Genomic DNA, 57282 nt, shown 5'->3' on the forward strand with positions numbered 1-57282 from the left:
CCAGCAGCTCGTCGACGTCGGAGGGCGGCAGGGTCAGCGCCGGGTCGCGCAGGCTGCCCACGGACGCCTTGATCGACGTCAGCGGCGTGCGCAGGTCGTGGCCCACGGCCGAGAGCAGGGCGGTGCGCAGCTCGGTGTCGGCCGCCTTGCGCTGGGCCTGGGCCTTCTCCTCGGCCAACCGCTGCTGGCGCAGGGCGAGGAAGGCCTGGCGGGCCGCGGCCTCCAGCACCCGCTGGTCGCTGGCGGGCAGCGCGCGCCCGCAGAGCACCAGGCGCACGTCGTCGGTCACCGGCACGTCCGCGGCCGGGTCGGCGCCCACCTCGTCGCCCGCGACCCGCACCCAGTCGCCGTCGCGGCGTTCGAGCAGGGCCACCGCGTCCACCGCGAAGTTCTCCCTGACCTTCTCCAGCAGCCGGGCCAGCGGCCGCGAGCTCATCATCACGGTGCGGGCGTAGGAGGCCAGCAGCGCCGCCTCGGTGCGCGCCCGCGCGGCCTGCACCGCCAGCCGGGCGGCGCGGTCGACGACCGCGGCCACCAGCACGGCGACCACCACCATCGCCGCCAGCGCCACCACGTTCTCCGGGCTGGCGACCAGCAGGCTGTAGTAGGGCGGGGTGAAGAAGTAGTTGAGCAGCCCCGCCGCGAGGAACGCCGACAGCAGCGCGGGCCACATGCCCCCGGCCACGGCCACCGCGCAGGTCGCCAGGATGAACGCGGCCAGGTCGGTGGAGTAGCCCGCCTGCGCCTGCCACAGCAGCCCCAGCCCGGTGACCAGCGCGGGCAGCGCCACCGCGAGCGCCCAGCCCAGCAGCCGGGTCCGCCGGGGCGAGGGCTCCCGGCGGGCCCGGCGGGCCTGGGGGTGGGTGACCATGTGCACGTCGATCGAGCCGGACGCGGCGATCACCGCCGCGCCGATGCCCTCGTCGAACGCCCTGGCCACCCGGGAGCGGCGGGAGGTGCCCAGCACCAACTGGGTCGCGTTCACCCCGCGGGCGAACTCCAGCAGGGCGCTGGGCACGTCGTCGCCCACGACCGAGTGGAACGTCGCGGACAGGTCCAGGGCGGTGCGCCTGCACCGGGCCACCACGTCCGGGGAGGCCCCGGCGAGGCCGTCGCCGCGCAGGACGTGCACCACCAGCAGCTCGGCGCCCGCCCGCTGGGCGATGCGCCTGCCCCGGCGGATCAGCGTCTCGCTCTCCGGGCCGCCGGTGATGGCGACCACGACGCGCTCGCGGGTCTCCCAGGTGTCGGTGATGTCCTGCTCGGCCCGGTAGCGCTGGAGGGCGACGTCGACCTGGTCGGCCACCCACAGCAGCGCCAGCTCGCGCAGCGCGGTGAGGTTGCCGACGCGGAAGTAGTTGCCCAGCGCCGCGTCCACCTTGTCCGCGGCGTAGACGTTGCCGTGCGCGAGCCGCCTGCGCAGCGCCTGCGGGGTCAGGTCCACCAGCTCGATCTGCTCGGCCCGGCGCACCACCTCGTCGGGCACCGACTCGCGCTGCGGCACCCCGGTGATCCGGGCCACCACGTCGTTGAGCGACTCCAGGTGCTGGACGTTGACCGCGGAGAGCACGTCGATGCCCGCCTCCAGCAGCTCCTCGACGTCCTGCCAGCGCTTGGCGTTGCGCGAGCCGGGGGCATTGGTGTGCGCCAGCTCGTCGACCACGGCCACCTCGGGGCGGCGGGCCAGCAGGGCGTCGAGGTCGAGCTCGGTGACCTCGACACCGCCGGTGCGCACCACCCGCCTCGGCAGCACCTCCAGGCCCTCGACCAGCTCGGCGGTCTTGGCCCGGCCGTGCGTCTCGACCAGGCCGACCACCACGTCGGTGCCGCGCTCCCGGCGCCGGTGCGCCTCGCCGAGCACGGCGAAGGTCTTGCCGACGCCGGGGGCGGCCCCGAGGTAGATGCGCAGCTCACCGCGTGTGCTCACGCCCCGAGTCTGCGCCTGCCCCTCAGGCCCCGGCATCCAGGGCCCGGTTCAGCTCGGTGACGTTGACGGTCTCCTCGCCGACGAACCCCAGCGCCCGGCCGCTGGTGGCGGCCGCGACCAGCTCCCGCACCCGCTGCTCGGGCAGGCCGCGCTCGCGGGCCACCCTGGGCACCTGGAGCTGGGCGTAGGCCGGGCTGATGTCGGGGTCCAACCCGGACGCCGACGCGGTGACGGCGTCCTGCGGCACGGCCGATTCGGCGACGCCCTCGCGCTGGGCCACCTCGGCCTTGCGCTGCGCGACCACCTGGTCGTAGTCGGCGTTCACCTCCGACTTGTTGGACCCGCCCGAGGCGGGCAGGGTCGCGGCGGAGGGTCGTGGGACGAAGTACCCGCCACCCTCCCGGGCGACCGCCACCAGGGTGGTGTCGACGGCCTCGGCGTTGCCGTGCAGGCCCGGCAGGCGGCTCACCGCCCAGATGCCCGCGGGGTAGAGGACGCCGGTGATGACGGTGAGCACCAGCAGGACGCGCAGCCCGGCCAGGGACTGCTTGACGAACGAGGGCACGGCGGGTCACCCGATTCCAGGGATCAGTCGGACGAGCAGGTCGATCAGCCAGATCCCGGCGAACGGCGTGATGATGCCGCCGACGCCGTAGACCAGCAGGTTGCGCCGCAGCAGCGCCGAGGCGCTGGCGGGCTGGTAGCGCACGCCGCGCAGGGCGAGCGGGATCAGCACCACGATGATCAGCGCGTTGAACACCACCGCGGACAGGATCGCGCTCCGCGGGGTGGCCAGGTGCATGATGTCGAGCCCGCCGAGCTGCGGGTAGATCGCGGCGAACATCGCGGGCAGGATGGCGAAGTACTTCGCCAGGTCGTTGGCCACCGAGAAGGTGGTCAGCGCCCCCCGGGTGATCAGCAGCTGCTTGCCGATCTCCACGACCTCGATGAGCTTGGTCGGGTCGGAGTCCAGGTCCACCATGTTCCCGGCCTCCTTGGCGGCCGAGGTGCCGGTGTTCATCGCCACCCCCACGTCGGCCTGGGCCAGCGCCGGGGCGTCGTTGGTGCCGTCGCCGGTCATCGCGACCAGCCTGCCGCCCTCCTGCTCGCGCTTGATCAGCGCCATCTTGTCCTCGGGCTTGGCCTCGGCCAGGAAGTCGTCCACCCCGGCCTCGTCGGCGATCGCCCGCGCGGTCAGCGGGTTGTCGCCGGTGACCATGACGGTCCGGATGCCCATGCTGCGCAGCTCCGCGAACCGCGCGGCCATGCCGGGTTTGACCACGTCGGACATCCGGATGACGCCCAGCACGCGGTCGTCGACGGCCACCACCAGCGGCGTGCCGCCCCCCGCGCTGATCCCGTCCACGACGCCCTGGGCCTGGTGGCTGAGCACGAACCCGCTCGCGGCGCCCTTGCGCACCCGGCTGCCGTCGAGGTCGATGCCGCTCATCCTGGTCTGGGCGGTGAACGGGATGAACTCGCCGGTCTTCTCGTGCGCCGAGGGCTCGGCGGGCAGGCCGTGCTCGGTCGCGCACAGGTCGAGGACGCTGCGCCCCTCGGGGGTGCCGTCGGCGAGGCTGGACAGCCGGGCCGCCGCCACCAGCTCGGCCGCGGCGACGCCGTCGACCGGGATCAGCTCGGTGGCCCGGCGGTTGCCGAAGGTGATCGTGCCGGTCTTGTCCAGCAGCAGGGTGTCGATGTCGCCCGCGGCCTCGACGGCCTTGCCGGAGGTGGCCAGCACGTTGCGCTGCACCAGCCGGTCCATGCCCGCGATGCCGATGGCCGAGAGCAGCGCGCCGATGGTGGTGGGGATCAGGCAGACCAGCAGCGCGGTCAGCACGACCACCGACTGCTCGCCGCCGGAGAAGATCGCGAACGGCTGCAGGGCCACCACCGCGAGCAGGAAGATGATCGTCAGGGTGGACAGCAGGATCGTCAGCGCGACCTCGTTCGGCGTCTTCTGCCGCTGCGCGCCCTCCACGAGCGCGATCATCCGGTCCACGAAGGACTCGCCGGGCCGGGTGGAGATCCGCACGACCACCCGGTCGGAGAGCACGGTGGTGCCGCCGGTGACCGCGCACCGGTCGCCGCCCGCCTCGCGCACGACCGGGGCCGACTCGCCGGTGATGGCCGACTCGTCGACCGTGGCGATGCCCTCGACGACGTCGCCGTCGCCGGGCACCAGCTCACCCGCCGCCACCACGACCCGGTCCCCGACGCGCAGGTCGGTGCCCGCCACGCGCTCCTCGGAGCCGTCGTCGAGCAGCCTGCGGGCCACCGCGTCCTGCTTGGTGCGGCGCAGCGAGTCGGCCTGCGCCTTGCCCCGGCCCTCGGCGACGGCCTCGGCCAGGTTGGCGAACAGCACGGTGAACCACAGCCACAGGGCCACCGCCACGGTGAACACCCCGGGGTCGGCGACGGCGAACGCGGTGACGAGCACCGAGCCGACCCACACGACGAACATGACGGGGTTGCGCACCTGGTGACGCGGGTGGAACTTGCGCAGCGCGTCGGGGAACGACTCGACGAGCTGGCGGGCGCTGAACGCCCCGGCCCGGACCTGCCGCGGTTCGGGCTCCCGCTCCCGCGGCGGGCTGGGCCGGGTGGTGGTCGTGGTGCTCACAGCATGGCCTCCGCGATGGGACCGAGGGCGAGGGCGGGGACGAAGGTCAGCGCGGCGACGAGCACGACGGCCCCGCCGAGCAGGCCCGCGAACAGCGGCCCGGTGGTGGGCAGGGTCCCGGCGGTCACCGGGGCCTTCTTCTGCGCGGCCAGCGACCCGGCCAGCGCGAGCACGGCGATGATCGGCACGAACCGCCCGACGGCCATGCAGACCCCGAGCGAGGCCTGGAACCAGTCGCTGGTGGCGGTGATGCCCGCGAACGCGCTGCCGTTGTTGTTCGAGGCCGACGCGTAGGCGTAGAGGACCTCCGAGAGCCCGTGCGGCCCGTCGTTGTTCAGCGCGGCGGGCGTGCCGGGCAGCACCGCCGCGATGCCCGCGCCGACCAGCAGCACGGTCGGCATGGCCAGGATGGACACGGCCGCGGCGGTGACCTCCCGGCGCCCGAGCTTCTTGCCCAGGTACTCCGGGGTGCGCCCGACCATCAGCCCGGCCAGGAACATCGCGATGATGGCCATGACCAGGATGCTGTAGAGCCCGGTGCCCACCCCGCCCGGGGTCATCTCGCCGAAGAGCATGTTGAGCAGCACCCCACCGCCGCCGAGGCCGGTGTAGCTGTCGTGCAGGGAGTTGACCGCGCCGGTGGAGGTGGCCGTGGTGGTGTTGGCGAACAGGGCCGACCCGGCGATGCCGAACCGCAGCTCCTTGCCCTCCAGCGGCCGCGCGCCGCTGGCCTCCGCCGCCCAGACCAGCGCGAGCATGGCCGCCCACAGCGCGCCCATGACGCCGAGCAGCACGTAGCCCTGCCTGCGCTCGCGCACCATGGTGCCGAACGTGCGGGTCAGGCTCACCGGGATCACCAGGATGAGGAACACCTCGATCAGGTTCGACCAGGCGTTGGGGTTCTCGAAGGGGTGGGCGGAGTTGGCGTTGAAGACGCCGCCGCCGTTGGTGCCCAGCTCCTTGATGGCCTCCTGGCTCGCCGTGGGCGCCTGCGCGACGGTCTGCCCGTCGACGGTGACCCCGCTCTTGAGGCTCATGGTGACGCCGGTGGCGATGAGCACCACCGCGAACACCGCGGCCAGCGGCAGCAGGACGCGGATCGTGCCGCGCACCAGGTCCACCCAGAAGTTGCCCAGCCGGTCGGTGCGCGTGCGGACGAACCCGCGCACCAGCGCGATGGCCACCGCCAGCCCGACCGCCGCGGAGACGAAGTTCTGCACCGTGAACCCGACCATTTGGACGGTGTGCCCCATGGCGTTCTCGGGCACGTACGACTGCCAGTTGGTGTTGGTCACGAAGCTGATGGCGTTGTTGAACGCCATCCCCGGCGGCACGGCCCCCCGCCCGTAGTCGAAGGGCAGCAGCCCTTGCAGGCGCTGGAGCAGGTAGAGCAGCGCGACGCCCATCACCGAGAACCCGAGCACGCCCAGGGCGTAGGTGCCCCACCGCTGCTCGGAGTCGGGGTCGACGCGCACCCACCGGTAGAGGCGGCGCTCGAACGCGGAGTGCTCCTCGCGCTCGAACACCCGCGCCATGTAGTCACCCAGCGGCCGGTAGGCCACGGCCAGCGCGAGCAGCACCAGCGCCACCTGCGCGAGACCCGCCCACATCAGAACTTCTCCGGTCGGATCAGCGCGACGAACAGGTACACGATCAGGCCCAGGGCCACCACGCCGCCGACGGCGTTGCCCACCACCCCGCTCACAACCGCTCCAACCCGCGCACCGCGAGCGCCAGACCCGCGAACACCACGATGATCAGCAGCGCATAGGCCAGGTCAGCCACGCCGCACCATCCCTCACACCTCGCGGCTCACCCGTTCGTGAGCACCTCGGCGTGGAGCGTGCCCCCCGGCCGCCACCGCGGTGAGCCCGCCTGACGGCGTCTTGACGCGGGGGACGGCGATCTTTACGCGATCCTGACGCGCGCCCGGCCCCTCGGTGGGTCGACCCGCAGCGAGCCGACCCACCGACCTCACCCAGCGGCGGCCCGGCACCGCTCCACGGCCGACGAGACGTCCTCGTCGTCGGGGGCGGACTCGGCGGCCACCGCCAAATCCCGCAGCGCCGCGTCCCACCGGGAGGCGGCCTCGTGCAGCACGGCCCGGTTGTACCGGACCGTCGGGTCCTCCGGCGCGAGCCCCACGGCCCGGTCGAGGTCGCGCAGCGCCGCCGACGGGTCCCCCAGCTCGTGCAGCAGCGCCGCCCGCCCCACCAGCGCGGCCACCAGCTCGGGGTCCGCGGCGAGCGCGCGGTCGAAGGCGGCCAGCGCCGCGGTGGGGTCACCGGCGGCGTGCACCTGCGCGAGCACCAGGTGCAGGTGGGCGTTGTCCGGGTCCAGCGACAACCCCCGGTGGGCGTCGGCGGCGGCCGCGGCGAGGTCGTCGCGGTCGAGGTGGATCCCCGCCCGGTTCACCAGCGCGTCGACCATGTCCGGGTCCAGCTCCAGCACGTAGTCCAGGGCCGCCAGCGCCGCGTCCACCTCGTCGTGCTCCAGGAGCAGGTCCGCGCGGTTGTAGTGGGCCTCGGGGAACGGGGGCCCCAGCCGCGCGGCGCGGTCGTAGTCGGCCATGGCCTCGGCGTCACGGCCGAGGGTGTGCAGGAGGTTGCCCCGGTCGAGGTGGTAGTCGGGGTGGTTGGGGTCGATGGCGATGACGCGATCGAGGTGGGTCAGCGCCTCCTCGGCGCGGCCGAGCCTGGCCAGCAGTTGCGCCCGGTTGTGCAGCAGCACCGAGCGGTGCAGCGCGTGGTCGTCGGGGCCGATGGTGCGGTCGAGCCACTCCGCGCCCTCGGTGACCAGGCGCAGGGCCTCCTCCAGCTCGCCCAGGTGCATCTCGACCAGGGCAAGGCCGTTCTGGTGGAACACCGTGGAGAAGACGTGGTCGTCGCTGTCGTCGGGCATCAGGCGGGAGAACGCGATGGCCTGCTTGACCAACCCCTTGGCGCGGATGTGGTCGCGGCGGTCGCGGTGCCGGGTGTGGATCATCGCGCGGGCGTAGGCGGCCTGCATGTGCGCGCGCGGCGCCTCGGAGGAGGCGACCAGCTCGTCGTAGATGTCCTCGGCCTCCTCGGTGCGGCGCAGCATCATCAGCGAGGTGGTCACCTTGGTGCTGAACATCCACCACAGGCCGAAGCTCCCCACCGGGTCGACCAGCGCCCGCCCACGCCGCCCCAGGTCGATGGTCGCGTGGTAGAAGCCCATGTCGACGCAGTGGTTGATGGCCTCGTCCAGCGCCCGCACGCCCGCCCCGCGGGAGTCGGAGCCGTGCTCGCGGTGGAACGGCAGCGCCCCCAGCGCCGCGGACGGCTCCCCCGCCTCGGCCAGCTCGTCAGCGCGCCGGTCGTGCAGCTCCGCGCGGGCCTCGGCGGGGATCCGGGCGTACGCGTCGACGAACTCGGGCAGATCGACGGTGCAGTCCCCGGCGACGTAGGCGGCAGCGGCGGCGAGGTCGTCCATTCCAGACTGCGCGGGCGCGGGTGCGGCGATGTCGAGCCGTTCGGCGTGGTCGGCCAGCACCGCCTCCAGCGGCTCGCCCGGGTCGGTGCCGCTGTCGCACACGACCACCGCCAGCCGCGCGGGGTCGGTGCGGCGCACCAGGGCGACCAGGAACTCCAGGTCAGTCCGGTCGGCGTCGACGACCCGCACCACCAGGCAGCGGGGCCCGGCGCCCAACTCCCGCAGCCGGGCGTGGACGAACTCGACGACACCGTGCCCGAGCCGCTGGGTGCGCACGGCCGCGTAGAAGCGGGTGCGCTCGGCCGGGATCGCCAGCGACGTCAAAGTCTCCCGCGGCACCGCCACCACCGAGCGCAGCTCGGGCGCCACCGACAGCAGCTCCACCTGGTGCCGCTCCACCAGCTCAGCCGACGCGCCGGGCGCCAGTTGCCGCACCAGCGCGCCCGTCGCGGTGAACGGACCGCGGCGCCGGTGGGCGTCGACGGGCGGCAGCAGCGGCGCGGGGAGGTCCACACCGGACAACAGCGCGGGCAGCTCGGCGGGGTCGACGTGGCGGTCGAACCTCACCCACAGGTGGTGGGGCGCAGCGCGTCCGGACATGGGGTGCCTCCTCAGGCGGGTCGGGTGCGGCGCTCGCGGCGGGCGAGCACCCCGGCGAGGACGAACTGGCCGAAGGTGAGGACCAGGAAGACCACGGCGTCGAGCAGGCCCAGCGCGCCGGGGTCCCCGGCGACCCGGTCCACCACGATGTCGAGGGTGAGCACGACCGCGGGCACGATCGCCCACGCGATGCTCGCCAGCACGAACCCGTAGCCCGCCACCAGCAACCACGCGTACCAGCGGGCGACCTCGCGGTCGCGGGGGTGCCAGTCGGACTCGTCGACGCGGGTGGCCCGGCCGCGCAGGCGGTCGAGCTTGGCGCGCAGCAGGGCGAACGCCACCGCGTGCAGGTCGACGCACCCGAGCGCCGTGCAGATGAGGTAGTACAGGTCGGTGCGCAGGAAGAAGTAGAACTGCCAGACCAGCCGCATGAGGGTGAAGAAGGCCAGCGCCAGGCAGATCCGGCCGAGCAGACCCGCATCGCCGGTGGCCGGGTCGCGCACGGCGGCGGCGAGCAGCGTCAGCCCGCCCACGCACACCGCGTCCGCGACCATCCCGGCCAGGATCGGCAGGTAGCGCTGCCTGCGCGGCACCGCGACCAACCCGTCCAGCGAGGTCTCGAACACGACGAAGATCAGCCTGCGCCCGATGCCCAGCGACGACGGGATGCCCAGCCTGCGCCCGGCGAGCGCGTGGAACCCCTCGTGCACCAGGATCAGCGGCACCTGGCCGAACAGGGCGAACAGCTGCACCACCACCAGCGACGGCACGAAGAAGATGTGCGAGTAGCGCGGTGCCAACTCCGGCGAGCGGACCATCACCACCACCGAGGCGACCACCACCGCCGCGTACGCGACCCACGCCACCGGCGAGAACAGCGCGGCCCCCAGCCGCCGCCAGCGCACCGGGGCCGCGGCGGCCGCGGTCTCGCCCGCGCGCACCACCATCCCGAACTCGTCGAGGACCTCGACGAACTCCGCGATGTCGACGGTCTCGCCGTAGGTGCGCTCGTACCAGTCGACGGCCTCGCCCAGCGGTCCGCCCTCGGCGATCCTGGCCAGCAGCGCGGCGCCGTCGGCCGGGAACACCCCGAACTCACCGGTGTCGGCGCGCCCGATGGTCACCTCGCCGCCCGCGGCGTCCTCGGTGTGGAAGGTCAGCGGGTGCAGCGGCAGCGGACTGGCCAGGTCGAACGCGATGGCGGTCATGCTCACCCCTCGGTGGTGGGAGGTGGTCCCCCGGCCCGCGGGCCGGGGGACCACCGGTGCTACCGGACGACCGACCGGGTCAGTTCGGCCAGCACAGCGGGGTCGCGTAGCCCGCGGCCGCGGTGGTCAGGCGGACGGTGCCGGCCTTGCGGACCTTGATCTTCTTCATGGGAGCCTCCGCTCATCGGTGACGTGCCCGACCGGACCGGCAGGGGGCCCGGCGGCCACAGGGAGCCCAGCGCGCCCGGTACCCGGGAGGAGCGTCCGGGAGACCGAACCGCTTGTGCCCCACCCACTCTCATCCCGAGGCGGTGCCGGGTCAATGCAGCGGCCCGGTCAGCTTCCGGACGCCCGCCGCGGTCACGAAGCTGACCTTGCGCGCGGGCGCCGTCGCCCTTCTGTCCGGTTTCCGGCGTTAACACCGGGATCAACCGCAGCGATGAAGCCGAGCGTGTCGTACACCAGCAACCCCGGGGGACGGAACCACATGCGCACCACAGCACGCGCGACCGCGGTCGTCGCGGCCGCACTCGCCGCGACCGCGGCGCTGACCGGCGTCGCGAGCGCCAAGGGCGGCTCGATCGGCGGCAGCGGCCCGCAGTACTACCTCAACGACTCGTTGTCGGGCTCGGCCAACCGGGTGTTCGTCTACGGCGACCCGGCCGACGAGGTATTCTTCGGCGACTTCGACGGCAACGGCACCGACACCCCCATGATCCGCCGCGCGGGCACCTTCTACGTCCGCAACAGCCTGTCCTCGGGCCCCGCCGACGCGGTCTACGCCTACGGCAACCCCGGCGACGTCATCCTCACCGGCGACTGGGACGGCAACGGCACCGACACCCCCGCCGTCCGCCGCGGCGGGGTCTACTACATCAAGAACTCCACCGGCAGCGGCCCGGCCGACGCCGTGATCGCCTACGGCGACCCGGGCGACCAGGTGCTCGTGGGCGACTGGAACGCCGACGGCGTCGACACCCTCACCGTGCGCCGGGGCGGGGTGTACTACGTCAAGAACTCCATCTCCGGCGGCAACGCCGACGCGGTGGTGGCCTACGGCGACCCGGGCGACCGCGTGCTGGTGGGCGACTGGGACGGCAACGGCACCGACACCCTGGGCATCCGCCGGGGCGGGACGTACTACCTCCGCAACAGCCTGTCCTCCGGCCCGGCCGAGTCGGTCTTCGGCTACGGCAACCCCGGCGACACGGTGTTCGTCGGGGACTGGGACGGCAACGGCACCGACACCCTGGGCGCGCGCCGCCCGGTCAACCCCGGTGACTCCAAGAACTGCACGGACTTCCGCACCCAGCGCGAGGCCCAGGCGTGGTTCGACTACTACTTCCCCTACTACGGCGACGTCGCGGGCCTCGACTCAGACCGCGACGGCATCGCCTGCGAGCTGAACCCCTGACGTGACGAGGGCGGTGCGTCAGACCGAGACGGCGTCCTTCGTGGACTTCTCCAGCCCGGCGCCCTCGACGTCGAGGGTGGGCAGCCAGCCCAGCCACTTCGGCAGCCACCAGGCGCGCTCGCCCAGCAGCGCCAGCGCGGCGGGCACCAGCGCCATGCGGACCACGAACGCGTCGAAGAAGATGCCGATGGCCAGGGCGAACGCGATGGACTTGATGGTCGGCTCGCCGGTCGGGATGAAGCCCGCGAACACCGAGAACATGATCAGCGCGGCCGCCACGACGACCGGGGCCGCCTGCCGGAAGCCGGTGGTGATCGCCGAGCGCGGGTCGTGGCCGTGGTGGTGCGCCTCGTGCATCCGCGACACCAGGAACACCTGGTAGTCCATGGCCAGGCCGAACAGGATGCCCACCACGACGATCGGGGTGAGGCTGATCAGCGGGCCGGTGCTGTCGAGGTTGACCACGTCGGCCAGCCAGCCCCACTGGAACACCGCCACCGTCGAGCCCAGCGAGGCGCCGACCGTGAGCAGGAAGCCGAGCACGCCGACCAGCGGCACCAGCAGCGACCGGAACACCAGCACCAGCAGCACCAGGGCCAGGCCCACCACCAGGATGAGGTAGACCGGCAGCGCCTCGTCGACGGTCACGGCCACGTCCACGCTGACGGCGGTGGACCCGGTGACGTAGGCGGACACGCCGCCCAACCCGGCCAGGTAGGCGCGCAGGTCGGTCACCAGCTGCTCGGTGTCGGCCGAGGTGGGGCCGGACTTGGGGATCACCTGCATGAGCGCGGCGGTGCCGGTCCGGTTCGGCACGGCGGGCGCGGCCACGGCGACGTCGCGCAGGCCGGTGATCGCGGGCAGTGCCTGGTTGGCCGCCTGCGCGGCGCCCTGGCCCTCGAACAGCACCACGAGCGGGCCGTTGAAGCCGGGGCCGAACCCGGCGGAGATGAGGTCCTGGGCCTTGGCCTGGGTGCTGCCCGTGGCGGGGGTCTGCACCAGCGTCGTCTGCATCGACGCCGCGGGGATGGCCAGCAGCCCGAGCACCACCACCCCGCCGAGCAGGGTCAGCGCGCGGCGCTTGGTGACCCCGGCGATCCAGCCGCGGAAGAAGCCGCGGTCGCGGTGGGCGGCGTCCTCGGCGCGCTGCTTGCGCGGCAGGGCGCGCCTGCCCAGGTAGCTCAGCACGGCCGGGACGAGCGTCACCGCGACCAGCACGGCGATGATGATGGTCAGCGCGGCGGCGATGCCCATCTGGGTCAGGAACGGGATCCCCGCCACCGACAGCCCCGCCAGCGCGATCACGACGGTGAGCCCGGCGGCGACCACGGCGGACCCGGCGGTGCCGACCGCGGTGGGGATGGCGTCGGCCACCGAGGCGCCCAGCCGCAGCTCCTGGCGGTAGCGGTTGATGATGAACAACGCGTAGTCGATGCCGACGGCCAGCCCGAGCATGGCGGCGAGGATCGTGGTGGTCGAGGACAGGTCCATGAAGCCGGTCGCGATGGTGATGCCCAGCACGCCGACGCCAACGCCGACCGTGGCGGTCAGCAGGTTCATCCCCGCCACGACCAGCGCGCCGTAGGTCAGCGCCAGCACCAGCAGCGCGATGAGCACGCCGATGACCTCGACGACCCCGCCCAGCGGCGGCACGCCCTGCAACGCGTCGCCCGCGGCCTCGACGGTCAGCCCGCTGGTGGAGCGCGCCTGCTCCACGGCGGCCTTGAGCGCGTCCTGCTGGTCCGCGGGGACCTCACCGGTGCCGACCCGGTAGGTGACGGTGGAGAACGCGGTGTTCTGGGCGGCGTTGACGGTGGGCTGCGCGGGGTCCAGCGGGTTGGTCACCGCGGCGACGCCCGGCAGCGCGGACAGCTCCTTGACCAGCGCGCCGATCGCCTGCGCGTTCTCCGGGGTGGTGAGCTTGCCGTCCCCGGGCGCCTGCACGACGACCCGGGCGCTGGCACCACCGGCCCCGAACTCCTGGCGGATCTTCTCCAGGGCGGTGGTGGACTCCTGGCCGGGGATGGAGAAGCTGTCGGCGGTCTTGCCCCCGAGGGTGACCGCGCCGACCGCGGCGCCCACGAGCACCGCCAACCAGAGCACGACGACGAGGAGCCTGCGCCGGTGCGCGGCGGCTCCCAACCGGTACAGCAAACGGGCCATCGGGGTTCAGTCCTCCACCTGGTGCGTGCCGCGCGCCCCGGTCGGCGGCCCGGGGTGCCCGAGCGCGTCGACGCAGGTCGCGATGATCAGAGGTCGCCACGCGGCGCGCTCACCGGCGTGGTTGGCCGCGAGGGACAGCACGGCCAGCGCGGCCAGCGCGCCGACCACGCGCACCCGCCGCTCCTGGTCGCCGCCCGCGGGGTCGATGGCGAACAGCCCGGTGATCAGGTCCTCGCCGTCGATCACCACCTGCTCGGGCCGGGTGACCGCGTGGAACGCCAGGGCCACCAGCCCGGGCCGGTCCAGCGCGATGTCGGTCAGCAGCTCCAGCGCCCGCCGGTCGCGCTCGGATCCGGGCGCCACCCCGGACAGCCGCTCCAGCACCGCCCTGGCCTGCGCGTCGCCCACCTCCCGCGCGGCGCTGTAGAGCGCTTCCTTGCTGGGGAAGTGGTGCAGCAGCCCGGCCTTGGACAGCCCCACCGACTCCGCCAGCGACCGCAGCGAGGTGTGCTCGTACCCGTGCCGGGCGAACAGCGCGGCGGCGCGGTCGAGGATCTCCTCGTCCGCCCGCTGCCGGATCACGTTCGCCACGCAGGCCACGGTACCCACCTGCCGACCGGATCGGTCGGCGGACCTACCGAATCGGTAGGTGACTTGCCTCGCACCCGGGTTCCCGCCCAGGGCGTTCCACCTCACGAGCGTCGCGAAACCCACCCGAACGAGCGTCCACCTGGTACTCGCGCCCGGCCCACCGCCGCCTCAGGCCTGGGACTGCGGCAGCTTCCCGCCTCGCCGCGGCGCCCCGGCCGACGGCGGCGGCACCATCGGTCCCACGTCCCCGTCCGGTGCCTCGTCGAGGTCGAGCACCACCGGCGCGTGGTCGCTGGGCTTGCTGCCCTTGCGCGCGGCCCGGTCCACCCACGCCGCCGCCCGCCGCGGCGCCACCTCCGAGCCCGCCAGGACGAGGTCGATCCGCATCCCCCGGTTCTGGTGGAACATCCCCGCCCGGTAGTCCCAGTAGCTGAACACGACCTCGTCCGGCCACCGCTCGCGCACCACGTCGTGCAGCCCCAGGCCCACCAGCTCGGCCAGCTCCGCCCGCTCCGGCGCGGTCACGTGGGTGTGCCCGGCGAACGCGGCCGGGTCGAACACGTCGGCGTCGGTCGGGGCGATGTTGACGTCCCCGCACACCACCGCCGAGGCGGCGTGCGGCGCCACCGCCCCGCGCAGTGCGCGCAGCCACTCCAGCTTGTACCGGTAGTGGTCGGAGTCCGGTTCGCGGCCGTTGGGCACGTACACCGACCACACGCGCAGCCCGCCGCACACCGCCGAGACCGCCCTGGCCTCCTGGTGCGGGAAGCCGGGCCCACCGGGCAGGCCGCGCACCACGTCGGACAGCCCCACCCGCGACAGCAGGGCCACCCCGTTCCACTGCCCCTCGCCGTGGCCCGCGACCTCGTACCCGCGCTCGGCGAGGTCGTCGGCCAGCAGCTCGGTGAACGCCTCGTCGGAGAGCTTGGTCTCCTGCAGGCACACCACGTCCGGGGCGCGCTCGTCGAGCCAGGGCAGCAGGCGGGGCACGCGCTGCTTGACGGAGTTCACGTTCCAGGTGGCGATCCGCACCGGCCCGACCCTAGTGGCTCGCGGCCGGGGTCACACTTCGCGATCGGTTCCCCGACAAGCCGACCCCGGTCACCCGTTCGTGGCGCCGCAGGGTCGATCATGGGCGGGCCGTCGCAGGAGGACCGGGGAGGACCGCGTGGTCAAGGGCAAGAAGGCGTGGCTGTCGCTGCTGGTGGCCGTGGTGGTGCTGGGCGTGGCCATCTGGTTCAGCCAGCGCGAGGACACGCCCGGGGGTCCCTCGACCGGGACCGCCACCGCCGCCGACGTGCAGCGGGCCCGCGACGAGCTGGCCAGGCTGGTCGTCGCGCCGGAGGACACCGGCAAGCCCTACGACCGCGACGACTGGCCGCACTGGGTCTCCCAGGGCGACGGCTGCGACACCCGGGAGGAAGCGCTCAAGCTCCAGGGCACGGCCGTCACCACCGGCGCCGCCTGCAAGATCACCAGCGGCAGCTGGACCAGCCGCTACGACGGGCTGGTCATCACCGACTCGACCAAGACCGACCTCGACCACGTCGTGCCGCTGGCCGAGGCCAACCGCTCGGGCACCCGCGGCTGGACGAAGAAGCAGCGGCAGGCCTTCGCCAACGACCTCGACCAGCTGCTGGTGGTCTCGGCCAGCTCGAACCGCAGCAAGGGCGACCAGGACCCCGCGCGGTGGCTGCCCGACGCCGCCTACAGCTGCGACTACGCGGTGCGCTGGGTCGACGTGAAGAGCAAGTACGCCCTCACCGTCGACCAGGCCGAGCACGAGGCGCTCAACTCGCTGCTGCTGCGCTGCCCGCGCTGACCCGCAGCCGTCATCGGCGGCCCGCGGTGAGCCGCAGCACGGCGTCGACGTCACGGGCGCCGCGCAGGGGGTAGGCCCGTTCCTCCCCCGCCTGCTTGACAGTCACCGACTGAGCGGGGGTGTGGCGCAGGACCGCCGACGTGAGGTCGTCGGCCACCTTGAACACCATCTCCACGGTGGTGCCGGAGGAGGCGTCGTCCACCTCCAGGCTCACCGGGCGGTCCGAGCCCAGGGTGAAGCTCTCCCTGCCCGGTTCCGGTTGCACGAGGCTGAACGTGTTGGGCGCGGGCACGTACTGCACGCCCGCCCGGACGGTGAGCCACGCCGACCCGTCCGGCGCCCACCCCAGCTGCCGCCCCTCGGCGTAGAGGTCCTTCGACGCCGAGTAGACCGTCAGCGTGAACCCCACGCCCGCGCCCTCCAACCCGCCCGACGCGCCTTCCAGCGACCCGGAACCGGTGGCCTCCAGCACCTGCCCGGGAGCGATCCGCAGCCCTCCCCGGTAGAACTCCGCGCGGCGGGAGTCGGCGTCGGTGGCGTAGGCGTGCTCGCGAAGGTCGTAGCGGATCGTCCGGCCGATGTCGCTGACCTCCAGCCACACCGGCTGCCCCACCGGCACGCTCGCCACCACCGCGAAGCCCTGCGGCCCCGCCTCCCACTCGTCGAGGTCCACGGGCGCGCGCTTGTCGCCCACCACCACCGCCACGCCGTCCGGACCCGGCTGCTCGTCGGTGCTCGCGCTGCCCGGCAGCCGCTCGCGCAGCACCGAGGCGAGCAGGAACTCGTGCCCGTCGGCGGCGGTGTAGCCGTGGCTGTCGTCGAGCCCGACGGCCATCGCGTTGAACGTCGTCAGCTCCCGCTCGACGCGGACCTTGTCCACCCGGGCGGCCAGGCGCGGCGAGTCGACGGCGCCGTCCTCCTCGGGCACCCGCGCCTCCGGCCCGCCGATGGCGACGCCCTTGTCCACCCGCACCTGGAGCAGGTCGGCGGCGGCCCGCACCGGACCGCCGCCCGACGAGCACCCCGACGCCAGCGCGGCCACCACCGCGACCCCAGCCACAACCCGCTTCACGTGCCGCTCCCCGCTCGTCCGGTCCCCGAGTGTGACCGATTCCCGCCGCCGGTGCAGGGCGTCCGGCGGCGGCCCGCGCCCCGCGATGTCACACGGGCACAACCTGGCGCCGCTAACCTGCCCGCCATGCCAGGACCCCGCCGCCGGTCGGCGCTGATCGCCCTGCTCACCCGCGAGCCGGGTGCCGCGCCGCAGGCGGCGATCCTGGACGAACTGCGCCGCGCCCTGCTGGAGGGCGGGGTGCCGCCGGGCACGGCCATCCCGCTCGACGAGGTCGCCGCCGTGTTCGGGGTCAGCCGCATCCCGGTGCGCGAGGCGCTCAAGACGCTCATCGGCGAGGGGCTGGTGGAGCACCGCACCAACGCCGGGTACACGGTCGCGAAGCTGACGCCCGCGGAGCTGGCCGAGATGTACCTGGTGCGCGAGGCGCTGGAGACCGCCGCGCTGGCCGCCGCCCTGCCCGCCGCGGGTCCCGCCGACGACGACGCCGCCCGCGCCGCGCACGAGGCGCTGGAGGCCGCGATCGCCGCGGGCGACGTCACCGCCCACCACCGGGAGAGCAGGCGGTTCCACTTCGCCCTGGTGTCCCCGTGCGGGATGCACCGGCTGCTCAAGATGTTCGAATCCGCCTGGAACATCACCGAACCGGTGCGCCCCATGGCCCACATCGCCCCCGGGGACCGCTCGGTGCTGCACGACGACCACGCGGACATGCTGGCCGCGTTCGTCGCCCGCGACGCCGAGGCGCTGCTGTCGGCCGCGCGCGCCCACCACAGCAGGCTCGCGTCCCTGCTCGGCGCCGTCCCGCAGCACACCGGTCTGCTGGCCGAACGCGGGCCAGGGGAAATATACGATTGAGTTGATGGCCGCGTAACACCGCGCTCCTAGCCTCGTTCCGCAGCGGCGCCCCCTCCCCCGCCGCGCGCTAGGAGAGTGACGATGTCCGACACCGCACTGCCCTACCAGGAACACCCCCGCCCCCTCCCGCCCGGCGCGAGCACCGGCCACGACGACCTCGTCGAAGCGGCGGGGGCGCCCGTCGGCGGCGGGCTCGTCAAACCGGGCTACGACCCCCGGCTCACCAACGAGGACCTGGCCCCGCTGAAGAAGCAGACCTGGGGCTCCTACAACATCTTCGCCTTCTGGATGTCCGATGTGCACAGCGTCGGCGGGTACGTCACCGCGGGCAGCCTGTTCGCGCTCGGGCTCAGCAGCTGGCAGGTGCTGGTGGCGCTGCTCATCGGGATCAGCGTCGTCTACCTGTTCTGCAACTGGGTCGCCAAGCCCAGCCAGCGCGCGGGCGTGCCGTACCCGGTCATCTGCCGGGCCTCGTTCGGCGTGCTCGGCGCGAACGTGCCCGCCATCATCCGCGGCCTGATCGCCGTGGCCTGGTACGGCATCCAGACCTACCTGGCCTCGGCGGCGCTGGACGTGGTGCTGCTCAAGCTCTTCCCCGGCCTGCTGCCCTACGCCCAGGTGGAGCAGTACGGGTTCGCCGGGCTCCCGCTGCTGGGCTGGGGGACCTTCGCCCTGCTGTGGGTGCTGCAGGCGGCGGTGTTCTGGACCGGCATGGAGACCATCCGCCGGTTCATCGACTTCTGCGGCCCCGCGGTCTACGTGGTCATGTTCGTCCTCGCGGGCTACCTGCTGGTCAAGGCGGGCTGGGGCGCGGTCGACCTGAACCTGGGCGAGGTCGAGCACACCGGCCTGGACTCCATCCCGGTGATGCTCGGGGCCATCGCGCTGGTGGTGTCCTACTTCTCCGGGCCGATGCTCAACTTCGGCGACTTCTCCCGCTACGGCAAGGACTTCGCCGCGGTGAAGCGGGGCAACCTGCTGGGGCTGCCGCTGAACTTCCTGGTGTTCTCGATCCTGGTCGTGGTCACCGCGTCGCTGACCGTGCCGGTGTTCGGCGAGCTGATCACCGACCCGGTGGCCACCGTGGCCCGCATCGACTCCACCTTCGCGATCGTGCTGGGGGCGCTGACGTTCACCACCGCGACCATCGGCATCAACATCGTCGCGAACTTCATCTCCCCCGCATTCGACTTCTCCAACGTCAACCCGCAGCGGATCAGCTGGCGCGCGGGCGGCATGATCGCCGCCGTCGGCTCGGTGCTGATCACGCCGTGGAACCTCTACAACAACCCCGAGGTCATCCACTACACGCTGGAGACCCTGGGCGCGTTCATCGGGCCGCTGTTCGGCGTGCTCATCGCGGACTACTACCTGGTGCGCAAGCAGGAGGTGGTCGTCGACGACCTGTTCACCCTCAAGCCCACCGGCCGCTACCACTACCGGCGCGGCTACAACCCCGCCGCGATCGCGGCCACGGTGGTCGGCGCGGTGGTGGCGATGGTGCCGGTGCTGTGGCAGAGCGGGCCCGGGATGGCCACCGCCTCGCAGTACAGCTGGTTCATCGGCATGCTGCTCGGCCTGGGCACCTACCTGCTCGCCGCGCCCGCGTTCCGGGTGGCGGAGCAGAGCCGCGTCGGCGCGGCGGAGCCCGAGGTGGTCGAGGTCTGATGGAACTGCTGGTCATCAACCCGAACACCTCGGCGCCGATGACCGCGCTCGTCGAGCGGGCTGCCCGGGCCGTCGCCGGTCCGGGCACCCGCGTGCGCGCGGTCACCCCGGCCATGGGCCCGGCCTCGATCGAGAGCCACTACGACGAGGCGCTGGCGGTGCCCGGCGTGCTGGCCGAAGTGGCCGCCGGGGAGCGGGCGGGGGTCGACGGGTACGTGCTGGCCTGCTTCGGCGACCCCGGCCTCGACGCCGCCCGCGAGGTCGCCACCGGGCCCGTGGTGGGCATCGCCGAGGCGGCCATGCGCACCGCGATGTACCTGGGGCGCGGCTTCAGCGTGGTGACGACGCTGGCCCGCACGACCGGCCGCGCGCGCGACCTCGCCGCCCGGTACGGCGCGGAGCGGGCGTGCCTGGGCGTGCACGCGTGCGGCATCCCGGTGCTCGACCTGGAGTCCGACCCCGACGCGGTGAAGAAGGTGGTGGCCGCGTGCGCGGTCGCCCTGGAGGCCGACGGGTCGGACGCGGTCGTGCTGGGCTGCGCCGGGATGGCCGAGCTGTGCGCGGTCGTGTCGGCGGAGCTGGGCGTGCCCGTGGTCGACGGCGTGCAGGCCGCGGTGCTGGCGGCGCAGTCGTTGGTGGCCATGGGGTTGCGCGGTCCGGCGCGCGGGGAGTTCGCCCCGCCCCCGGCCAAGCCCTACCTGGGCCTGATGGCGGAATTCACCCGTGGGTGATTGACCGATCGCGCCCGGGTTCCGTTAACTGGGGACCCGGGTGCGAGGAGGTCGACGTGCGACGCTGGCTGGTACCGGTCCTGACCGCGGCGGCCCTGGCCGCTCCCCCGGCGCTGCACAGCCCCGCCGAGGCCGCCGTCGCCCTGACCGCGCGGCAACTGGCCGGGCAGCGTGTCGTCTACTCCTACCCCGGGCTCGTGCCGCCGCAGTCGCTGCTGGACCGCGTCCGCGCGGGCGAGGCGGCGGGGGTCATCTTCTTCGGCGAGAACATCTCCAGCCCCACCCAGATCGCCGGTGTCGTCGCGCAGCTGCGCCAAGCCGCGGCCGCGAGCCCGGTCCCCACCCCCCTGCTGCTGATGACCGACCAGGAGGGCGGGCAGATCCGCCGCCTGCCTGGCGCTCCGGAGCTGTCGCAGAAGCAGGTGGGGCAGTTGGGCACGACGGCGGCCGCGGACGCGGGAACGTCGGCGGGGAACAACCTGCGCGGTGTCGGCATGAACGTCAACCTGGCGCCCGTCGCGGACGTCTACCGCACCCCGGGCGACCTCATGGACCAGTACGGCCGCTCGTACTCCACCAACTCCGCCTCGGTGGGGGTGCTGAGCCGGACCTTCATCCAGGCCCAGCAGGCGACCGGCGTCGCCGCCACGGCCAAGCACTTCCCCGGCCTCGGACCCGCGGCCGCCACCGAGAACACCGACCTGCGCCCGGTCACCGTGTCCACCACGCTGTCGGACCTGCGCACGAAGGACGAACCGCCCTACGACGCCGCGGTGTCGGTGGGGGTGAAGCTCGTCATGCTGTCCTGGGCGGTGTACCCGGCGCTCGACCCGAACCGCCCGGCGGGCCTGTCCCGCACCGTCGTCCAGGGCGAACTGCGCCAAGGCCACGCCTTCCGCGGCGTCACCATCTCCGACGCGCTGGAGGCCGGTGCTCTCCAGGCCTACGGCGGCACCGGCAACCGCGCCGTGCTCTGCGCCCAGGCCGGTGTCGACCTCATCCTCGCCTCGGCCCGCGACACCGGCCAGGGCGACCAGGTGGTGACCGCGCTGTCCACCGCCTACACCGGCGGCACCCTCGACCGGGCCGAGTTCACCGCGTCCACCGACCGCGTCCTGGCCCTGCGCGCGAGCCTGCCCTGACCGCTCAGGCGACCCCGGTGCCGCCCAGCTTGTGCAGCAGCCCGGTCAGCAGCTCCACCTCGTGCTGGTCCCACTCGGCCAGCGCCGCGCGCCACCGCGAGCGCTGGTCGTCCAGCAGCGCCGTCAACCCCTTGTGCCCGCTCGGGGTCAGCTGCACCAACCGGGCGCGGGCGTCGCTGGGGTCGATGACCCGCTCCAGCAGCGCCAGGCGGACGGCGGCGTCCACCTGGCGGCTCAGCGTCGACTTGTCCAGCGACAGCCGCGACGCCGCCTCCGACATCCGCAGCGGACCGGTGTGCAGCACCAGCACCAGCAGCGGGTAGACGGTCGGGTCCAGCCTCGGGTGCAGCGTGCGCGCCGAGTCGCGGACGGCGGCGCGGGCGCGGCGCCACATCGCCGTCAGCTCCGCCTCCAGGCCGGGGAGCGCGTCTTCGGTGGCCACGGAGCCTCATTCCAAGCGTCGAGGGCGAACCCCGATCCTAGCCCGGACGGCTCACACCGGGTCTGTGCGCTTCGCCGCCTGGAACTCCGGCTCGGCCATGCCCCGGCGCCAGTACCCGGAGATCGACAGCTGGTCCACGTCCGCGAGGACCGAGCGCAACTGCTTCACCGCACCGGTCTCGCCGTGCACGAACGCATGACCCCGCCCGGCGGGCAACGGGTACTCCCGCACCGCGTCCACCAGCGTCCCGGGCGCCACCCAGCGGATGTCCACAGCGGCCTCGGTGACGAACTTCTGCTCCTCGGCGCTGTCGTCGACCTCCAGGAAGGCCACGCCCACCGCGTGCGCGGGCAGCGACTCGATGGCGGCGCCGATCGCGGGCAGCGCGGCGGCGTCACCGGCGAACAGGTGCCAGTCGGCGGAGTCGTCCGGCCGGTAGGCACCGCCGGGGCCCATGAAGGAGAACTCCTCGCCGGGGCGCACCGCCGCCGCCCACGGCCCGGCCAGGCCGGTGTCGCCGTGGTGGACGAAGTCGATCGCCAGCTCGTCGGGGGTGCGGTGGCGGATGGTGTAGGTGCGGGTGACCAGGTTGCCGGACGCGCGCAGCTCGGCGGCGTCGAGCGGGCCCTCCGGCCTGCCGTCGGGGAAGAACAGCAGCTTGACGTAATTGTCGGTGAACCCGTTGTCGGCCACGGCCGCCAGGCCGGGGCCGCCCGCCCAGACCCGCACCATGTGCGGGGTGATCCACTCGGTGCGGGTGACGGTGAGGGTGTGCACCGGTCGGGTGCGCTGCGGGGCTGGCACGGCGGAGCCTCCCAGGTGTGTTAGGTAAGCCTAACTTACTCCTGGGAGGCTCCGGTTGGCGAGCCGCCGGTCAGGGGCGGGCGCTCTCGATGCTGCTCAGCTCCGCCTCGCGCACCGACCGGCCGCGGGCCGCGGTGACCCGCCAGAGGGTCGTGACGCTCTGCAGCGGGTGCAGGAACCAGCCCCAGGCGCCGATCACCGGCAGCGAGCGGGCCACCCGGCCGCGGGCGCGCCGCTCCGAGCGCGAGTGCCAGCCGATGTGCAGCTCGAAGAGCAGGATGCCGACCGCGGCGGGCGCGGCGAACATGATCGAGGCCTCGATGCCGTAGCCCTTGCCCGCGGCGTGCTCCCAGTTCAGGTAGCACGACCCGGCCAGCAGGAGCAGCAGCGCGATGCGCGGCCCGGCGCCGGAGTAGGGCGAGAGGGCGTAGCGGTGCGCCAAGCCCGCCACGATCAGCGCGGAGGCGTCGAACACCAGCGACACGACCGCGGCGAGCGGGGTCGGGATGCTGAAGCTGCGGGCGTACTCGAACAGCGACCACCAGGAGATGCCCATGGCCGCGACGAGCACGACGATCCAGGCCATGTTGGCCGACCAGGACAGCGCCACCGGCACCCTGGGCAGCGCGGCCGCCACCGGCGACGGGTCCACCGGCGCGGCGGCGACGCGCTCGGCGTGCGCGGTCACCGGCTCCACGGGCGGCGCGGCGGGCTCGGCGACGACGAGGTCCTTGCCCGCGGGGCGCTCGTCCGCCCGCTCGGCGCCCGCGTCGGCGTCGCGCGCCTGCTCGGCCTCGTCCGCGGGCCCGGCCTCCTCGGGCTTGTCGACGCCCTCGTCGAGCCACGACAGGTCGACCGGCCCGGCCTCGGCCGGGGTGTCGGCGTCGTCGCGCACGGGGGTCAGCGTGACCAGGGTCGGGGAGTCGTCCTCGGCCGCCGCGCGCGCGGCGGGGTCGACCTTGCCGAAGACCTCGGTGGCGTCCGCCGGGCGGGCCTGCTCGGCCTTGCCCGTCTCGACCGCGGTGTCCATGTTGTCTGTGGTGTCCTTGTCTGCCGGGGTGTCCACGCCGGGGACGCCCGCCACGGGAACGTCCGCCACGCCCTCGGCCGCGGCGCCGTCCGCCGCGACCGCCTCCGCGCCGACCGCGGTGGCGCCGGTGGCGGCCGCGGTGCCGTTGGTGCTCTTGCCCTTGGTCCTGGTCCGCGCCTTGGCCGGGGTGCCGTTGGCGGCCCTGCCCTGCTTGGCCGAGCCGTTGGTGGCCGAGCCGTTGGTGGCCGCCTTGGCCGCGCCGTTCGCCGAGCCGTTGGTCGCGGCCTTCGCCGCGCCGTCGGCCGCGCCGTTCGACGACCCGTTCGTCGCTCCGTTCGCGGACCCGTTCGACGACCCGGTGCCGGTGCGCAGCGCGTCCAGCTCGGCGAGCAGCCCGGGGCTGAGCGCGACGAGGTCACCGGTGTCACCGAGCTGGTTCTCCCGCCGCCAGGTCTCGATGACGTTGGTCGCGTAGGACCGGGCGGTGGTGACCCCGTAGGCGTCCAGGAACTGCTGGACACCGTGGGTGGTGGGCGGGTCGACCTGCTCGCACGCGTAGCGGATCTTGTCAGCGATGGTGGCTCGTCCGGCCAACGCGAGCGCGTGGGCCGGATCGAGGGCGCTCTCCTGGCTCACCTGCGCGGTCCTCCCGGCTGTAGACGGCTGACGAGTGGGGGCGTGACTCTTCGGGGTAGGTGCACTGTGTCGGACGAGTGAAGTCAGAGCACCATCGGGCTACCGCAGGGGCCCGATCTTGACTCGTTCGTTTTCGGCCTGTTATCTCCGCCTCGGCGCGACACACCGAACGTCACAGTAGCCGCCACCCCGCAAAAAGCCGCAGCCACCCTGTCGATACCGGGGCGGGCCGTTCGTCTGGGAGGTGGGACCACCCCACCACGACAGGAGGAACACCATGTCGCAGTACCTGCTCAGCATCTTCCAGCCGCCCGGCGAGATGCCCGACGAGGCCGCGCTCACCGAGATCATGCGCCAGGTCGAGGAGCTCAACGACGAACTGCGCGCCGCGGGCGCCTGGGTCTTCGGCAACGGCCTGGAGGCCCCGGAGACCGCTACCGTGCTGCGCGCCGACGGCGACGACGTGCTCGTCACCGACGGCCCGTTCGTCGAGCTCAAGGAACACCTGGGCGGCTTCAGCATCATCGAGGCCGCCGACCTCGACGAGGCGCTGCGCTGGGGCACCAAGCTGGCGCGGGTGCTCGGCCTGCCGGTCGAGGTGCGCCCGTTCGTCGGCCGCTGATGCCCGCCGACCGCGTCGCCGCGGTGTTCCGCGCCGAGCACGGCCGCGCGGTGGCGTCCCTGGTCCGCTCCCTCGGCGACATCGACCTCGCCGAGGAGGCGGTCCAGGAGGCGTTCGCGGAGGCGGTGCGCCGCTGGCCCGGATCGGGCGAACCGCCCAACCCGGCCGCCTGGATCATCACCACGGCCCGCAACAAGGCGCTCGACCGGGTGCGCCGCGAGTCCACCCGCGGCGCCCGCCAGGCCGCCGCGCACGCGCTGCTGACCGCCGAGCAGGACCCGCCCGAGGAGGAGGGGGCCGTGCGCGACGACCGGTTGCGGATGCTGTTCACCTGCTGCCACCCCGCGCTCGCCGTGCCCGCCCGCGTCGCGCTGACGCTGCGGCTGCTCGGCGGCCTGACCACCGCCGAGGTCGCCGCCGCGTTCCTGGTGCCGGAGGCGACGATGGCCCAGCGGGTGACCCGCGCCAAGGCGAAGATCCGCAAGGCGGGCATCCCCTACCGGGTGCCGCACGAGGCCGACCTGCCCGAGCGGGTCGGCGGCGTGCTCGCGGTGGTGTACCTGGTGTTCACCGAGGGGCACACGGCCAGCTCCGGCGACCGCCTGGTGCGCCGGGAGCTGTGCGCCGAGGCGGTCCGGCTCGGCAGACTGCTGGTGGAGCTGATGCCCGACGAACCGGAGGCGCTGGGGCTGCTCGCGCTGATGCTGCTCACCGAGTCCCGCCGCCCCGCGCGCACCGCGCCCGACGGCACCGCGGTGCTGCTGGCCGACCAGGACCGCGGCCGCTGGGACGCCGACCTGGTGCGCGAGGGCCAGGAGCTCGTCCGCCGCTGCCTGCGCCGCGGCCGACCGGGGCCCTACCAGGTGCAGGCGGCGATCCAGGCCGTGCACAGCGACGCGGCGAGCGCGGCGGCCACCGACTGGCGGCAGGTCCTCGCGCTCTACGACCACCTGCTGCGCCTGACCCCGACGCCGGTGGTGGCGCTCAACCGCGCCGTCGCGCTCGCCGAGGTGCACGGGCCGGGTGCCGCGCTGGCCGAGGTGGACCGCGTCGGCCTGGACCACTTCGGCCCGGCGCACACCCTGCGCGCCGAGCTGCTGCGCCGCCTGGGCCGCACCGGGGAGGCAGCCGCCGCGTACGCCGCCGCGGCCGAGCGCACCGGCAACGCGGTCGAGCGGGCGCGCCTGCTGGCCGCGGGGGAGGCGGTGGCCCGCGGGTAGTCGGGCACCCGGCATGATTCCCCGGTGCCCAGAACCGTCACCGCGACCCGCTACGTGACGCCGCTGCGCGAGGGCGGCTCCCTACCCGGCCTGGTGGAGGCCGACGACCTGGGCATGTACGTGGTCAAGTTCCGCGGCGCCGGGCAGGGCCCGCGCGCGCTCGTGGCCGAGCAGGTCGTCGGCGGGCTGGCCCGGTCGCTGGGGTTCCGGGTGCCGGAGCTGGTCTTCGTCGAGCTGGACCCGGAGCTGGGCCGCACCGAGCCGGACGAGGAGGTCCAGGAGCTGCTGCGCGCCAGCGGCGGGCGCAACCTCGGGCTCGACTTCCTGCCCGGCTCGTTCGACTACAACCCGCTGGTGCGCGACCCCGGCCCGGTCGAGGCGGCCCGGCTGCTGTGGTTCGACGCGCTGGTGCTCAACGTCGACCGCAGCTGGCGCAACCCCAACCTGCTGCTGTGGCACCGGCAGACGTGGCTGATCGACCACGGCGCCGCGCTCTACCCGCACCACCGCTGGGGCCCCGGCTGGTCGCCCGCGCCGCGCTACCGCTGGGACGCGGGCGACCACGTGATGCTGCCGGTGGCGGGCGAGGTCGCGAACCTGGCCGCCGAGGTCGACCTGGACGTGCTGGACGGCCTGCTCGCCGAGGTGCCCGACGAGTGGCTGCTCGGCTTCCCGGACCCGGCGGACACCCGCCGGGCCTACCACGACTTCTTCACCGCCCGCCTGGCCACCGCGGCCGAGTGGACCGGGGAACTGGAGGCCGCGCGTGCCGCACGTGTTTGAGTACGCGCTGCTGCGCGCCGTCCCCCGCCAGGACCGCGGCGAGGCGATGAACATCGGCGTCCTGGTGCACTGCAAGGCGTTGGACTACCTGGGCTGCCGCACCCACGTGGACGAGGCCCGGCTGCGCGCGCTGGACCCGGGCATCGACACCGCGGTGCTGGCGGAGGTGCTGGCGGGCCTCACGTCGACCTGCGCGGGCGAGGCGGGCCCGGTGACCTCCATCCCGCCGTCGCAGCGCTTCCGCTGGCTCACCGCGCCGCGCAGCACGCTGGTGCAGACCTCACCGACGCACACCGGCCTCACCGACGACCCGGAGGCCGAGCTGGAGCGGATGTTCGCGAGCCTGGTGCTGCTTCAGGACCCCGCGGCGACCTGACGGATGTAGTCCACCGACTCCTCGGGCCCCAACGCCCTGTCCCGCAACCGCTCCAGCGCGCCCCGGTACCGCCGCACCCGCTCGGGTTCCTCGAAGTGCAGGTCGGCCACCTCGGTGTCGACGTGCACCGCCGTGCGGTCCCCCACCTCCTCGGGGAACGACAGCACGTCGAACGACCCGGTGGGCGCCACCCCGGCGGCGAACGGCAGGACCCGCACCTCCACCTCCGGCCTGCGCACCACGTCGACCAGGTGCGCGAGCTGGGAGCGCAGCACCTCCCGGTCCCCGACCTGCCACCGCAGCGCGGATTCCGCCACCACCCGGCGCACCGGCGCCCGCCCGCCCAGCACCACCCGCTGCCGGGCCATCCGCAGCTCCACCAGCCCGGCGACCTCGGGCAGCGTCCGCCCGGGGGTGCCGCCCTGGATGGCCGCCAGGGCGTACTCCGGGGTCTGGAGCAGGTCGGGCACGAGCTGGGCGTCCCACCCCTCGATCGCGGTGGCGCTGGACTCCAGCCCGAGGAACAGGCCGCGGTCGGCGGGCACCAGCGAGCCGTCGAACGGGGCCCACCAGTCCTTGCCCCGCTTGGCGCGCTCGCGGACACCCAGCCAGAACTCCGCGCGGTCGCCCGCGCCGTAGAACTCCAGCAGGCGCTCCAGCTCCAGGGGGCCGGGCAACGACCGCCCGTTCTCGATGTGGCCGATGTTCTGCACGCTCCCGCGCACCTGGGCCGCGGCCTGTTCCCGGGTCACCCCGGCGGCCACCCGCCGCTGCCGCAGCTCGGCGGCCAGCCACCGCTTGAGCACTGTCGGGCTCGCAGCCTCCACGGCGTCTCCACTCCACCCGATCGAGCGACTGACTTTGGAGCGTGCTCCAAAGTACCTTGATAAGAGGTTACTCCATACGGCCCATCTGCTCCACTCCACCCGTTCTCCGACCCCGGGGGTCTCCCATGTCCACCGCCCTGTCTCCCGTCCGCGCCAGGACGCTGCGCGCCCTTGTCCTCGCCCGCGAACTCGACGCCGCGCGCACCGCAGCCGGGATGACGACCCGCACCCTCGCCACCCTCATGTCCATGTCCCCGGCGATGGTCAACCGCGTCATGACCGGTCGACGACCACCGACCGCCCTGGAGATAGGCGCGCTCTGCGCCTTCCTCGACGTCCCCGCCCTCCGCAGGCGCTCGCTCTACGCACTGGCCTCCGAAGTGGACAAGCAGAACTGGCTGCACGACAACACATCAGACACCCCGTCACCCCTGCCGACCCTGCTCGACCTGGCCGACTCGGTCACCACCTACAGCGCGACCCACGTCCCAGAACCCCGGCGCCCGCACGACTTCGACCACACGGGGGCAGACCCCGCCACGACCCACCTCATCCACGAACGAGCGCTGTCCGATCCGCGGTCAGCGCGCCACCTGACGTCCCTCACCGGTGACGTCCACATCGTGCCCGCAGGCCACAACAGCCCGCCGCACTCGTTCCACCTCCTGCACATCCCCCACTTCCACCCCGTCGTCCACGCCGAGCACAACACGATGACGATCATCCTGGAGACCCCGTCGGCCACCGCGCCGTACCTGGCGCAGGTGGCGACACTGCTCACCCACGCCCGTCCTCCCAACGACGTCCCGTGACGCACGCCCGGAACCGCTGGGCACCACCCGCACCTTGACAACTCCACAGTGAAACCCGACGAACCCCCGGCACCTCCGCTGCGGCGCGAACCGGTCAGGAGGAGTTCCGCAGCTCACACCGGACATAGTTGTATTCCTCAACCAAACTCCCTACAGTTGCAGGTATCAACTGATGGGGAGGCGACATGATCGCCACGACAACGGTGTCGGACCTGATCGAGGTGGTCCGCGCGCTGGTCCGGTCCGCGCGGTCGGCGCAGCACGCGCTGTCCGACGACCTGCCCGCCGCGCCCGCGACGCTGCTCGCGCTGCTCGACCGGCACGGCGAACAGCGGCTGGGCAGGCTGGCGGCCACCTTGGGCGTGGACCCTTCGGTGGTGAGCAGGCAGGTGACCCCGCTGCTCGCCGCCGGGCTGGTGCGCAGGCGGCCGGACCCGCTCGACGGGCGCGCGAGCCTGCTCGACCTCACCGACGAGGGCCGGGCCTGCCTGCACAGGCGCAGGCTCCAGAGCGCCGCCTGGTTCCGCGACGCCCTCGCGGGCTGGGACCAGGCCGACGCCGACCTCTTGCTGTCCCTGCTGCGCAGGTTGTCCGCGGACGTGCGCGGACACCTGGTGAACGACGAGGAGAACTGTCTTGACCACGCCCACTGAGGCGGCCCCCACCGCCGCGCCGCTCAGCGCGCAGGAGAGCGGCCGGATGGACCACCGCCGGATCGTCGAGGCCCTGACCGGGCTCCTGCTGGCGATGCTCACCGCCTTCCTGTCCTCGACCATCGTCTCCAACGCCCTGCCGACGATCATCTCCGACCTGCACGGCACGCAGAGCCAGTACACCTGGGTGGTCACCGCGACCCTGCTGGCCTCCACGGCCAGCACCCCGATCTGGGGCAAGCTCTCCGACCTGGTCAGCAAGAAGCTGCTGGTGCAGGTCGCGATCCTCATCTTCACCGCAGGGTCGGTGCTGGCCGGGCTGTCGCAGTCGGTCGGCACCCTGATCGCGTGGCGGGTGCTGCAGGGCCTGGGCCTGGGCGGCCTGCAGGCGCTGGTGGTCATCGTGATCGCGGCGATGATCAGCCCGCGGGAGCGGGGCAAGTACTCCGGTCCCATCGCCGCGGTGATGTCGGTGGCCACCGTGGCGGGCCCGCTGCTCGGCGGCGTCATCGTCGACACCAGCTGGCTGGGCTGGCGCTGGTGCTTCTTCGTCTGCGTGCCGCTGGCCGTGGTCTCCCTGCTGGTCGTGCAGCGCACCCTCACGCTCCCGCTGGTCAAGCGCGACGTCACGGTCGACTACCTGGGCGCGGCGCTGATCGCCGCGGGTGTGAGCGCCCTGCTGATCTGGGTGACCCTGGCGGGCAACCAGTTCGCGTGGGGCTCGGCCACCTCGCTGGCCTTGGCGGGCCTGGGCGTGGTGCTGCTGGCGGGCGCGGTGTACGTGGAGACCAGGGCGGCGGAGCCCATCATCCCGCTGCGGCTGTTCCGGGACCGCACCACCGCGCTGGCCACCACCGCGAGCATCGCCGTCGGCACCGCCCTGTTCGGCAGCGCCGTATTCCTCGGCCAGTACTTCCAGATCGCCCGCGGCTACTCCCCCACCGCGGCGGGCCTGCTCACCCTGCCGATGATCATCGGCTCGATGCTGTCGTCGACCGGGTCCGGCATCCTCATCACCCGCCTGGGCAGGTGGAAGGCGTTCCTGGTCACCGGGTCGGTGCTCATGGTCGGCGGCTTCGGCCTGCTGGGTACCATCGACCACGCGACGAACATGGTGCTCATCGGCACCTTCCTGTTCGTCCTCGGCCTCGGCCTGGGCATGACGATGCAGAACCTGGTGCTCGCGGTGCAGAACACCGTGGCCGCGGGCGACCTGGGCGCGGCCAGCTCCACCGTCGCGTTCTTCCGCTCGCTGGGCGGCACGGTGGGCGTGTCCGTGCTCGGCGCCATCCTGGCCAGCCGGGTCAGCGCGCTGACCGCCGACGGGTTGGCCGCCCTCGGTGTCGCGGTGCCCGCGGGTGGGTCGTCGGCGGGCATCGGCACCCTCAACGAGCTGCCCGCGCCCATCGCCGCGGTGGTGCGCGCCGCCTACGGCGACGCCACCGCCACGATCCTGCTGATCTCGGCCGCGCTGTCGGTGATCACCGTGGTGGCCATCCTGCTCATCAAGGAGAAGCCGCTGCTCACCACCACCGGTCTCCAGCGCCAGGAGCGGGAAGCCGCCGAGGCGGCCGTCTGAGGTCCACACCCGCCGCACCGCCGACACCGCCACGCCCGCGGTGTCGGCGGTGTTCCACTCGGACCTACTTGACAGTAAGGTTCGGGTGCTCGGAGATGAGGGAAGGGATTCGCACCATGGCACTGTCCGCCAAGACCGCTGGTCTGCTGCTCGCCGGAACCGGCGCCGCGCACTTCGTCGCGCCCAAGGCGTTCCTGGGGATCACGGTGAAGGCCTTCCCCAAGGACACCCAGCAGTGGGTGTACCGCAACGGCGCCACCGAACTGGCCCTGGGCCTGGCGCTCAGCACCGCCAAGACCCGCAAGCTCGGCCTGCTGGGTGCCCTGGGCTACGTCGGGTGGCTCGGCGCCAACGTCGTCAAGAACCGCTGACCCGGCCGGTCACCGCCCAGCGGGCCGCGGTGCCCGTTGTCGCGGTGCCCGTCGCCGCAGCGCGCGTTGTCGCAGCACCCGCAGTCACGGCGCGGCCGCCGCGGGCTGGTCGAGCCCGGTGAGGGCCTCGGCCAGCCGCGCGGCGGCGGTCACCGCGTCGTCGGCCAGCGCCGTGGCCAGGTAGCCCCCCTCCAGGGGGACCAGCGAGTGCCACTCGCCGCTGCGCACCGGCGGCGCCGCATGGCCCGCGCCGACCTCGGTGGCCAGCACCCGGTGGCCCGCCAGGCCGGCCAAGGCCTGGTCCGCGACCGGGTCACCGATCACCAGCGACTGGCGCAGCACGGGGCGCCCGTCCCTGGTCACGTGCGTCTCGGTGGTCAGGTGCCCGGGCGCCTCGCCCTTGCGGCCCAGCACCAGCACCTCCCGCAACCGGACGCGCCCCGACCCCGCCAGCGCCACCCGCAGCACGGCGTGGTGGTCGGCGTGCCGGGTGACGACCGTGGGCTCCGGCAGGTACTCGCACTCGCCGCCGTCGGCGACCGACAGGGTGGTGCGCGCGGTGCTGCGGCCGGTACCGGGCAGCGCGACGGTGGCGGCGACCCCGACCAGCCGCAACTGGGCCCCCGGCCCCACCAGCACGTCGAGGCCCAGGTCGTCACCGCCGAGCGGGGCGGCGGCGGAGTTGACCAGGTGGACCACCGCCACGGGCCCGGTCCCGCGCTGGGGCAGCAGGGTCATCGGGGAGACCGAGACCAGCTCGCGCACCACCGCGCGGTCGCCCACCCGCTCGACGACCAGCCGCGCCCGGGCGCGCATCAGGCCAGCAGCCCGCGCACCCAGGCCGCGACGTCGGGCGCGTCCGGGGTGGTGACCAGCGACTGCGTGATCACCGGCAGGTCGCCGCGCATCCGGTGGGCGTCGGAGGTCATCACGTCCATGTCCGCGCCGACCAGCGGGGCCAGGTCGGTCTTGTTGATGACCAGCAGGTCGGCGGTGGTGACCCCCGGGCCGCCCTTGCGCGGCACCTTGTCCCCGCCCGCCACGTCCACGACGAACACCTGCGCGTCGACCAGACCGCGGCTGAACACGGCGGTGAGGTTGTCCCCGCCGCTCTCGATGATCACCAACCGCAGCCCGCTGTGGCGCTCCTCCAACGCCTCCACCGCGTCGAGGTTGGCGGTGATGTCGTCGCGGATGGCGGTGTGCGGGCAGGCCCCGGTCTGCACGGCCTCGATGCGGTCGGTGTCGAGCACCCCGGCGCGACGCAGGAAGTCGGCGTCCTCGGTGGTGTAGATGTCGTTGGTGACCACGGCGAGCTCCACCTCCGCCGACAGCGCCCGGCACAGCGCCGCGGTGAGCGCGGTCTTGCCGCTGCCGACCGGACCGCCGATGCCGATGCGGAACGCCCGGCCCGAGGTGGGGGTCGCCGCGTGGTTGTCCGGGTCCGCCGCCGTCGGGTCGAAGTTCACCGCGTGGGTGTGGCCGTGCCCGTGGCCGGTGTGCCCTTGGCCCTCCGGGTGCTCGTGACCGTCCGGGTGGGCGTGGTCGTGCTGGTCAGCTGGCAAAGAGACGCACCTCCTCGGTGTGCTGGCGGGCGTGCGCCTCGGCCAGCAGGTCCAGCCCCGGGGAGCCCGGGGCGGGCAGGTCGTGCGGGGCGAGCCCCGCGGTCCCGGCGGCGCGCAGCGCCTGCGCGCCGAGTTCGTCGGACAGGTCGGCCACCATGGCGTTGACGGCGAACGGGTCCAGCCCCAGCAGCCGCACCGCGGCCGACGCGGGCCCGCTGACGGCCAGGTACCCCGCCACCGCCGCGGCGTCCGCGGGCGACCCGCCCGCGACGCCGGTCAGCGCCCCGAGCGCGATGGGGTGGTGCGGGCGGGGCGTGGCGCGCAGCAGGGCGTCGAGGACCGGGGACGGCCACGCCCGCACCCCCGCGCGCATCGTGCCGCGGCCCTGCGCCCGGGAGGCGGTGCGCTGGGCGGTCGACGGCGTGCGGGCGTCGAGCTCGGCGTCCAGCAGCGCCCAGTCCGGTGGCAGCAGGGCGGCCGCGGCGGCGAACACCGCCGCCAGCTCCCCCGCGGTGCGCAACCGGCCCAGCAGGAACGACGGCAGTTCCCGCTCCCCGACGACGAAGCCGCGGGCGACCGCCTCCTCCAGCCCGCCGGAGTGCACGTGCCCGCCACCGGGGTAGCGGGAGTCGGCCAGCAGCAGGGCGACGACGCCGAGCCGTGCGGGGTTCGCGGTGGACATGCGCTCAGAACAGGAAGTAGCGCTGCGCCATCGGCAGCTCGGAGACCGGGTCCGCCACCACCGGCTCGCCGTCGATGGTCACCGCGAAGCTGTCGGGGTCCACGCGCACGTCCGGGGTCGTGTCGTTGAGCAGCATGTGCTCCTTGCCGACCCGCCTGGTGTCGGCGATGCGGGCGAGCGGGGTGCGCAGGCTCCACCGGTCGGCCAGGTCGTCGTCGACCTCCTGCGCGACGAAGACCAGGCTGGTCTCGGCGGCGGGGGTGGGGGCGGCGCCGTACATCGGGCGGGCCAGCACCGGCTGCGGGGTGGGGATGGAGGCGTTGGCGTCGCCCATCGCCGCCCAGGCGATGAACCCGCCCTTGAGCACGACCTGCGGGCGCACGCCGAAGAACTTCGGCTCCCACAGCACCAGGTCCGCGAGCTTGCCCACCTCGACCGAGCCGATGTGCTCGGCGATCCCGTGCGAGAGCGCCGGGTTGATCGTGTACTTGGCGACGTAGCGGCGGGCGCGCAGGTTGTCCGCGGCGCCGTCCCCGGCCAGCGCCCCGCGCCGGGCCTTGTTCACGTGCGCGGTCTGCCAGGTGCGCAGGACGACCTCACCGATGCGGCCCATGGCCTGCGAGTCCGAGCCGATCATCGAGATGGCGCCGAGGTCGTGCAGCACGTCCTCGGCGGCGATGGTCGACGGGCGGATCCGCGACTCCGCGAACGCCAGGTCCTCCGGGATCGACGGGTTGAGGTGGTGGCACACCATGAGCATGTCCAGGTGCTCGTCGATGGTGTTCACCGTGTGCGGCCGGGTCGGGTTGGTGGACGAGGGCAGCACGTTCGCCTCACCGACGACCCGGATGATGTCGGGCGCGTGCCCGCCGCCCGCGCCCTCGGTGTGGTAGGCGTTGATCGAGCGGCCCGCGATGGCGGCCAGCGTCGACTCGACGAACCCGGCCTCGTTGAGGGTGTCGGTGTGGATGGCGACCTGCACCCCGGACCGGTCGGCGACCGTGAGGCAGGTGTCGATCGCCGCCGGGGTCGTGCCCCAGTCCTCGTGCAGCTTGAACCCGGCGGCGCCCGCGCGCAGCTGCTCGTGCAGCGCCTCCTCGCTGGTGGTGTTGCCCTTGCCCAGCAGCAGCACGTTGACCGGCTGGTGGTCCATCGCCTGGAGCATCCGGCCCAGGTTCCAGGCGCCGGGGGTCAGGCTGGTGGCCTTGGTGCCGTCGGCCGGGCCGGTGCCGCCGCCGATCAGCGTCGTGAGCCCGGAGGCGAGGGCCTGGTCGGTGAGGGTGGGGGTGATGAAGTGGACGTGGCAGTCGATCCCACCCGCGGTGAGGATCCGGCCGTTGCCCGCCAGCACCTCGGTGGACGGGCCGATCACCAGCGCCGGGTCCACCCCGTCCATGGTGTCGGGGTTGCCCGCCTTGCCGATGCCCACGATCCGGCCGTCGCGCACGCCGACGTCGGCCTTGACCACGCCCCAGTGGTCGAGGATGACCGCCCCGGTGATGACCAGGTCGGGCGCGCCCTCGGCGCGGGTGGTCCTGGCCTGCCCCATGGACTCCCGGATGACCTTGCCCCCGCCGAAGAGCACCTCCTCGCCGGGGTGGGCGCCGCGGGAGCGGTCCTCCTCCACCTCGATGAGCAGGTTGGTGTCGGCCAGCCGGACGCGGTCGCCGGTGGTGGGGCCGTAGAGGGCTGCGTAGCGCGCGCGGTCCATCACCTGTCCAGCTCCCCCGCCCACTCCGGACGCAGTCCGGGCACCACGCGGCGGCCCGCGATCGGCACCAGGTCGACCTGGCGGTCGACACCGGGCTCGAACCGCACCGAGGTGCCCGCCGGGATGTCGAGGCGCTTGCCCCAGGCCGCCTCGCGGTCGAACTCCAGGCCGGGGTTCACCGCGGCGAAGTGGAAGTGCGAACCGACCTGCACCGGTCGGTCGGCCCCGTTGAGCACCGTGATCGTGGTGCGCTCGCGGCCGGGGTTCAGCTCCACCGGCTCGTCGCCGGGGATGATCTCGCCGGGGATCACGGCGCCTCCCTTCGTCCTGGCTCGGCTGTCCTGGCTCGGCTGTCCTGCGCTGTCGGGGTGGGCCCGCCTGGGTGTCCCCGGGGCCGGACCGGGCGCCTCAGGGGATCGGGTCGTGCACCGTCACCAGCTTGGTGCCGTCCGGGAAGGTGGCCTCCACCTGCACCGACTCGATCATCTCCGGTACCCCGGGCAGCACCTGGGCGCGGTCGAGCACGGTGCGGCCGCTGGCCATCAGCTCCGCGACCGTCCGGCCGTCGCGGGCGCCCTCGAGCACGTGGGCGGTGATCAGCGCGACCGACTCGGGGTGGTTGAGCAGCACCCCGCGCTCCAGCCTGCGCCGGGCGACGTCCGCAGCGACGTGGACGAGGAGCTTGTCCCGCTCGTGCGGCGTGAGGTGCATGCGCCGTGTTTACCACGGGCGGTGGGACCTGAACGGCGGCGACACGTGGTGTTAACGAGCCGACGGGTGGCCGTGAGCGGAGCGCACGCCCACCCCGGCGGGTGGGTCCGGTCGGCCCAGTCGCGGCCCACGACCGGGCGCTGGGTGCGGAGCGCGGTCACGCCCCCGGTCGGCACCGGCCGGACCCGGAACGCGCGGAGGGCGCCCCCCGGCGGGCACCGGCGCTACGATCCGCCGCATGACGGCCGACTTCCCCCTGCACCGCACGACCCGGCCGGTGGCAGACGACGAGCGCGCGGCGGCCCTGGCCGACCCCGGCTTCGGCAAGCACTTCACCGATCACATGGCCGCGGCCACGTGGACGCCGGAGGACGGCTGGCACGACCGCAGGGTGGGGCCGGTGGTGCCCTACTCGCTGCACCCGAGCGCGGCGGTGCTGCACTACGCGCAGGAGATCTTCGAGGGCCTCAAGGCCTACCGGCACGCCGACGGCAGCGTGTGGTTGTTCCGGCCCGAGCGCAACGCGGCCCGGTTCGCCGCCTCGGCGCGCCGGTTGACCCTGCCCGTGCTGCCCGAGGAGGACTTCCTGGCCAGCGTCGAGGGGCTGGTGCGCGCGGACGAGGCGTGGGTGCCCGCCGCGGGCGGCGAGCAGAGCCTCTACCTGCGGCCGTACATGTTCGCCAGCGAGGCGTTCCTGGGCGTGCGGCCCGCGCACCGGGTGGAGTACGGGGTGATCGCCAGCCCGGCGGGGGCGTACTTCGGCTCCGGTGTGGTCGGGGTGACGCTGTGGATCAGCGCCGAGTTCACCCGGGCGGCCGCGGGCGGCACCGGCGCGGCCAAGTGCGGCGGCAACTACGCCGCGGGCCTGGCCGCCCAGCTGGAGGCCCGCGAGCACGGCTGCGACCAGGTCCTCTACCTCGACGGCGCCGAGCACCGGTGGGTGGAGGAGTCGGGCACGATGAACGTGGCCCTGGTGACCTCGGCGGGGGAGCTGGTGACCCCGCAGCTGGGCACGATCCTCGACGGCGTCACCCGGGCCAGCGTGCTGGACCTCGCCGTCGAGCACGGGCTGACCCCGGTGCAGCGCCCGATCTCGGTGGTGGAGCTGGCCGAGGGCTGTGCGAGCGGGTCGATCACCGAGGTGTTCGCCGTCGGCACCGCCGCGGTCATCACCCCGATCACCGGGTTCCGCGGCCCGGACCTGTCGATCACCGTAGGCGGTGGTGCCCCCGGGGCGACCACGCTGGCCCTGCGCGCCCACCTGCTCGACATCCAGCACGGGCGCGTCGAGGACACCCGGGGGTGGCTGCGCCGGGTGGTCTGACGCGGCCCCGTCGCGCGCCGGGACCGGTGCCGCGTCCCGGTATGGTGCGGGAGTGGCGAACAGACAAGCGGATGGCGGTGTGACCGGGGTGGGTGGGGTGGACGACGCCGATGGCACTGCCGGGCTGCTGTCGCTGCAGTTCGCCGGGCTGACCCGGGGCCTGCTCGCCGCCGGGAGCGTGGCCGAGGTGCTGCGCCGCGTGGTCGACGCCGCGCTGCGGGTCGTCCCGGCCGCGGACGTGGTGTCGGTGACGCTGCGCGACCCCGATGGCGGCTTCCACACCCCGGTGGCCACCGACCCCGTGGCCGACCAGCTCGACGAGCTCCAGTACGAGTTCGGTGAGGGGCCGTGCGTCGAGGCGGCGAAGCCGGAGGGCCCCGCCTACGCCCTGAGCGACCACCTGGCCGCCGAGCCCCGGTGGCCGAGGTTCGGCGCGGCGGCGGCCGAGCACGGGTTCGGCTCGGTGTTCGCCGTGGCCCTGCTCCCCGACGACCGCCCAGCCACCCTGACCGGGGCGCTCAACGTCTACTCCTACGGCGGCGGGCTCACCGCGGCCGACCTGGACGCGGCCCTGCTGCTGGCCACGCACGCCTCGCTGGCGCTGGCCGCGACCCGGGCGGTCGACTTCGCCGACCTCAAGGTCGCGCAGCTCAGCCGCGCGATCGAGACCAGGGACATCATCGGGCAGGCCAAGGGCATCCTCATGCAGCGGCGCGGCATCGATGCCGACGCCGCCTACGCGGTGCTGCGCGACACGTCCCAGCGGCTCAACATCAAGCTGTTCGAGATCGCGGAGACGCTCGCCACCCGCCGCGAGGAGCTGGGCTGACCCGCGGCGCTCACCCCGCTTGCGCGGGCGCGTCCACGGTGGTCGGGGTGAACGCCCGCGGGTCGAACGTGCCGACCCGGCTGCGCAGCCGCGGCGTGGACCACGGCCAGATGAAGCTGTTGCGCCCGTTGGCGTCGAGGTAGTAGCTCGAACAGCCGCCGGTGTTGTACACGGTGCCCGCCACGGCCTGCTGCACCTCGGCGTTGAACGCGTCCTGCACCTCCCGGCGCACCGACATCGCCCGCCACCCGCGGTCGCGGGCGTGCGCGAGCGCGGAGCCCAGGTAGTCGAGCTGGGCCTCCAGGATCATGAACGCCGAGGAGTGCCCGGTGCCCAGGTTCGGCCCGAGCAGGGTGAACAGGTTGGGGAACCCCGCGGTCACGGTGCCCAGGTAGGCCTGCGGGCTGCCCTGCCAGTGCTCACCGAGGGTGCGACCCGCACCGTCGCGGACGAGGTCGGCCAACGGCAGGTCGAGGATGTGGAAGCCGGTGCCCAGGATGATGGCGTCGACCTCCGCGGTGGTGCCGTCCACGGCGGTGACGGTGCTGCCGTCGATCCGCGCGACCGCGCTGTCCACCACAGACACCCCGGGGCTGGTCAGCGCGGGCAGGTACGCGTTGGAGAACAACAGCCGCTTGCACCCGATGGTGTAGTCGGGGGTGAGCTTGGCGCGCAGCGCGGGGTCGGCGACCTTCGCCCGCAGGTGCGCCCGGCCGATGGCCTGCACGACGCGCATGAACCGGGGGTGGCGGAAGCCGGTCCCCAGCGCCTCCATCGCCGCGTACTGCACCCCGCGCAGCCAGCGCTGGGTGGCGGGGAAAGCGCGCATCAGCGTGCGCAGCGCGGGCGCGACGCGCACGTCCGGCTTGGGCAGCACCCACTGCGCGGTGCGCTGGAACAGGTGCAGCGACCCCACCACCGGCGCGATCTCCGGGACGAACTGGACCGCCGAGGCCCCGGTGCCCAGCACCGCCACGCGCTTGCCCGCCAGGTCGTAGCCGTGGTTCCACCGGGCGGAGTGGAAGACCTCGCCCGGGAAGCCCGCCAGCCCGGGGATGTCGGGCACCAGCGGCTCGTTCCACGGGCCGGGGGCGGTGACGAGGAACCGGGCGTCGTACTCGCCGTCGGTGGTGTCCAGCCGCCAGCGCTGCGTGCAGGCGTCCCAGCGGGCGCCCAGCATCTCCACGCCGAAGCGGGTGTGCTCGGCCAGCCCGGCGCGGCGGGCCACGGCGCGCAGGTAGTCCAGGATCTCCGGCTGGGTGCCGTAGACGCGCGACCAGTCGGCGTTGGGGGCGTCGCTGAACGAGTACAGCGCCGAGGGCACGTCGCAGGCGCACCCGGGGTAGGTGTTGGCCCGCCAGGTGCCGCCGAAGTCGTCGGCCTTCTCCAGCACCGCGAAGTCCAGGCCGAGCCGCTGCAACCGGATGGCCGCCCCGATGCCGGAGCAGCCCGCGCCGACCACGAGGACCTCGTACGAGCGGTTCACGCGTCCTCCCGGGCTGTGGTGCGCAGTGCGACCTCCGCCACCGCGGGGACGCGGCGCCGGTCCATGAAGTTGGGGCCCATCACGGCCAGGGCCTCGGCGGTCGGCTCCACGCGCAGCACGCGCGCGCCGGTGCGCCGCAGCACCCGCTCCTCGGCGTCGAGCCTGCGGGTCATCGGCCCGCGCAGCAGCCGCTCCACCCGGTCCAGGCCGCGCGCGGGGACCGGCCCCGACGAGGTCATGGGGGCGACCACGACGACCTCGTCGAGGCCGAAGGGGGCGAGCAGGTCGGCCGAGGTGGGCGAGACGGTGCCGCCGTCGACGTACTCCCTCCCGCCGACCACCACCGGCGGGAACCACCCCGGGATGGCCCAGGACGCGGCCAGCGCCGGGCCGAGCGGTTCCCGCAGCGGCACGCGCTTGCCGGTGCGCCGGTCGGCGGCGATGAGCATGAGGTTCGGGTGCTGGACCGACGGGGCCAGCGCCGCGCCCAGCCGCAGCAGCCAGGAGTTGTCCCCGGAGCCGAGCGGGAGCAGCCCGGCCGCGGCGGCGGTGCCGTCCACCCGGCCGCGCAGCCGGGCCCGCAGCAACCCGGGGGCGGCGAACCCCGGCCGGGGCAGCGGCGGCACCCCGCCGGGCCCGGCGGCGAAGTGCTCCAGCAGCAGCTCGGGGGCGCCCGCGCTGCCGAGCCGGGCCGCCAGCACCTCGTCGAGGTCGAACCCGGCGGCCAGGATGGCCGCCAGCTCCGCGCCGCCGGAGGTGCCGACGACGACCTCCGCCGACACCGGGTCCCAGCCCAGCTCCCGGCGCAGGCTGTGCAGGGCGGCCACCGACCAGGTCAGCCCGAGCGTGCCGCCGCACCCGAGGACGAGCCCGCGCCGGGTCACGACGGCAGCTCCCGCTTGAGCAGCTTGCCGGTGGGCGTGCGCGGCAGCTCGTCGAGGAAGTGCACGTCGCGGGGCACCTTGTAGCGGGCCAGGTTGGCCCGGACGTGGGCGGTCAGTTCCCCGGCGGTGGGCCGGGCGCCCCTGGTGACCACGTAGGCGACGAGCCGCTGGCCGAACTCGGCGTCGTCCACGCCCAGCACCGCCACGTCGACGACCGCCGGGTGCCGGGCCAGGCAGTCCTCGACCTCCTGCGGGTACACGTTCTCCCCACCGGAGACGATCATGTCGTCGGCCCGACCCTCGACGTAGAGCCTGCCCTCGGCGTCGAGCCTGCCCAGGTCGCCGGTGTCCATCAGGCCGTCGACGACCTCCTTGGTGGACCCGGTGCGGTGGCCCTCGAAGTGCTGCTGCCCGCCGACGAAGATCGTCCCGGACCGGCCGGTGGGCACCGGGGCCCGGTCGCCGTCGAGGATCCTGATCGGCACGCCGATCGTGGGCCTGCCCACCGTGCCCGCCCCGGCGCGCAGGTCCGCGGGGGTGGCCAGTGCGGCGATGCCGGTCTCGCTGGAGCCGTAGCCGTTGTAGAGCACGTCCCCGAACTCGGCCATGAACCGCTCGGCCAGCTCCGGCCGCAGCGCCGACCCGCCGGAGAGCACCGTGCGCAGGCCCCGCAGGTCGTGCGCCCGCCGGACCGGCTCCGGCAGGGCCAGGACGCGCTGCAGCATCACCGGCACCACGGCGAGGAAGGCCACCCGGTGCGCGGCGACGTCGGCCAGCGCGCGCTCGGGGTCGAAGCGGCGGCGCAGCACCACCGGGCAGCGCACGAACAGCGCCAGCGCCCACATCGCCAGGCCGAACCCGTGGAACAGCGGCACCGCGATGTGCATCGGGTCACCCGAGCGCATCCCCGTCCTGCGGATGATGGTGACCGCCGGGCTGAGCACTGACATGGGGCTGAGCTTGCGCGCCGCGCCCTTGGGGGTGCCGGTCGTCCCGGAGGTGAGGATGGTGACCTTCCCCGCGGGCACCCTGCCCCGCGGGGTGAACCGGCCGTGCCCGGCGACCAGCTCGTCCACCGTGGGCACCGGCAGGTCCGCGCCGTCGTGCCACGCCGCGACCACCGGCACCGGTGACTCGGGCAGCAGCGGCAGGAACTCGGCGTCGACCACCAGCAGGTCGGGGGTCACCCGCGCCCAGATCCCGGCCAGCTGCGGTGCGGAGAACTCGGTGTTGAGGTAGACGACGTCCGCGCCCAGCAGCGCCGCCGCGACCGTCGCCAGCACCCAGCCGCGGTGGTTGCGGCACATGATGGCGACGGTGGCGCCCGGGGCCGGGCGGTGGCGCTCGACGATGCCCTGGGCCAGCCTGCGCGCGGCGTCGTCGAGCTCGGCGAAGGTCAGGGTGCCCAGGTCGTCGACCAGCCCGGGGTAGTTGGGGCGGTGCTCGGCGGCGAGGGCGAGCAGGGTGGCCGCGGAGGTGCCGGTGGTGCGCAGGGCGCGCGCCGAGGCCTTGAGGTGGCGCGGCCGGGCCTGGCGGGCCAGGCCGGTGCTGGCCAGCGCGGCGACGGCGCTGCCGAGCACGGCCGCCGTCGGGGGCAGCTGCGGCATCAGAGCTCATCCTCCCGGGTGGGCAGGCCGGAGCCCGCGGGGCGCTGCTGCCTGCGCTGGTGGCCGACGGCGAACCGCCTGCTCACCACGACCTCCAGCGGCCTGCGCACGGCGGCGGTGACGACCTCGGCCACGTCGGCCCACCAGGGGCTGATCTTGGCGGGTCTGTCCACGATGGCCCGGCAGACGACCTCCGCCGCCTCCGCCGGGGTCAGCCCGGGGACGTTGTCGAAGGTCCTGGTCGGCGCGCTCATCCGCGTCTTGATCAGTGCCATGTAGATCGACGTGGCGGTCACGCCGTCGGCGGTGGCCTCGGCGGCGACGCTGCGGAAGAACACGTCGAAGGCGGTCTTGGAGGCCTGGTAGGCCGCCCACCGCGGGGCGGGCGGGATGCGCACCCCGATGGTGGAGATGTTGACCAGGTGCCCGCCGCGGCGCTCGCGCATCGAGGGCAGCAGGCCCAGCACCAGCCTGACCGGGCCGAGGTAGTTGATCGCGATGGTGCGCTCGAAGTCGTGCATGCGGGTGTAGGAGGCGTCGATGGCCCGCCGGATCGACTTGCCCGCGTTGCTGACCAGCACGTCGACGTGCCCGTGCTCGGCCAGCACCCGCTCCACCAGCGCGGCCACCGCGTCCAGGTCGGTGAGGTCGGTCGGGTACGCGTACGCGTCGGCCCCCGCGTCGGCGAGGTCCTTGACCACCTCGCGCAGCCGGTCCTCCGTGCGCGCCACCAGCAGCACCGTCGCCCCGGCGTGCGCGAGGCGACGCGCCGTGGCCTCACCCAACCCGAAGGAGGCGCCGGTGACCAGTACGATCCTGCCCTGGACCGCCTCGCGCAGCGCCCGTTCGTCGACCCCGCCGCGCGGGTTGGTCAACCAGTCCGCCAGGGGACCGCGGGCCAGTGCCGTGAGCACCGGGGTGATGCCAGCCATGTTCCCCACCCACCGTTGGGATAATGTGGATTTTTGAATACCGGTACGATCCGTTCCCTGTCAACCTGTAGAGTTGAGCACATGTCGCGTCTGACCCGGGTCGAGAGCCAGACCCGCAACCGCGAGACGCTGCTGCGGACCGCGCGGCAGATGTTCCTCGCCGACGGCTACCACGCGACCTCCATCGCGCGCATCGCCGAGGCCGCGGGCTTCAGCACCGGCGCCGTGTACTCGAACTTCGAGGGCAAGGCCGAGATCGCGCTGCTGGTCCTGCGCGACATCCACAGCGAGCAGCTCGGCGCCCTCCGCGCCATGATCGCCGAACCCCTCGACGTCGACGACCAGCTCGGCCGCCTGCACGCCTGGGCCACCGAGGCCATGGCCTGCGGCTGGCCCCGCCTGGAGCTGGAGTTCGCCCTCGACGCCCGCACCGAGGACGCCCTGGTCAAGGTGGAGGCCGACCGCCAGCGCTCCACCGTCGACTACCTCACCGGCGTCATCGAACAGCGCCTCGCCGCCATCGGCGCCGACACCGGAGCCGTCCCCCTCCGCCACCTCGTCGAAGCAGGCGTCAACCTCGCCATCGGCCTCGCCACCCGCAGCGTCATCGACCCCAAGGTCAACGCCGACAGCCTGGTCAACATCATCCGCACCACCCTGGCTGTCATCCCCCGCCACCCGGTGCGCGACTAGCACTCCCCCTCCACCAACCACCACGCCCCGCGCACCGGCGTGGCATTTGTCGCGCCCTCACATCGCGACTCCCACCCGCATCTCCCGCTCGAACCCCCACCATGCACAAATCCCCCGCCCCAGCACCACGACAATGATCACACCCGCGCACCCACCCGCAGACCGCCGCGTCCCACCGGTCGTCGACGCCCCAACAGCCGCACCTGAGCACCCCACAGCGCGCCTCCCCACCCTCACCGTCCGCGAGCACCGCGAGCCCACGCCCCGCTCGCCCCACCCCGGCAGCCCGCATCCACCCCGCCTTCCCTACCTCCTCCACACCCCCTCGCTCTCCGCACCCGCACCTTCACCCGCTCCCGACGTCACTACCCACATCCGCCCCCCGCCTCCATGGTTGGCACCACGCCCCCCGCCTGGCACCACCCGCGCACACAACGCCAAGCACCGCCCACCGCCACCCCACGCTCACGCACCCACCCGGTCCTGAGCACATGTAGCCGCCCTCCCGTGGCCACCCCCATCCCACCAATCCAGCCCAGCACCATCCCGCGCGTCACCAGTCATTCCCCCGCGTCCCGCGCCCCGCGCCCCGCGCCCCGCGCCCCGCGCCCCGCGCCCCGCGCCCCGCGCCCCGCGCCCCGACGCAGGCTCCCAGCCCCCGGCCAGGTACGCATGCCTTCCTCGTACCTTCCTCACGCCCGACCAACGTGCGCCAGCCTGCTTGCAAATCCGCCGACCCCAGGCCCGCTCTCCCAGCGAACACCTGCGCAGCAGGCTAAGACTCTCGTTCAGCTCGCCACTAGCCCTGCACGCACCCAACTATCCATAATAGACACTTACCGTCAACGCGCGTCTCGTCGGCACCCCACAGCTCGCTGCCCGACAACTCTCACACGGCCAACGGAGCCATCAACAACTCCACCAACGTCCGAACCCCGAACCCCGTAGCCCCCCGAACCCACCCCCCACGATCCCCGCCGGCAACCGCAACCCCATGAATGTCCACATGCGCCCAAGGAACCCCAGCAGGCACGAAGCCACTCAAGAACCCACCGCCCTCCACAGCGGACCCGCGCCGCTCCCCCGCAACTACATCAGCACCCACCCGCCTCGCACCTCCACGAGACGGTACAGGCAGCGGCCACACCGTCTCCCCAGCCCGCCCTCCAGCCCACCGAACCGATTCCACCAACCCCGCCGAAGTCCCCTGCACGGCAGCCACCCCCTCCCCCAAGGCGGCCCCCACAGCAGGCGACAGCGCCGCAACATCAACCACCGCACCCGGCGCCCCCTCAGCGGCAAGCGCCAGCACATCCGCCATCACCAACTGCCCCTCCACACCACCACTCAGCACCTCCACCCCGGTCCCACCACGCAACCGAACGACCTCCCCCACCCGTCCCCCCGACGCCCCCTCCCCCACCGACGACGCCACGGGCAACCACGCCTCCACCCTCAACGGGCAGTCCAACACCGCCAGAGCCGACACAGCAGCCAACACCACCGCGGCCCCAGCCATGTCCCCCCTGCGCCCCGCTCCGGAAACAACCCCGTTCCCCACCAAAGCCACCGACCCCAAAGCCCCCTCAGGGGCATGCGTCAAACGCACCAACCGAGGCCCCCGAGCACCACCGCCAAACCCCACCCCACCGAGCCCCCCAAGCCCTTCATCCACAATCCGATGCGCATCCCACACCTCACACCCCACCCCCGTCTCCCCAGAAATCGCCCAAGCCCGCTCCACAAACCCCTCCGGCCCCGTCAACCCCCCGAACCCGTTCACCAGATCCCGAGCGAGCAACACCCCCGACCCCAAGACCTGCCCCACCGCCAACGCAGCCCGAGCCTCAGCCGACTCCTCCACCACGATGTCCACCCGCTGAACCCCCACGTCCCCCGAATCCCCCCGGTACCCCCCGAACCGATACCCGCCGAGCAACACCCCCTCCACCACAGCCCGAACCCCCACCGGCCCAGCCACCCCCTCAGGCACCACCACCGCCAAACTCCCCACCCGCACAGCCCGAACAGCCTCAGCAACCGCCGCCCGCACCACACCCCCGTCAACCCGCTCCCGCGGCCCCAACCCCACCAACACCTCAGCCCGCCCCAACCCAGGAACCACCAGCACCTGCCCCACACCCCCACCAAACCCCACCGCCCCCAGGAACTCAGCAGACACCTGCTCAGCCCCCTCCCCCGCGAAAACCGGCACCACAGCCGCCGCAGCGGTAGCAGGAAGCCGCCGCACCAAGTCCCACTCAATGCTCATGGCCAGCGAGTCTGCCCCGCCCGAGCCCCGCGCTCCACCCCGTTCCCCCACTCGTCAGCCACCTCACCCCCACCCACCACGCACAGCCCCCACCCCACCACCCAGCGCCACTCCACCCCGCCCTACCTCGGCCCGTCACCTACACGGCCCCCAAGATCAGCCAGGCCAAGCCGCCTCCCGAGAACCCCAAGGTCAACACCGCGAGGCCCCCGGGCAGCACCGACAACCGCAAGACGCAGAACAACGCCAACCGCGAACCACGCCCAACCCCAACGGCAAGGACATCCAGGACGCTTGGCGCATCTTCACCGCCGCGGAACTCACCTCGCGGGAACCCGCCAACCCCTCCGACTTAGTCCCGGTCCCGCACATCCCAACGTCACCTGCACCCGCCCAAGCAGATGCCGACCCACCTCAAACCCCCGCAGCGGCCCCAGCCGCGAGCAGCCCACGTTCGAACGAACACGACTCCAACGATTCCCCAGAGCAAGCACACGCTCGCCACCTGGCAAACCGCAACGTCGAACCACCAAACACTCATCAAACGGCGGTGAGCCCACGCATTCGCCGCACATCTGCGGTCCTCGTCGCGGGTCACTCTTCGCCGCGACAACTGCCCACCCCCGCGTCCGCCCTGCGTGCATGCACCCCACTCGCGTACGAGCTCCGCGCCCGACGCCTTCCGCGCAAGTCACGTCGCAGCACCCGGACCGATACCCGACGCCGGGTGAGTACCGTCCCCGCGTCCGTCAGGTGAGTACCGTCCGCACATCGCCTGCATCAAGGCCGCAAGCTCGCGCTCCCGGATCTGCCAGTTGCCGGTCGGGCCGCGGAACCGATCTCCTCTGGCCTTGATCGCCCCGCCTGCGCAACTCGCCCCGCCCACCAAACCCGCCCAGTCCAGCCCGCCCAGCTCAACCCAACCCCGACTGGAGGGGCCAGCATCGCCAGAACCAACGCCCGGCCGGATCACGCATGGTCCGGGTCCGGGCCGGAGCCGCGCTCGCCAGCCCGCACCACCCGAATCCACGGCCAACGACTGACGCCAAGCGCAAGTAGGACGAACGGCGCGTGCGCTGCGGGCGAGGAGAGAAGGTGCGACCGCCGCCCCCGCGCGTCTTCCTATTGCTCTAGCTTACCGCTGGGGTACGACACAAAATCGCGCCCAACCCGACTCGTCCACAACCCACAAGGGTGAACCTCACCAGCGAAGACGCCCTCACCCTACCCGAGCGCACCGACACGACTCAGTCCCAAGCGTCTTGGTTCAGGAAGCGGGCCACGGCTCGATAGGAGTTCGGCCCCATCACCCCGTCGATCGGACCCGCGTAGCCCCAGGACACCACTGAGCGCTGCCATGCCGAGTACGTCTGGGTGCCGGGAATCCCGTCCAAGGGCCCCGTGTACGACCAGTGCTCGGCCAGTTCAGCCTGCAGCGCCTTAAAGGTCTGCGGCCCGGGAACGCCGTCGAGGGGGCCTCGGTAGGTGGAGTCGCGGGTGAGCCAGTTCTGGGCGCGTTGCCAGAAGACCGGGCCGGGGATGCCGTCCTGTTCGGTGGTGGTCTTGGGCAGGGGTGGGGGCGGGCCGGGTTCGACGGGGGTGAAGGCGCTGGGTTTGGCGACGTCGAGGTCGACGGGGGTGCCTGCGATGGTGCCCGCGGAGGTGTACTGGTGGGCGGACCAGGTGGGGTAGGCGGTTCCGATGTCCGGGGGGCCGGGGTAGGTGCCGTTGTTGGGGCCCCAGGAGGCGGCCCAGAGCTTGGCGCCGGTGGCGGCGGTGCGGGTCCAGGAGGCGGCGCGGAGGGTGGTGGTGTTGAGGTAGATCCAGGGGACGTAGGGGGCGGCGAGGCGGTCGTGGACGCGGGTGAAGAAGGCGGCGGCGTCGGTGTCGGTCCAGAGGCGGGTGGAGTCGTCGAGGACTTCGTCGTCGAGGGCGATGACGTCGCCGGGGCGGTAGTCGTGGAGGTGGTCGACGAGGTAGTCGGCGGAGGCGGTCGGGGAGAGGAAGTCGCCGGAGAGCCAGTAGTGGCCGACCTTGAGGCCGTGGGCGCGGGCGCCGTCGACCTGGTCGGCGTAGGTGGAGGTGGTGTAGGGGCCCTCGGCGAGTTGGGAGCCGCCCGCCTTGACGATGGCGAAGGAGTGGCCCGCGGCCTTGACCGCGGCGAAGTCGATGCCCGCCTGGAAGGAGGCGACGTCGATGCCGGTGAGGGTGGCGTCCTCCGCCGTCGCTGTCGCGGGGGTCAGGAGACCCGCCAGCAAGGCCAGTCCCAGGGCCCGGTGGGCAAGGCCCGTTCCCACCCGGTGAGCGGTCGGGGTGTCGGGACGGTGGCGGGTGGGGGTGGCGGGGTGTCGAACGCGGTGGGGCGCCAGGCGCACCGGGCCTCCTGTGGTCGTCTCCGACGTGTGCAGCGCACCCTGCTGCCTGCGCGAACCGCGTGTCAACGATTCACGGGACGAGCGTCGGATCGGTGGATCGGAGGCGGCGCGAAAGTTTTACGTTAAGCGACCGTTTGGTGGTGGTACGTAACCACCAGCAGCAGATCACACCGAACACGAGCCCGGCAGGTCGGGCGGATGGGAGGCCAGAGATGAGCAAGCTGCGGACCATGGCAGGGATCGCGGCCACGGCGGCGGCGACGGGAGGTGCTCTCCTGCTGGCGGCTCCGGTCGCGAGCGCGGAGGGCGGTGCCATCTGCGGTGCGGAGGCCAAGGCGTGCGTCTCGCTGAGCGGGCAGCAGGCCTGGCTGATGAACGGCGGTGGCGCCACGTACGGCGGGGTCCCGATCACCTCGGGCAAGCCGGGGTACGAGACGCCGACCGGGTCGTTCACCGTGACGTACAAGGACATCGACCACTACAGCCAGGCCTACAACGGGCCGATGCCGTACTCGGTGTTCTTCACGACCTCGGGTGTCGCCTTCCACCAGGGCAGCCTGAGCGTGCAGTCGCACGGCTGCATCCACCTCTCGCCGGAGGCGGCGCGGGTCTTCTACGACTCGCTCAAGCCCGGCGACGTGGTGCAGGTGGTGCCCTGACACCTGCCGGGAGCGGGGGCCGGTCGCGTTCGCGACCGGCCCCTTCCCGCATTCCGGAACGGTTCAGACCGGACTCGGGTGCCCCCGGTATTGCGAGACCGGCGGTCGACAAAACCGAACGGTCGTCCATTCACGGCGTTTCGGCTCCCACTTTCCGGTGAAGGTTCACCGGAACGGACTATTCCCTCACTTTCCGTTGTGGACGGTATCCACACCCGCGCTGAGCTGCGAAGATCCTTCCCGGCGAGGTCGACCCCGCATACGCGGTGCGCGCCCGGTCGACTACTGTTCGGTGAAGGATTGACACGATCGTGGCGGCTCCCTAGTGTCGCCGCGCGGAACACCGGCGTGAAGCGCGACACACGCCGCCGGATTGTCACATGGGAGCGGTCGAGGAATGCGCACAGAGCACAGCACGGGCGCGGGGCCCCAGGGAGTCGGGCCGGGCGCCGGTCCGGTCGGCGGGGCGACGCTGGTGCGCGTGCCCGCGCAGCCGGGGCGCGAGCGCAGCCCGGCGGAGGCCGTGGTGCCGCCCGCCTTCGCCGCGCGGCTGCGGGGCATGGCGCCGAGGGTGACCGCCGAGGCGCTGCGCGAGGTGCGGCGCGCGGTGCCCGCCTACTGCCAGCCGCCGGAGAGCCGGTTCGGGCAGGTGTTCGCCGCGCGCGTGCACCTGGCGGTGCGGCACGCCTTCGACCACCTGATCGACCCGAGCAGCCCGGACGAGCGCTGGCGGGCGGAGTTCCACCAGGCCGGGCGGGTGGAGTTCCAGGAGGGCCGCACCTCCGACGCGTTGCAGACGGCGGTGCGCATCGGGACGCGGGTGGCGTGGCGGTTGCTGAGCGTGGAGGGCCAGCACGCCGGGGTGCCCGCGGACACCCTCTTCGGCATCGCCGACGCCCTCTTCCTCTACGTGGACACGCTCTCGGCGGTGGCCATCGAGGGCTACACCTCGGCCCAGGGTGAGGCGTCCGGGGCGCGGGAGCGCAGGCGCAGGCAGCTGCTGGAGCTGCTGCTGGGGTCCTCGACCGCCCCGCACGGCACCCTGCAGGAGTACGCGGGCGCCGCGGAGTGGGTGCTGCCCGAGCAGGTGGCGGTGATCGCGCTGGACCGGCGCGGGCTGCCCGAGGCCGAGTCGGCGCAGCTGGGCTCGGACGCGCTGCTCGACCTGGAGAGCGACCACCCGTGCCTGCTGCTGCCGGAGCCGGACGACGCGGCGCTGGAGCGGGTGGCGGCGTGGTTGGGCGAGGGGGCGCGTGGCGCGCTGGGGCCGGTGGTGCCGGTGGCCGACGCGGCGCGGTCGCTGGCGGTGGCGCGGCGGGTGCTGGAGCTGGCCGGGCGCGGGTTGGTGCGCGGTGGGCCGCTGGTGCGCTCGGGTGACCACTTCACCGAGCTGACGCTCACCGCGGACGAGTTCCTGGTCGAGCACATCGCCAAGACGGCGCTGGCGCCGTTCGACGAGCTGACGTGCAGGCAGCGGGAGCGGTTGGAGTCGACGTTGCTGGCCTGGTTGGACACCCGGGGCGGGGTGGCGGAGGTGGCGTCGCGGTTGGACGTGCACCCGCAGACCGTGCGCTACCGCATGCACCAGGTGGAGGCGCTGTTCGGGGACCGGCTCACCGACCCGGATTCGCGGTTCACCATCGAGATCGCGTTGCGGTCACGGCGACTGCGCGGTTCGGCATCCGGTAGTTGAGCCGTTCTCCCGCCCGACCACGGGGTTTGTGCCCGGTGGTGGGGTTCGGCGGGCCCGGGTGCCTGTTGCTGACAAATGCGTTCAGCGGAGTTGCCGCCGGGTGAACCGCGTAAATACCATTCCCGACGGCACGGCACTCCCCGCCACCGGTCGGCCCGGTCGGCCGGGTCCGCGGTCCGGCCGGAGGGGGGTGGTGGTCATGCGGCTCCGAGTCGGCGCGGGCGCACTGCTCTTGGGCGCGCTGCTGGTGCCCGGCACCGCGCAGGCGCTGCCGCAGCCGCCCACGGGCGCCGCCCGCCTCGCCGCGCAGCCCTACACGTGCGTGTTCCCCGTGGTCGGGGCGCAGCCGGTGTCGGTGGCGGTGAGCGCGGACATCCCGGTGTCTGTGCCGGTGGGGTCGCCGCAGGACGGGTTCGCGGTGGCGACGGCCATCACCGTGCCCGCCGCGGTGACCGAGGCGCTGCTGGCGGCCGGTGGGTCGCAGGTGTCCGGTGCGGCCGAGGTGAGCACGGCGGTGACCACCGCGGCGGGGCCGAGGACGGTCGTCGTGCACTCGGTGGTGGCCGGGTCGCCGGTGCCGCCGTCCGGGGAGATGGTGGTGTCCGCGACGGGGGCGTTCCCGGAGCCGCTGGTGGCGGTGGAGGGCGCGGCGCAGTTGGCGCTGGGGCCGGTGGAGCTGGCGTTGGACCCGTCGTCGGCGCCCGGGTGGTCGGTGGACGGGGCCGCGGTGCGCGTCGCGTGCGCGCCGGACGCCCCGGCGCCCGCCGTGCTGGGGTCGACCGAGGTGTCGGCGGCGGTGGACTGGGCGGGGCCGTCCGGGGTGTCGGTGAACGCGGTGACGACGACGACGGTGGCGCTGAGCTGGACACCGCCGGAGGGCCGGTCGGTGGTCGGCTACGAGGTGCGCCAGGGTGAGACGGTGGTGACCTCGGTGACGGGGAACAGCGCCGTGGTGTCGGGGTTGAAGCCGGACGAGGACTACAGCTTCACCGTGCAGGCTCGCGACGAGGCGGGGGCGCGGTCGCGGGTGAGCGCGCCGGTGACGACGCGCACGAAGCCAGGTGTGGTGGTGCGGGTCTACGACATCGATGCGCGCACGCACGCGCGGGCCGCGGACGCGTCGCTGCGCTTCGGCGGGCGGGCCACGGCGCGGGTGGACCTGGACACCCGGTCGTCGACGATCGACCTGGAGTTGGACCCGACGACGGTGCTGGTGAAGCTGTACGGGGTGCTGCCGATGACGGCGTCGGTGTCGTTCGAGGCGGGGGTGACCACGGCGTCGTTGACCGACGAGGGGCTGACGGTGTCGGCGCGGGTGTCGGTGGCGGTGCCGGGGGTGAGCGTGTTCGGCACGCGGATGGACACCGGGGGCAGCTGCCGCACGAGCGTGCCGCTGGACGTGGCGCTGCACTCGGACGGGGCGTTCGACCTGGTGCGCGGCGGGTCGGTGGCGGGGACCTACACGATCCCGCCGATGACGGGCTGCGGCGGGTTGACCCCGATGGTGAACGGCTTGGCCGCCGGGCCGGGCAACACCCTGACCTTGCAGCTCACCGCGCGCGGAGCCTAGTCAGCAGCCGGTGGGCGGTCGCCGCGGCACCGGTGGCGGGCGGGTCCGGTTCGACGCGCAGGGCGGTGAGCACCGTGGCGAGCATCTGGTAGTGACCCGCGAGGAACAGGAACTGCAGGGCGGTGGGCTCGTCGAGGTGGGCGCGCAGCCCGGCCCAGGTGTCGTCGTCGAGGTCCTGGTCGGTGTGCAGGCGGTCGACGGCGCGCAGCAGGGCGCGCTGCCGGTCGTCCCACAGCTCGGCGTCGGGGCCTCGGCGCACGGCATCGATGTGCGCGGCGTCGAAGCCGACGCGGGCGCTGAGGTGCACGTGGTGCTGCCACTCGTAGTCGTTGCCGCGCAGGTGGGCCACGCGCAGGATGACCAGCTCGGTGTCGCGCCTGCCCAGGCGCCCGCCCGCGAGGAGCTTGCCGGAGAAGTGCAGCCAGCCGCGGAAGACGGGCCGGTTGCGGCCGAGGACGCCGAAGACGGCCATCGGGGCGGTGCCTGCGACGACGCCCGCGAGCCGGGGCAGCGCCCAGCCCAGGAGCCGGTTCTCGCGCAGTCCGCCCTGGGCGATGCGTGGTGCCACTGACCGCTCCTTCCGCCGGGTGCCGGGCCTCCCCGTTGTACCAGCCCGCCCCGGGTCCGCACAGCGCGGACCCGGGGCGGTGGCACGGCAAGGGGTGCCCTGGGGCGTCAGCAGGGTGCGGCGTCGGGGTCCCTCGCGCCACCGGGCACCCAACGCACGTTGGCGAAGGAGGCCTCGAAGGGGCTCTCGGTGTAGACGAGGAACGGCGTGTTGACGTTGGCCAGGTCAAGCCCGCCCTGGTCGAAGCACGACACCGGTATCTTCACCGTCGACTTCGCCCCGACGCCCTGGAACAGCCCCGTCGCCTCCACCTCCGCGAAGCACGGGTACACGCAGTGCGCGCTCACCACCACGCGTCCCGCGGGCGGCTGGTGCACGACCACGTCGAACTCCAGCGCGGCGTCCGCGCTGAGGTAGGGGCGCAGGTCGGAGCCGCCGGACGGGTCCTGCAGGTAGAGCTGGCCGGTGCCCGACCAGGTGGCGCGCAGCGCGTCCTGCTGGACGTTGACGTCGGCGGGCACGACGCTGATCGTGGCCTGCGCGGCGGTGCCGTCCGGTCCGATCTCGGTGCCGCCCCAGTTCTCCGGGCCGCCGATGAACGAGCGGTAGGGCGCGATGTCCTGGCGGTTGAAGACCTCCAGGTCCTCGGTGGCCGGGCCGCCGCCACCGCCGCCGTCGTCGCACTCGGGCGCGGACTCAGGCAGCTGCGGCACGGTGACCCGCTGCCGCTCCGACAGGCCGTAGCCGTAGGCGAACAGCGGGTCGTACCCGGCGGCGCCCACGTTCAGCGGCGTCTGGCACGGGGTGCGCGGCCAGGAGTAGGACAGCTTGCCGGTGAACCCGCCGCGCACCAGCACGTCCGCGATGCCCCCGCCCTCGGTGCCAGGCAGCCACCCGGCGACGAACGCGTCGGAGCGGTTCAGCTCGCGGTTGGTGGACAGCGGCCTGCCCGACAGGTACACGCTGACGACCGGGGTGCCCCGGCCCGCGACCTTGTCGAGCACCCGCAGGTCCTCCGGATGCAGGCGGGAGGCGTCGAGGCCCCGGCGACCCAGGTCGCCGTTGCCCTCGGCGTAGGGGGTCTCCCCCAGCACGGCGACGACCGCGTCGAACCCGGCAGGGTCGACGTCACCGGTCTCGCTGAAGGTGACGTTGGCGGCGCCGAGCGCCTGGCGCAACCCGGCCAGGACGGTGGTGCCGCCGGGGAAGTCGGCGTTGGTGTTGCCGGTGCCCTGCCAGGTCAGCGTCCACCCGCCGGTCTGGTTCTGCATGCTGTCGGCGCTCTTGCCCACGACGAGCACCTTGGCCCGCGACCCCAGCGGCAGCACCCGGCCGTTGTTCTTGAGCAGCACAGCGGACTCGCGCACGGCCTTGCGCGCGAGCGCCTTGGCCTCCAAGCTCTCCGCCGCACCCCGCCGCGCCGACGGCTTGGGCTGGTCGAACACCCCCGAGCGCAGCTTGACCCGCAGGATGCGCGTCACCGCGTCGTCGATGCGCGCCACGGGAATCTCCCCGGACTGGACCTGGGCGGTGGTGTTGGCGATGAACGCCTTCCAGTCCTGCGGCACCATGACGATGTCGATGCCCGCGTTGATCGCCTTGGCGCAGCTGGAGTTGGTGCACCCGGGCACCTGCCCGATCCCGTTCCAGTCCGACACCACCAGGCCGTCGAAGCCCATCTTGCCCTTGAGGATGCCGTTGAGGGCCAGGTCGCTGCCGTGCAGCTTCCCCTCCGCGACGCCGAGGTCAGGGTTGGTCCAACTGTTGAAGCTGACCATCACCGTCTGCGCCCCCGCGGCCAGGGCGCCGTAGTAACCCTGCCCGTGAAGGTTGATCATCTCGGCGGGCGACGAGGCGTTGACCCCCTGGTCCACCCCGCCGGTCGTGCCACCGTCCCCGATGAAGTGCTTGGCCGTGGCCAGCACCCCGTTCAACCGCGGCCCGCGGTTCCCCTGCAACCCCTTGACCGCCTCGTACCCGTAGGCGCGGGTGATCCGGGGATCTTCCGAGTAGCCCTCGTAGGTGCGCCCCCACCGGTCATCGCGCACCACCGCCAACGTCGGCGCGAACGCCCAGTCCTGCCCCGTCGCCCGCAACTGCTTGGCCGTCGCCGCGCTGACGTCCCGCACCAGGCACGGGTCGTGCGCGGCACCCAACCCGATGTTGTGAGGGAACAGGGTGGCCCCGTAAATGTTGTTGTTGCCGTGCACGGCGTCGATGCCCCAGATGACCGGGATCTTCGCCCGCGTGCTCACCGACGCCTGCCAATACGCGTCGGCCAACGCCAACCAATCCCCCACCGGCGCGTGCTTGTCCTTGTTCGGCCAAGCCCCACCCCCGTTGAGCACCGACCCGAACCCGTAGACCCGCACATCCTCCGGCGTGATCGACGTGATCTCCGGCTGCGTCATCTGACCGATCTTCTCCGCCAACGACATCCCCGCGACCATCCGCCGCACCCGCGACTCATCCACCGGACTCCGCGGCACATCACTGCGCACCAACGGCCAATCGGCCAACACAGGCAACCTGTCCTCAATCCGCGCACACCCGTGATCAGACCGCGCAGGCCCCACCACCGGCCTCCCCGACGCCCCGGCCAACGGCACCACCAACGCCGCCCCCACAACCCCCACCAACACCGCGACCCCGACCCGCCCACGTCTCATCGGACTCCCCGTTCCCCGGCCTCGTCGCCCAGTCACCGAATCGTCGACGCACCCCGGGGGAACGGACAATCCACCGATAGGCGCATCTCCTCTCGACCACCAAGAGAAGATGCCATGCCGTAATCCCAGCTGACGCCCTCCAGGGGGTGACGAACCCACAAGTCAGGAGGGTGCGGTACGTAAACCTAATCCCCCAGGTCGAGTCAGAGCCCGATGATCGGTTTCGTCCGTCTCAGGACGAGGTTGGGATGGCCGAAGAACTGGTAGGCCAGGGTGGTGGCCGGAGCGCCGTCGCGGGTGCGAGGGTGGACAGCCGATCGCAGAGCACGCAAGACCTCGGCGACAGCTTTCCCGGTGTAGACGGCGGTGTAGAAGGTGTGGGCCACCTCGCCCGCGGCGATGTCGTCGATGTTCCACAGCGGGGCCACGACCGCGCACGCCCCTGCGGCCAGGAACGCCCTGGCCAGGCCGGAGTAGTCGCCGAGCAGTTCCCCGCCGGAACCCACCTGGCAGGCGTTGAGGAACACGAACGGGCTGCCCCGCAACGACAGCCCGGACACCTGTTCGGGGTTGAGGAACCTCGGCACCATCCGATCGGGGGCCAGCGGCGATTGGGCCAGCAACACCAGTCCGTCCTGGGCGTTGTCGGGATCGCACTGACCGTGCAAGGCGAAGTGGAGCACATCCACTCTCGGGCCCTGCTCAAGGAAGTTGAGCACGACGGTGTGCAGCGGTGGGACGTGCTCGCACGGCGGGTAGGAGGCTGCCACCCTGGCCGCCTCGACCTCGGCGCTGGGCAACCTGCTCCAGCCCGGCACCCCTTCGTACCGGGCCGAGATCACGGCGTGGGTGTCCGCTCGCGCCCGCGCCGCAGGCCGAGGCGGGGGCCTGCGGGTGTCGAGGACCCACCGGCCGAGCGCTGTGCGCGCGCCGAGGAAGGGGCTGTGGCCGGGTTCGGGCGCATCGAGCACCGCCAACTCCCACGGCACGTGCGGTTCCGCGCTGACCAACAGCACCGACGGGGGTCGCGGCGCGCGATGGGCGATGACGGCACGCACCGCGTCGGCGATCGGGACCGGCACCTTGTCGCCGATGTCGCGGCCGAGGCCGACCAGGGTGGTCACCGCGTCGCGGGCGTCGACGGCGGCGCTCATCCGCAACCGGGTGCGCCTGGCCAGCCCGGCCGGATCGTCACCGATGCCGCACCGGTACGGACCAGCATCCACGCGCAGCCCCGGCAACGGCGACCGCGCTGTCCACACCAACGTCTGCCCACGCACGTCGGCACCGCGCTCCACGACGACCACCAGGTCCGGGGAATCCCCGCTCAGCAAGTGCCCCAAGTCCACCCGACCACTCGTGACCGGTTCGACCAGCACTGCTCCCCCGTCGCCGCCGATGACCACCGTGCGGGAGGCGTAACCGCGCAGCGTGCCCCCGACGTGGAACGACACCCCGATCTCGCGTCGGTCCTGCAACCCCGGACCACCCAACGCCCGCATCCGCAGGAGCGTCCGCGGGTGGGGATTGGTGCCGGTCGCCGCCAGTGCCACCGGGTTCGACCAGCCCACCGGCTCCACTCCGGCAGGGTCGTAGACCAACACCAGTTCCAACACCACGTC

The 57282-nt window shown here is 73.4% G+C and carries 50 protein-coding genes (2 of these 50 cut by a window edge); 20 read left to right on the top strand and 30 right to left on the bottom strand.

Translation table 11 applies throughout. The features are described 5' to 3' along the window. The 7 genes from BJP25_RS15730 to BJP25_RS15760 form a co-directional block, all read right to left on the bottom strand. A protein-coding gene (locus BJP25_RS15730) for a DUF4118 domain-containing protein (RefSeq protein ID WP_075975662.1) crosses the window boundary here: on the bottom strand, positions 1-1963 show its 5' portion. It extends 536 nt beyond the left edge of the window; 1963 of the gene's 2499 nt are visible here — the first part of the coding sequence; the start codon lies at positions 1961-1963; its stop codon lies off the left edge, out of view. Then, positions 1950-2492 (bottom strand): potassium-transporting ATPase subunit C, encoded by a 543-nt coding sequence (locus BJP25_RS15735; protein ID WP_075975663.1) that lies wholly within the window; start codon positions 2490-2492, stop codon positions 1950-1952. The genes BJP25_RS15730 and BJP25_RS15735 overlap by 14 nt, the downstream gene beginning before the upstream one ends. Positions 2493-2498: 6 nt before the next feature. Beyond that, positions 2499-4550: a potassium-transporting ATPase subunit KdpB gene (gene kdpB / locus BJP25_RS15740; protein ID WP_075975664.1), complete on the bottom strand. Its 2052-nt coding sequence runs from the start codon at positions 4548-4550 to the stop codon at positions 2499-2501. Further along, positions 4547-6160, bottom strand: coding sequence for a potassium-transporting ATPase subunit KdpA (gene kdpA / locus BJP25_RS15745; RefSeq protein ID WP_075975665.1), 1614 nt, complete (start codon positions 6158-6160; stop codon positions 4547-4549). Before kdpA ends, kdpB begins: the two co-directional genes overlap by 4 nt. Then, positions 6160-6255, bottom strand: coding sequence for a K(+)-transporting ATPase subunit F (kdpF, locus tag BJP25_RS15750; protein ID WP_075975666.1), 96 nt, complete (start codon positions 6253-6255; stop codon positions 6160-6162). Before kdpF ends, kdpA begins: the two co-directional genes overlap by 1 nt. Positions 6256-6524: 269 nt before the next feature. Next, positions 6525-8606: a tetratricopeptide repeat protein gene (locus tag BJP25_RS15755; RefSeq protein WP_075975667.1), complete on the bottom strand. Its 2082-nt coding sequence runs from the start codon at positions 8604-8606 to the stop codon at positions 6525-6527. A gap of 11 nt (positions 8607-8617) precedes the next feature. Then, a complete protein-coding gene (locus BJP25_RS15760; protein WP_075975668.1) occupies positions 8618-9814 on the bottom strand; it encodes a hypothetical protein in 1197 nt (398 codons plus the stop codon). A 487-nt stretch (positions 9815-10301) separates the two neighbouring features. Here BJP25_RS15760 and BJP25_RS15765 point away from each other — a divergent pair, with 487 nt between their 5' ends. Next, on the top strand, positions 10302-11228 hold the full coding sequence (locus BJP25_RS15765) for an excalibur calcium-binding domain-containing protein (protein WP_075975669.1): 927 nt from the start codon (positions 10302-10304) through the stop codon (positions 11226-11228). Positions 11229-11246: 18 nt separating this feature from the next. On the opposite strand, the gene BJP25_RS15770 is transcribed toward BJP25_RS15765, so the two are convergent. The 3 genes from BJP25_RS15770 to BJP25_RS15780 all read right to left on the bottom strand — a co-directional run bounded on the left by BJP25_RS15770 (position 11247) and on the right by BJP25_RS15780 (position 15014). Then, positions 11247-13391, bottom strand: a complete 2145-nt coding sequence (locus BJP25_RS15770) for an MMPL family transporter (RefSeq protein WP_075975670.1) — start codon at positions 13389-13391, stop codon at positions 11247-11249. Between the two features lie 6 nt (positions 13392-13397). Next, positions 13398-13982, bottom strand: coding sequence for a TetR/AcrR family transcriptional regulator (locus BJP25_RS15775; protein WP_075975881.1), 585 nt, complete (start codon positions 13980-13982; stop codon positions 13398-13400). 168 nt (positions 13983-14150) lie between these two features. Next, positions 14151-15014: an exodeoxyribonuclease III gene (locus BJP25_RS15780; protein WP_075975671.1), complete on the bottom strand. Its 864-nt coding sequence runs from the start codon at positions 15012-15014 to the stop codon at positions 14151-14153. Between the two features lie 136 nt (positions 15015-15150). On the opposite strand from BJP25_RS15780, the gene BJP25_RS15785 reads away from it, so the two are divergent. Next, positions 15151-15804: an HNH endonuclease family protein gene (locus BJP25_RS15785; RefSeq protein ID WP_084794048.1), complete on the top strand. Its 654-nt coding sequence runs from the start codon at positions 15151-15153 to the stop codon at positions 15802-15804. A 10-nt stretch (positions 15805-15814) separates the two neighbouring features. Here BJP25_RS15785 and BJP25_RS15790 read toward each other — a convergent pair whose 3' ends face one another. Continuing rightward, entirely contained in the window at positions 15815-16876 is a 1062-nt protein-coding gene (locus BJP25_RS15790; RefSeq protein ID WP_143219102.1) for a hypothetical protein, read from the bottom strand. Between the two features lie 126 nt (positions 16877-17002). On the opposite strand from BJP25_RS15790, the gene BJP25_RS15795 reads away from it, so the two are divergent. From BJP25_RS15795 to BJP25_RS15810, 4 genes are all read left to right on the top strand, one after another. After that, positions 17003-17734 carry a GntR family transcriptional regulator gene (locus BJP25_RS15795; RefSeq protein ID WP_075975673.1) on the top strand — a complete coding sequence of 244 codons (732 nt, stop codon included), beginning with the start codon at positions 17003-17005 and terminating at the stop codon, positions 17732-17734. An 81-nt stretch (positions 17735-17815) separates the two neighbouring features. Next, positions 17816-19402 (top strand): NCS1 family nucleobase:cation symporter-1, encoded by a 1587-nt coding sequence (locus BJP25_RS15800; protein ID WP_075975674.1) that lies wholly within the window; start codon positions 17816-17818, stop codon positions 19400-19402. Further along, a complete protein-coding gene (locus BJP25_RS15805) occupies positions 19402-20133 on the top strand; it encodes an aspartate/glutamate racemase family protein (RefSeq protein ID WP_075975675.1) in 732 nt (243 codons plus the stop codon). The genes BJP25_RS15800 and BJP25_RS15805 overlap by 1 nt, the downstream gene beginning before the upstream one ends. Before the next feature lie 56 nt (positions 20134-20189). Further along, complete coding sequence (locus BJP25_RS15810) at positions 20190-21275, top strand: glycoside hydrolase family 3 N-terminal domain-containing protein (protein ID WP_084794049.1); 1086 nt, start codon at positions 20190-20192, stop codon at positions 21273-21275. A 4-nt stretch (positions 21276-21279) separates the two neighbouring features. Here BJP25_RS15810 and BJP25_RS15815 read toward each other — a convergent pair whose 3' ends face one another. The 3 genes from BJP25_RS15815 to BJP25_RS15825 all read right to left on the bottom strand — a co-directional run bounded on the left by BJP25_RS15815 (position 21280) and on the right by BJP25_RS15825 (position 24187). Further along, on the bottom strand, positions 21280-21717 hold the full coding sequence (locus BJP25_RS15815) for a MarR family winged helix-turn-helix transcriptional regulator (protein WP_198943513.1): 438 nt from the start codon (positions 21715-21717) through the stop codon (positions 21280-21282). A gap of 51 nt (positions 21718-21768) precedes the next feature. After that, positions 21769-22521, bottom strand: a complete 753-nt coding sequence (locus tag BJP25_RS15820) for a siderophore-interacting protein (protein ID WP_075975676.1) — start codon at positions 22519-22521, stop codon at positions 21769-21771. A gap of 70 nt (positions 22522-22591) precedes the next feature. Next, a complete protein-coding gene (locus BJP25_RS15825) occupies positions 22592-24187 on the bottom strand; it encodes a DUF2637 domain-containing protein (protein ID WP_075975677.1) in 1596 nt (531 codons plus the stop codon). 277 nt (positions 24188-24464) lie between these two features. Between BJP25_RS15825 and BJP25_RS15830 the strand changes: the two genes are divergently transcribed. Genes BJP25_RS15830 through BJP25_RS15845 form a run of 4 tightly spaced genes read left to right on the top strand, consistent with a single transcriptional unit; the run spans position 24465 to position 27188 of the window. Then, positions 24465-24809 (top strand): YciI family protein, encoded by a 345-nt coding sequence (locus BJP25_RS15830; protein WP_075975678.1) that lies wholly within the window; start codon positions 24465-24467, stop codon positions 24807-24809. Further along, complete coding sequence (locus BJP25_RS15835) at positions 24809-26029, top strand: RNA polymerase sigma factor (RefSeq protein ID WP_075975679.1); 1221 nt, start codon at positions 24809-24811, stop codon at positions 26027-26029. Before BJP25_RS15830 ends, BJP25_RS15835 begins: the two co-directional genes overlap by 1 nt. A 24-nt stretch (positions 26030-26053) precedes the next feature. Then, complete coding sequence (locus BJP25_RS15840) at positions 26054-26812, top strand: HipA family kinase (RefSeq protein ID WP_075975680.1); 759 nt, start codon at positions 26054-26056, stop codon at positions 26810-26812. Continuing rightward, positions 26796-27188, top strand: coding sequence for a DUF3037 domain-containing protein (locus BJP25_RS15845; protein ID WP_075975681.1), 393 nt, complete (start codon positions 26796-26798; stop codon positions 27186-27188). Before BJP25_RS15840 ends, BJP25_RS15845 begins: the two co-directional genes overlap by 17 nt. Here the strand turns inward: BJP25_RS15845 and BJP25_RS15850 are convergent. Beyond that, positions 27167-28015, bottom strand: a complete 849-nt coding sequence (locus BJP25_RS15850; RefSeq protein ID WP_075975682.1) for a helix-turn-helix domain-containing protein — start codon at positions 28013-28015, stop codon at positions 27167-27169. The genes BJP25_RS15845 and BJP25_RS15850 overlap by 22 nt on opposite strands. A 125-nt stretch (positions 28016-28140) precedes the next feature. Here BJP25_RS15850 and BJP25_RS15855 point away from each other — a divergent pair, with 125 nt between their 5' ends. The 4 genes from BJP25_RS15855 (at position 28141) to BJP25_RS15870 (ending at position 31430) form a co-directional block, all read left to right on the top strand. Beyond that, positions 28141-28827, top strand: coding sequence for a helix-turn-helix domain-containing protein (locus tag BJP25_RS15855; protein WP_075975683.1), 687 nt, complete (start codon positions 28141-28143; stop codon positions 28825-28827). A gap of 185 nt (positions 28828-29012) precedes the next feature. After that, positions 29013-29480, top strand: coding sequence for a MarR family winged helix-turn-helix transcriptional regulator (locus tag BJP25_RS15860; protein ID WP_075975684.1), 468 nt, complete (start codon positions 29013-29015; stop codon positions 29478-29480). Next, positions 29464-31059 carry an MFS transporter gene (locus BJP25_RS15865; protein ID WP_408607152.1) on the top strand — a complete coding sequence of 532 codons (1596 nt, stop codon included), beginning with the start codon at positions 29464-29466 and terminating at the stop codon, positions 31057-31059. The genes BJP25_RS15860 and BJP25_RS15865 overlap by 17 nt, the downstream gene beginning before the upstream one ends. Positions 31060-31175: 116 nt before the next feature. Further along, a complete protein-coding gene (locus BJP25_RS15870; protein WP_198943514.1) occupies positions 31176-31430 on the top strand; it encodes a hypothetical protein in 255 nt (84 codons plus the stop codon). 84 nt (positions 31431-31514) lie between these two features. Here BJP25_RS15870 and BJP25_RS15875 read toward each other — a convergent pair whose 3' ends face one another. The 6 genes from BJP25_RS15875 to BJP25_RS15900 all read right to left on the bottom strand — a co-directional run bounded on the left by BJP25_RS15875 (position 31515) and on the right by BJP25_RS15900 (position 36099). Continuing rightward, positions 31515-32246 carry an urease accessory protein UreD gene (locus BJP25_RS15875; RefSeq protein ID WP_075975686.1) on the bottom strand — a complete coding sequence of 244 codons (732 nt, stop codon included), beginning with the start codon at positions 32244-32246 and terminating at the stop codon, positions 31515-31517. Then, the gene (gene ureG, locus BJP25_RS15880) at positions 32246-32899 is read right to left on the bottom strand and encodes an urease accessory protein UreG (RefSeq protein WP_075975885.1); all 654 of its coding nucleotides are present in this window, start codon (positions 32897-32899) and stop codon (positions 32246-32248) included. Before ureG ends, BJP25_RS15875 begins: the two co-directional genes overlap by 1 nt. 85 nt (positions 32900-32984) lie before the next feature. Then, positions 32985-33677 carry an urease accessory protein UreF gene (locus tag BJP25_RS15885; protein WP_075975687.1) on the bottom strand — a complete coding sequence of 231 codons (693 nt, stop codon included), beginning with the start codon at positions 33675-33677 and terminating at the stop codon, positions 32985-32987. Positions 33678-33681: 4 nt separating this feature from the next. Then, positions 33682-35388 carry an urease subunit alpha gene (locus BJP25_RS15890; protein ID WP_075975688.1) on the bottom strand — a complete coding sequence of 569 codons (1707 nt, stop codon included), beginning with the start codon at positions 35386-35388 and terminating at the stop codon, positions 33682-33684. Continuing rightward, the gene (locus BJP25_RS15895) at positions 35388-35699 is read right to left on the bottom strand and encodes an urease subunit beta (protein ID WP_075975689.1); all 312 of its coding nucleotides are present in this window, start codon (positions 35697-35699) and stop codon (positions 35388-35390) included. Before BJP25_RS15895 ends, BJP25_RS15890 begins: the two co-directional genes overlap by 1 nt. Before the next feature lie 97 nt (positions 35700-35796). Then, positions 35797-36099 (bottom strand): urease subunit gamma, encoded by a 303-nt coding sequence (locus BJP25_RS15900; protein WP_075975690.1) that lies wholly within the window; start codon positions 36097-36099, stop codon positions 35797-35799. 238 nt (positions 36100-36337) lie between these two features. Between BJP25_RS15900 and BJP25_RS15905 the strand changes: the two genes are divergently transcribed. Beyond that, the gene (locus BJP25_RS15905; RefSeq protein WP_075975691.1) at positions 36338-37423 is read left to right on the top strand and encodes a branched-chain amino acid aminotransferase; all 1086 of its coding nucleotides are present in this window, start codon (positions 36338-36340) and stop codon (positions 37421-37423) included. Between the two features lie 97 nt (positions 37424-37520). Continuing rightward, on the top strand, positions 37521-38252 hold the full coding sequence (locus BJP25_RS15910; RefSeq protein WP_233158095.1) for an ANTAR domain-containing protein: 732 nt from the start codon (positions 37521-37523) through the stop codon (positions 38250-38252). Between the two features lie 10 nt (positions 38253-38262). Here the strand turns inward: BJP25_RS15910 and BJP25_RS15915 are convergent, their stop codons facing one another. Genes BJP25_RS15915 through BJP25_RS15930 form a run of 4 tightly spaced genes read right to left on the bottom strand, consistent with a single transcriptional unit; the run spans position 38263 to position 43161 of the window. Continuing rightward, the gene (locus tag BJP25_RS15915; RefSeq protein WP_075975693.1) at positions 38263-39738 is read right to left on the bottom strand and encodes a flavin-containing monooxygenase; all 1476 of its coding nucleotides are present in this window, start codon (positions 39736-39738) and stop codon (positions 38263-38265) included. Further along, entirely contained in the window at positions 39735-40622 is an 888-nt protein-coding gene (locus tag BJP25_RS15920) for a patatin-like phospholipase family protein (protein ID WP_075975694.1), read from the bottom strand. The genes BJP25_RS15915 and BJP25_RS15920 overlap by 4 nt, the downstream gene beginning before the upstream one ends. Continuing rightward, the gene (locus BJP25_RS15925) at positions 40619-42229 is read right to left on the bottom strand and encodes an AMP-binding protein (protein ID WP_075975695.1); all 1611 of its coding nucleotides are present in this window, start codon (positions 42227-42229) and stop codon (positions 40619-40621) included. The genes BJP25_RS15920 and BJP25_RS15925 overlap by 4 nt, the downstream gene beginning before the upstream one ends. Beyond that, positions 42229-43161 carry an SDR family NAD(P)-dependent oxidoreductase gene (locus BJP25_RS15930; protein WP_075975696.1) on the bottom strand — a complete coding sequence of 311 codons (933 nt, stop codon included), beginning with the start codon at positions 43159-43161 and terminating at the stop codon, positions 42229-42231. The genes BJP25_RS15925 and BJP25_RS15930 overlap by 1 nt, the downstream gene beginning before the upstream one ends. 81 nt (positions 43162-43242) lie before the next feature. On the opposite strand from BJP25_RS15930, the gene BJP25_RS15935 reads away from it, so the two are divergent. Then, positions 43243-43854, top strand: coding sequence for a TetR/AcrR family transcriptional regulator (locus tag BJP25_RS15935; protein WP_075975697.1), 612 nt, complete (start codon positions 43243-43245; stop codon positions 43852-43854). Between the two features lie 889 nt (positions 43855-44743). Here the strand turns inward: BJP25_RS15935 and BJP25_RS36550 are convergent. Continuing rightward, a complete protein-coding gene (locus tag BJP25_RS36550) occupies positions 44744-46126 on the bottom strand; it encodes a M17 family peptidase N-terminal domain-containing protein (RefSeq protein WP_075975698.1) in 1383 nt (460 codons plus the stop codon). Between the two features lie 1247 nt (positions 46127-47373). Next, the gene (locus BJP25_RS15945) at positions 47374-48384 is read right to left on the bottom strand and encodes a GH25 family lysozyme (protein ID WP_198943515.1); all 1011 of its coding nucleotides are present in this window, start codon (positions 48382-48384) and stop codon (positions 47374-47376) included. A 329-nt stretch (positions 48385-48713) separates the two neighbouring features. Here BJP25_RS15945 and BJP25_RS15950 point away from each other — a divergent pair, with 329 nt between their 5' ends. The 3 genes from BJP25_RS15950 (at position 48714) to BJP25_RS15960 (ending at position 52423) form a co-directional block, all read left to right on the top strand. Next, positions 48714-49160, top strand: a complete 447-nt coding sequence (locus BJP25_RS15950; protein WP_084794054.1) for a L,D-transpeptidase — start codon at positions 48714-48716, stop codon at positions 49158-49160. 481 nt (positions 49161-49641) lie between these two features. Further along, the gene (locus tag BJP25_RS15955; RefSeq protein WP_084794055.1) at positions 49642-50853 is read left to right on the top strand and encodes a PucR family transcriptional regulator; all 1212 of its coding nucleotides are present in this window, start codon (positions 49642-49644) and stop codon (positions 50851-50853) included. Between the two features lie 199 nt (positions 50854-51052). Beyond that, positions 51053-52423, top strand: a complete 1371-nt coding sequence (locus tag BJP25_RS15960) for a fibronectin type III domain-containing protein (protein WP_143219103.1) — start codon at positions 51053-51055, stop codon at positions 52421-52423. Here BJP25_RS15960 and BJP25_RS15965 read toward each other — a convergent pair. From BJP25_RS15965 to BJP25_RS15975, 3 genes are all read right to left on the bottom strand, one after another. Continuing rightward, complete coding sequence (locus BJP25_RS15965; protein WP_075975700.1) at positions 52404-52991, bottom strand: carboxymuconolactone decarboxylase family protein; 588 nt, start codon at positions 52989-52991, stop codon at positions 52404-52406. The two genes, BJP25_RS15960 and BJP25_RS15965, sit on opposite strands and share 20 nt — an antisense overlap. A gap of 107 nt (positions 52992-53098) precedes the next feature. After that, the gene (locus BJP25_RS15970; RefSeq protein WP_075975701.1) at positions 53099-55660 is read right to left on the bottom strand and encodes a glycoside hydrolase family 3 protein; all 2562 of its coding nucleotides are present in this window, start codon (positions 55658-55660) and stop codon (positions 53099-53101) included. Positions 55661-55863: 203 nt separating this feature from the next. Then, a protein-coding gene (locus tag BJP25_RS15975; RefSeq protein ID WP_143219104.1) for a CHAT domain-containing protein crosses the window boundary here: on the bottom strand, positions 55864-57282 show its 3' portion. It continues 864 nt past the right edge of the window; the window shows 1419 of its 2283 coding nt (coding positions 865-2283); the start codon falls outside the window, past its right edge; the stop codon is at positions 55864-55866.

Origin of the sequence: Actinokineospora bangkokensis, assembly GCF_001940455.1 — a bacterium.
GTDB lineage: Bacteria > Actinomycetota > Actinomycetes > Mycobacteriales > Pseudonocardiaceae > Actinokineospora > Actinokineospora bangkokensis.

Excerpts from the sequence above, each read along its gene's own strand:
- BJP25_RS15830 (WP_075975678.1), top strand. The coding sequence starts at position 24,465 with ATGTCGCAGTACCTGCTCAGCATCTTCCAGCCGCCCGGCGAGATGCCC.
- BJP25_RS15760 (WP_075975668.1), bottom strand. The coding sequence starts at position 9,814 with ATGACCGCCATCGCGTTCGACCTGGCCAGTCCGCTGCCGCTGCACCCG.
- BJP25_RS15860 (WP_075975684.1), top strand. The coding sequence starts at position 29,013 with ATGATCGCCACGACAACGGTGTCGGACCTGATCGAGGTGGTCCGCGCG.
- BJP25_RS15800 (WP_075975674.1), top strand. The coding sequence starts at position 17,816 with ATGTCCGACACCGCACTGCCCTACCAGGAACACCCCCGCCCCCTCCCG.
- BJP25_RS36550 (WP_075975698.1), bottom strand. The coding sequence starts at position 46,126 with ATGAGCATTGAGTGGGACTTGGTGCGGCGGCTTCCTGCTACCGCTGCG.
- BJP25_RS15935 (WP_075975697.1), top strand. The coding sequence starts at position 43,243 with ATGTCGCGTCTGACCCGGGTCGAGAGCCAGACCCGCAACCGCGAGACG.
- BJP25_RS15925 (WP_075975695.1), bottom strand. The coding sequence starts at position 42,229 with ATGCCGCAGCTGCCCCCGACGGCGGCCGTGCTCGGCAGCGCCGTCGCC.
- BJP25_RS15855 (WP_075975683.1), top strand. The coding sequence starts at position 28,141 with ATGTCCACCGCCCTGTCTCCCGTCCGCGCCAGGACGCTGCGCGCCCTT.
- BJP25_RS15875 (WP_075975686.1), bottom strand. The coding sequence starts at position 32,246 with ATGCGCGCCCGGGCGCGGCTGGTCGTCGAGCGGGTGGGCGACCGCGCG.
- kdpA (WP_075975665.1), bottom strand. The coding sequence starts at position 6,160 with ATGTGGGCGGGTCTCGCGCAGGTGGCGCTGGTGCTGCTCGCGCTGGCC.
- BJP25_RS15870 (WP_198943514.1), top strand. The coding sequence starts at position 31,176 with ATGGCACTGTCCGCCAAGACCGCTGGTCTGCTGCTCGCCGGAACCGGC.
- BJP25_RS15835 (WP_075975679.1), top strand. The coding sequence starts at position 24,809 with ATGCCCGCCGACCGCGTCGCCGCGGTGTTCCGCGCCGAGCACGGCCGC.
- BJP25_RS15905 (WP_075975691.1), top strand. The coding sequence starts at position 36,338 with ATGACGGCCGACTTCCCCCTGCACCGCACGACCCGGCCGGTGGCAGAC.
- BJP25_RS15805 (WP_075975675.1), top strand. The coding sequence starts at position 19,402 with ATGGAACTGCTGGTCATCAACCCGAACACCTCGGCGCCGATGACCGCG.
- BJP25_RS15970 (WP_075975701.1), bottom strand. The coding sequence starts at position 55,660 with ATGAGACGTGGGCGGGTCGGGGTCGCGGTGTTGGTGGGGGTTGTGGGG.
- BJP25_RS15765 (WP_075975669.1), top strand. The coding sequence starts at position 10,302 with ATGCGCACCACAGCACGCGCGACCGCGGTCGTCGCGGCCGCACTCGCC.
- BJP25_RS15770 (WP_075975670.1), bottom strand. The coding sequence starts at position 13,391 with ATGGCCCGTTTGCTGTACCGGTTGGGAGCCGCCGCGCACCGGCGCAGG.
- BJP25_RS15890 (WP_075975688.1), bottom strand. The coding sequence starts at position 35,388 with ATGGACCGCGCGCGCTACGCAGCCCTCTACGGCCCCACCACCGGCGAC.
- BJP25_RS15795 (WP_075975673.1), top strand. The coding sequence starts at position 17,003 with ATGCCAGGACCCCGCCGCCGGTCGGCGCTGATCGCCCTGCTCACCCGC.
- BJP25_RS15755 (WP_075975667.1), bottom strand. The coding sequence starts at position 8,606 with ATGTCCGGACGCGCTGCGCCCCACCACCTGTGGGTGAGGTTCGACCGC.
- BJP25_RS15930 (WP_075975696.1), bottom strand. The coding sequence starts at position 43,161 with ATGGCTGGCATCACCCCGGTGCTCACGGCACTGGCCCGCGGTCCCCTG.
- BJP25_RS15950 (WP_084794054.1), top strand. The coding sequence starts at position 48,714 with ATGAGCAAGCTGCGGACCATGGCAGGGATCGCGGCCACGGCGGCGGCG.
- BJP25_RS15885 (WP_075975687.1), bottom strand. The coding sequence starts at position 33,677 with ATGTCCACCGCGAACCCCGCACGGCTCGGCGTCGTCGCCCTGCTGCTG.
- BJP25_RS15960 (WP_143219103.1), top strand. The coding sequence starts at position 51,053 with ATGCGGCTCCGAGTCGGCGCGGGCGCACTGCTCTTGGGCGCGCTGCTG.
- BJP25_RS15900 (WP_075975690.1), bottom strand. The coding sequence starts at position 36,099 with ATGCACCTCACGCCGCACGAGCGGGACAAGCTCCTCGTCCACGTCGCT.